Origin of the sequence: Paraburkholderia solitsugae, assembly GCF_013177695.1 — a bacterium.
Lineage (GTDB): Bacteria > Pseudomonadota > Gammaproteobacteria > Burkholderiales > Burkholderiaceae > Paraburkholderia > Paraburkholderia solitsugae.
Genome location: NZ_WOEY01000189.1, coordinates 1 through 44091, shown reverse-complemented (window position 1 = coordinate 44091; position 44091 = coordinate 1). Strand labels below are relative to the sequence as shown.

34 protein-coding genes and 3 pseudogenes are annotated in these 44091 nt (G+C 61.2%); 16 read left to right on the top strand and 21 right to left on the bottom strand.

Features of this window, described 5'->3' with window-relative positions:
- Positions 1 to 164: 164 nt before the first annotated feature.
- Positions 165 to 2177, bottom strand: a complete 2013-nt coding sequence (locus GNZ12_RS43640) for an acyl CoA:acetate/3-ketoacid CoA transferase (RefSeq protein WP_172319170.1) — start codon at positions 2175 to 2177, stop codon at positions 165 to 167.
- 495 nt (positions 2178 to 2672) lie between these two features.
- On the opposite strand from GNZ12_RS43640, the gene GNZ12_RS43635 reads away from it, so the two are divergent.
- The gene (locus GNZ12_RS43635; protein WP_172319168.1) at positions 2673 to 4073 is read left to right on the top strand and encodes a GntP family permease; all 1401 of its coding nucleotides are present in this window, start codon (positions 2673 to 2675) and stop codon (positions 4071 to 4073) included.
- Between the two features lie 72 nt (positions 4074 to 4145).
- Positions 4146 to 4949 carry a substrate-binding periplasmic protein gene (locus GNZ12_RS43630; RefSeq protein ID WP_172319166.1) on the top strand — a complete coding sequence of 268 codons (804 nt, stop codon included), beginning with the start codon at positions 4146 to 4148 and terminating at the stop codon, positions 4947 to 4949.
- A 140-nt stretch (positions 4950 to 5089) separates the two neighbouring features.
- On the opposite strand, the gene GNZ12_RS43625 is transcribed toward GNZ12_RS43630, so the two are convergent.
- The 3 genes and pseudogenes from GNZ12_RS43625 to GNZ12_RS43615 form a co-directional block, all read right to left on the bottom strand.
- Positions 5090 to 5800: an IS6 family transposase gene (locus GNZ12_RS43625; protein ID WP_407947773.1), complete on the bottom strand. Its 711-nt coding sequence runs from the start codon at positions 5798 to 5800 to the stop codon at positions 5090 to 5092.
- Between the two features lie 82 nt (positions 5801 to 5882).
- Positions 5883 to 6443, bottom strand: a pseudogene (locus tag GNZ12_RS43620) (pyridoxal-phosphate dependent enzyme); the annotation flags it as partial.
- 72 nt (positions 6444 to 6515) lie between these two features.
- On the bottom strand, positions 6516 to 6998 hold the full coding sequence (locus tag GNZ12_RS43615; RefSeq protein ID WP_172319162.1) for a universal stress protein: 483 nt from the start codon (positions 6996 to 6998) through the stop codon (positions 6516 to 6518).
- A gap of 186 nt (positions 6999 to 7184) precedes the next feature.
- Between GNZ12_RS43615 and GNZ12_RS43610 the strand changes: the two genes are divergently transcribed.
- Positions 7185 to 8240: an NAD(P)H-dependent flavin oxidoreductase gene (locus GNZ12_RS43610; protein WP_172319160.1), complete on the top strand. Its 1056-nt coding sequence runs from the start codon at positions 7185 to 7187 to the stop codon at positions 8238 to 8240.
- A 530-nt stretch (positions 8241 to 8770) separates the two neighbouring features.
- On the opposite strand, the gene GNZ12_RS43605 is transcribed toward GNZ12_RS43610, so the two are convergent.
- From GNZ12_RS43605 to GNZ12_RS43580, 6 genes are all read right to left on the bottom strand, one after another.
- Positions 8771 to 9487, bottom strand: a complete 717-nt coding sequence (locus GNZ12_RS43605) for an RNA polymerase sigma factor (protein WP_172319158.1) — start codon at positions 9485 to 9487, stop codon at positions 8771 to 8773.
- A 42-nt stretch (positions 9488 to 9529) separates the two neighbouring features.
- A complete protein-coding gene (locus GNZ12_RS43600; protein ID WP_328806217.1) occupies positions 9530 to 9820 on the bottom strand; it encodes a cupredoxin domain-containing protein in 291 nt (96 codons plus the stop codon).
- Positions 9821 to 9899: 79 nt separating this feature from the next.
- On the bottom strand, positions 9900 to 10433 hold the full coding sequence (locus GNZ12_RS43595; RefSeq protein ID WP_172319154.1) for a DUF4142 domain-containing protein: 534 nt from the start codon (positions 10431 to 10433) through the stop codon (positions 9900 to 9902).
- 336 nt (positions 10434 to 10769) lie between these two features.
- Entirely contained in the window at positions 10770 to 12560 is a 1791-nt protein-coding gene (locus GNZ12_RS43590) for a chloride channel protein (protein ID WP_172319152.1), read from the bottom strand.
- A gap of 6 nt (positions 12561 to 12566) precedes the next feature.
- Positions 12567 to 12980 (bottom strand): MarR family winged helix-turn-helix transcriptional regulator, encoded by a 414-nt coding sequence (locus GNZ12_RS43585; RefSeq protein ID WP_172319150.1) that lies wholly within the window; start codon positions 12978 to 12980, stop codon positions 12567 to 12569.
- Between the two features lie 90 nt (positions 12981 to 13070).
- Positions 13071 to 14234 carry an HPP family protein gene (locus GNZ12_RS43580; protein ID WP_172319149.1) on the bottom strand — a complete coding sequence of 388 codons (1164 nt, stop codon included), beginning with the start codon at positions 14232 to 14234 and terminating at the stop codon, positions 13071 to 13073.
- A 523-nt stretch (positions 14235 to 14757) separates the two neighbouring features.
- Here GNZ12_RS43580 and GNZ12_RS43575 point away from each other — a divergent pair.
- Complete coding sequence (locus tag GNZ12_RS43575; RefSeq protein WP_172319147.1) at positions 14758 to 15075, top strand: DUF1840 domain-containing protein; 318 nt, start codon at positions 14758 to 14760, stop codon at positions 15073 to 15075.
- A 795-nt stretch (positions 15076 to 15870) separates the two neighbouring features.
- On the opposite strand, the gene GNZ12_RS43570 is transcribed toward GNZ12_RS43575, so the two are convergent.
- Entirely contained in the window at positions 15871 to 16317 is a 447-nt protein-coding gene (locus GNZ12_RS43570; RefSeq protein ID WP_235994101.1) for a universal stress protein, read from the bottom strand.
- A gap of 69 nt (positions 16318 to 16386) precedes the next feature.
- Positions 16387 to 16572: a hypothetical protein gene (locus GNZ12_RS43565; RefSeq protein ID WP_172319145.1), complete on the bottom strand. Its 186-nt coding sequence runs from the start codon at positions 16570 to 16572 to the stop codon at positions 16387 to 16389.
- A 497-nt stretch (positions 16573 to 17069) separates the two neighbouring features.
- Between GNZ12_RS43565 and GNZ12_RS43560 the strand changes: the two genes are divergently transcribed.
- The 4 genes and pseudogenes from GNZ12_RS43560 (at position 17070) to GNZ12_RS43545 (ending at position 20860) form a co-directional block, all read left to right on the top strand.
- Positions 17070 to 17210: a hypothetical protein gene (locus GNZ12_RS43560; protein WP_172319143.1), complete on the top strand. Its 141-nt coding sequence runs from the start codon at positions 17070 to 17072 to the stop codon at positions 17208 to 17210.
- Between the two features lie 419 nt (positions 17211 to 17629).
- A complete protein-coding gene (locus GNZ12_RS43555) occupies positions 17630 to 18244 on the top strand; it encodes a DNA-binding protein (protein WP_328806216.1) in 615 nt (204 codons plus the stop codon).
- Positions 18245 to 18736: 492 nt separating this feature from the next.
- Positions 18737 to 19436 (top strand): annotated as a pseudogene (locus GNZ12_RS43550) (methyl-accepting chemotaxis protein).
- A gap of 23 nt (positions 19437 to 19459) precedes the next feature.
- Entirely contained in the window at positions 19460 to 20860 is a 1401-nt protein-coding gene (locus GNZ12_RS43545) for an MFS transporter (protein ID WP_172319141.1), read from the top strand.
- A 251-nt stretch (positions 20861 to 21111) separates the two neighbouring features.
- Here the strand turns inward: GNZ12_RS43545 and cobA are convergent, their stop codons facing one another.
- Positions 21112 to 21924 carry a uroporphyrinogen-III C-methyltransferase gene (gene cobA, locus GNZ12_RS43540; RefSeq protein ID WP_172319139.1) on the bottom strand — a complete coding sequence of 271 codons (813 nt, stop codon included), beginning with the start codon at positions 21922 to 21924 and terminating at the stop codon, positions 21112 to 21114.
- A gap of 660 nt (positions 21925 to 22584) precedes the next feature.
- Here cobA and nirB point away from each other — a divergent pair.
- From nirB to GNZ12_RS43520, 4 genes are read left to right on the top strand one after another with little or no spacing between them, the layout of a single operon-like run.
- Positions 22585 to 25125, top strand: a complete 2541-nt coding sequence (nirB, locus tag GNZ12_RS43535; RefSeq protein ID WP_172319137.1) for a nitrite reductase large subunit NirB — start codon at positions 22585 to 22587, stop codon at positions 25123 to 25125.
- A gap of 32 nt (positions 25126 to 25157) precedes the next feature.
- Entirely contained in the window at positions 25158 to 25505 is a 348-nt protein-coding gene (nirD, locus tag GNZ12_RS43530; protein WP_172319134.1) for a nitrite reductase small subunit NirD, read from the top strand.
- Positions 25502 to 26773: an NAD(P)/FAD-dependent oxidoreductase gene (locus GNZ12_RS43525; RefSeq protein WP_172319132.1), complete on the top strand. Its 1272-nt coding sequence runs from the start codon at positions 25502 to 25504 to the stop codon at positions 26771 to 26773. Before nirD ends, GNZ12_RS43525 begins: the two co-directional genes overlap by 4 nt.
- Before the next feature lie 40 nt (positions 26774 to 26813).
- Complete coding sequence (locus GNZ12_RS43520) at positions 26814 to 29609, top strand: nitrate reductase (protein ID WP_172319176.1); 2796 nt, start codon at positions 26814 to 26816, stop codon at positions 29607 to 29609.
- 381 nt (positions 29610 to 29990) lie between these two features.
- Here the strand turns inward: GNZ12_RS43520 and GNZ12_RS43515 are convergent, their stop codons facing one another.
- From GNZ12_RS43515 to GNZ12_RS43505, 3 genes are all read right to left on the bottom strand, one after another.
- The gene (locus tag GNZ12_RS43515) at positions 29991 to 31514 is read right to left on the bottom strand and encodes a sensor domain-containing diguanylate cyclase (protein ID WP_216673594.1); all 1524 of its coding nucleotides are present in this window, start codon (positions 31512 to 31514) and stop codon (positions 29991 to 29993) included.
- 187 nt (positions 31515 to 31701) lie between these two features.
- Entirely contained in the window at positions 31702 to 31884 is a 183-nt protein-coding gene (locus GNZ12_RS43510; RefSeq protein WP_172319130.1) for a DUF2934 domain-containing protein, read from the bottom strand.
- A gap of 288 nt (positions 31885 to 32172) precedes the next feature.
- Entirely contained in the window at positions 32173 to 32379 is a 207-nt protein-coding gene (locus GNZ12_RS43505) for a hypothetical protein (protein ID WP_172319128.1), read from the bottom strand.
- 734 nt (positions 32380 to 33113) lie between these two features.
- On the opposite strand from GNZ12_RS43505, the gene GNZ12_RS43500 reads away from it, so the two are divergent.
- Positions 33114 to 33386: a DUF1488 family protein gene (locus tag GNZ12_RS43500; RefSeq protein ID WP_172319126.1), complete on the top strand. Its 273-nt coding sequence runs from the start codon at positions 33114 to 33116 to the stop codon at positions 33384 to 33386.
- A 481-nt stretch (positions 33387 to 33867) separates the two neighbouring features.
- The gene (locus tag GNZ12_RS43495; RefSeq protein WP_235994100.1) at positions 33868 to 34155 is read left to right on the top strand and encodes a hypothetical protein; all 288 of its coding nucleotides are present in this window, start codon (positions 33868 to 33870) and stop codon (positions 34153 to 34155) included.
- Between the two features lie 483 nt (positions 34156 to 34638).
- On the opposite strand, the gene GNZ12_RS43490 is transcribed toward GNZ12_RS43495, so the two are convergent.
- Positions 34639 to 36159: a sensor domain-containing diguanylate cyclase gene (locus tag GNZ12_RS43490; RefSeq protein ID WP_172319124.1), complete on the bottom strand. Its 1521-nt coding sequence runs from the start codon at positions 36157 to 36159 to the stop codon at positions 34639 to 34641.
- 1310 nt (positions 36160 to 37469) lie between these two features.
- Between GNZ12_RS43490 and GNZ12_RS43485 the strand changes: the two genes are divergently transcribed.
- Positions 37470 to 38765 carry an NRAMP family divalent metal transporter gene (locus GNZ12_RS43485; protein ID WP_172319122.1) on the top strand — a complete coding sequence of 432 codons (1296 nt, stop codon included), beginning with the start codon at positions 37470 to 37472 and terminating at the stop codon, positions 38763 to 38765.
- Between the two features lie 623 nt (positions 38766 to 39388).
- On the opposite strand, the pseudogene GNZ12_RS43480 reads toward GNZ12_RS43485, so the two are convergent.
- From GNZ12_RS43480 to GNZ12_RS43470, 3 genes and pseudogenes are all read right to left on the bottom strand, one after another.
- Positions 39389 to 39936, bottom strand: a pseudogene (locus GNZ12_RS43480) (DUF2252 family protein); the annotation flags it as partial.
- Between the two features lie 54 nt (positions 39937 to 39990).
- Positions 39991 to 40320: a hypothetical protein gene (locus GNZ12_RS43475; RefSeq protein WP_172319120.1), complete on the bottom strand. Its 330-nt coding sequence runs from the start codon at positions 40318 to 40320 to the stop codon at positions 39991 to 39993.
- Positions 40321 to 40428: 108 nt separating this feature from the next.
- A complete protein-coding gene (locus GNZ12_RS43470) occupies positions 40429 to 40623 on the bottom strand; it encodes a hypothetical protein (protein WP_172177342.1) in 195 nt (64 codons plus the stop codon).
- A 637-nt stretch (positions 40624 to 41260) separates the two neighbouring features.
- Between GNZ12_RS43470 and GNZ12_RS43465 the strand changes: the two genes are divergently transcribed.
- Positions 41261 to 42184, top strand: a complete 924-nt coding sequence (locus GNZ12_RS43465; RefSeq protein ID WP_235994099.1) for a helix-turn-helix domain-containing protein — start codon at positions 41261 to 41263, stop codon at positions 42182 to 42184.
- A 22-nt stretch (positions 42185 to 42206) separates the two neighbouring features.
- On the opposite strand, the gene GNZ12_RS43460 is transcribed toward GNZ12_RS43465, so the two are convergent.
- Positions 42207 to 43514: an MFS transporter gene (locus GNZ12_RS43460; RefSeq protein WP_172319116.1), complete on the bottom strand. Its 1308-nt coding sequence runs from the start codon at positions 43512 to 43514 to the stop codon at positions 42207 to 42209.
- Between the last annotated feature and the right edge of the window lie 577 nt (positions 43515 to 44091).

Below are 44091 nucleotides of genomic sequence, written 5' to 3'. Positions count from 1 at the left end.
ATTTTTGCCGGCTCGGTGCACCGGCTTCATCAGGACGAGCTCCTCGACCTCACGGTCACTCACGGCGACGGCACGACCACGCGAGTCACTGCTACCGCGCCGGAGTCTGCCGAAGTACACAACTGGGACCAGCGCCGGGCGAGATCCTGCCTGTACATCAAATGTTAATGCGCTGTTGCCGTGAGCACTTCGTTGATGTGCGCTTTCGCTTCCTCTGGGCTTTCGTAGATATACGTCGCGACACTGCGCCGCTGAAGCGCATCCCCCAGCTTCAATCTAAGGAAGCTGCTGGTCGTGTATCTCGTGACGCCAGAGTATAAATGCGAGACCAGATGCGTCACCATGTCCGAATAGGCGTCAATCACCTCTGGGCGGATCGAGAAGTTATCGTAGTTGACCACGGCATGCGGCTTGACACGTGCATCGTGCAGCCGTGCTTCGACCTCTTTACGTATGGCATCCACGTCTTCGAGGCTGGCGACCTCGTGCCCCTCAAAATTAACGAAAAATAAATTCTGGGCTGCGTCGTAGCTGAACCGTTCGTTAAGCCTCAAACTGAGAATCGCGGCTCGCAGACCCATCGGCGCAGAACGGAATATCCGCTTGTCCATCAGGCGCGGTCTTGTCTTGACTATCGGAGCGAATCCCATCTGGGCAACGATGTCTCTCTGAATGTCGACGCCGGGTGCCACCTCGATCAGTTCGAGGCCATCCGGCGTAAGCGAAAACACGCACCGCTCGGTAACGTAAAGCACGGACTGACCGCGCCTCGCCGCATATTCACCGCTAAAGGTGCAATGCTCGACAGCATCGACGAATTTCTGGCACGTCCCTTCGCGCAAAATCTTCAATCGTCCGTCCTCAATCGCGACGTCGAGATTGCCGGCGTTGAACGTGCCCACGAAAACAACTTTCTTGGCGCTTTGACTGATGTTGATGAAGCCGCCCGCACCCGCCAGTTTCGGCCCGAACTTGCTAACGTTGAGGTTGCCCTGCCGGTCCGCCTGCGCAAGCCCAAGAAACGCGATATCCAGACCGCCACCGTCATAGAAATCGAACTGGTATGGCTGGTCTATGATGGCCTGCGTGTTGGTCGCCGCGCCGAAATTCAAGCCACCCGCCGGTATCCCGCCGATCACCCCAGGCTCGGTGGTCATCGTGAAAAGGTCGATGACCTGTTCCTCGTTCGCGACACTGGCGATGCCCTCAGGCATCCCGATGCCGAGATTGACGACGCTATTGGCGAGGAGCTCGAACGCCGCCCTCCGTGCAATGACTTTTCTCTCGTTCAATTCCATCGGCGGCAATGACGTAGCGGCAACGCGAAGCTCACTGGAAAAGGCAGCGGAGTATGGCTCCGCAAAGGTCTGCCAATGTTGCTCAGGCTTCGCAACAACGACGCAATCGACCATGATGCCCGGAATCTTTACGTGCCTCGGATTCAGCGTGTTCGACTCTGCCAGTCGCTCGACCTGAACGATCACGATGCCACCGGAGTTGCGAGCGGCCATGGCAATCGAGAGTGATTCGAGCGTGAGCGCCTCTTTCTCCATCGTGATGTTTCCGGACGCGTCCGCTGTCGTACCTCTGACGATAGCAACGTCTATCGGGAAAGCCTTATAAAAGAGGTACTCTTCGCCGCCGACGGACATCAGCGAGACCAGGTCGTCCGTTGTCCGTGCATTGAGCTTGCCGCCCCCCTTGCGCGGGTCGACGAACGTGCCCAGACCGATTGTCGACAGGTGCCCAGGTTTGTGTGCGGCGATATCGCGAAACAGATGTGAAATGACGCCCTGCGGGAGGTTATAAGCTTCAATCCGTCCATCAAGTGCCAGCTTCTGAAGCCCCGGCACGAGGCCCCAGTGCCCGCCGATGACGCGACGGACCAAACCTTCGTGCGCCAGGTGATTCAGTCCCTTCGATTTGCCATCGCCCTGTCCTGCGGCGTAGACAAGCGTGAGGTCGCACGGCGCCGGGCTATCGGTTCCCCTTGACTCAAGAAATCGCTGCTCCAACGCCGCCGCAATTTCTTCGGCGAATCCAATGCCGACAAAGCCGCCGGTTGCTATGGTGTCTCCTGAGCGAACCAGCTGGACTGCTTCACGCGCGGTCACCACCTTGCCGCGCTCCGCACTACGCGTCGGGGTGGGAAACGGATGTTGGAATCCTCCGGTCATGATGTCTCCTTGTCTCGCATCACCCGCTATCTCAGCCAGTCAGACGCCAGGCAGGGGCTGCGTTTGTGTAGGGTGCGCCGTGGAAAACCACCGCCATCCCGTTGACGTTCCCAGTATGGCAAGAATGAGAATACCCCGTCCACGATGGTGCTGGATAGATCGAGACATTCAGAACGAGCAGTATGTTTGCGATGAGGGTACCCATGCAAGCAATCCAAAGCACGGCTTCGACGAAATGCCGGTTATCTACTGCTGTTCGACCGCGACCCCTGACCTTGGCCGGAAGCACCGCCGTGTACGCTTGGCCTGGTTGTCATGCGTGCGTATGGGAACCATACTGTCTTTTGTCAAAAAGACAGGTTGCAAGCAGATCCCTGATGAAGTAAGCACCCCGATCAAACCAACTCGGCGGTGCGTACGTCAACGCGCTATTGTACGGAAAGCCCGATTCCCGGAATTGTTCCAACTCTTCAATAACCAAATGAGGGAGCAGCCATGACCGCCGTTGCCATTTTCGGAATCTGCCTATCCCTGGTCGCGCTTATGTTCCTGGCCTACCGGGGGGTCAACGTTCTGCTGCTGGCACCCATCATGGCCACCGTGGCAGTGTTATTCAGCGGTGGGCACGGCGGGTTGTTACTCGGTACCTACACCCAGCTCTTCATGACCGAGCTCGCCAAGTACCTGGGCAAGTTCTTTCCGCTCTTCATGATGGGTGCGTTGTTCGGTAAACTCATGGACGATTCGGGCTCGGCCAAAGTGATCGCCCACAGGATTGCCGCTCTTACCGGGAAGAATCGCGGCATACTCGCCATCGTGCTCGCCTGCGGGGTCCTGACTTACGGCGGCGTCTCGCTTTTCGTGGTGGCGTTTGCCGTTTACCCCATCGCGAAGTCGCTGTTCCGCGAAGCGGAGATTCCCAAGCGGCTCATTCCCGGTGCGATCGCGCTCGGATCGTTCACGTTTACGATGACGGCGCTTCCCGGCACGCCCGCCATCCAGAATGCCATCCCGACCGCCTACTTCGGCACCACTCCGTTCGCCGCGCCGGGTCTCGGCATCATCGGCGGCCTGATCATGTTTGGCGGTGGCATGCTCTGGCTCAACCGGCGTGCAGCTGCCGCCCGGGCCAAAGGCGAGGGGTATGGCCAGCACGACGATCTTGAAGAGACCGCCCATGGTCCGGCGCAGCACGCTCCAAGCTTTCTCGTCGCGCTGATTCCCATCATCCTCGTGATTGCCTTGAACTATGTATTCACCACGTGGGTGATCCCCGCCATGGACACCGCGTTTCTGTCGCAGCCCAAGTACGGCGCGACAAAACTGTCGAGCGTCGCGGGCATCTGGTCCATCGTGCTGGCGGTCATCGTTGCTAGCCTCTTCGTGTTGCTTGCCAACCTCAAGAGATTCGCCAACATCACCGATACCATCAACAAGGGAACCCTGGGTTCCATGCTGCCCATGCTGAACACCGCGTCGGAGGTGGGCTACGGAGGCGTGATTGCTTCGCTGGCGGCGTTCGCTGTGGTGCGCGACAGCATGACGAGCATCACCACCAATCCCGTCCTTTCGATCGCGATAACCGTGAACGTGCTGGCCGCCATCACCGGCTCCGCCTCGGGCGGCCTTAGCATCGCCCTGGCCTCGCTTGGCGACTTCTACCTGCAAATGGCAAAGGCTGCGCACGTCAGCCCTGAAATCATGCACCGCATCGCCAGTATGTCCTCGGGCGGTTTCGACTGCATGCCGCACAACGGCGCCGTGATTACCCTGCTGGGGATCTGCGGCCTCACGCACAGGCAGTCATACCTCGACATTTTCGTGGTGGCCTCGGTCATTACGGTCGTCGCGGGTATTGCGGTGATCATCCTGAACGCCGTGTTCGGCACTTTTTAGCTCGCCCTTGCGAGTTCGCGGACGACGCACAAGCGGCCCCAGTTGGGGCGACAACAGAGTCTGGAGGTGAAGATGCACCGGTTGCTATGGCTCATGGCGCTCGCGCTAGTCTCGCTGCCCGCCGGCGCGCAGGAGGTCCGATTGATTACCGCGGAGTTGCCGCCCTTTACGTTTCAGATACCTCCCGCCACGGTATCGGAGGTGCCTGGGCCCGGACAGGGACTGGTTCACGAGGCGGTGATGGAAATGGCGAAGCGGATCGGCTACAAGGGCAGCATCGAATACATGCCCTGGAACACCGCTCAGGAAATCGCCATGAGCACGCCCAATATCGGGATCCTCTCCATCACCCGGACCCCCGAGCGGGAAGATCACTATATCTGGTGCTGCCGGATCGTGACCGATGATCTGATCCTGGTCGGCGGCCAGGGGGTCGACGTCTCCAGCCTCGAGAAGGTCAGGGACCGTCCGGTCGGCGTTCTCTTTGATAGCGGCGCGCAGGCGCTGGTAAAGTCGCTCGGTTTTACGCGGATCGTGCCGGCGCCCGAGGAGTGGCTCGACGCCAAGCGAATGAAAGAGCGCAGGATCGACGCCTGGCTTGCGCCGCGCCTGATGGTGATTCACGCGTACAAGGAAATTGGCGCGGATGCATCGACACTCAACTTCGGGCAGATCGTCCGTCCCAGTGAGATCTACCTCGCCTTCTCCAAGGGCACGCCCCAGGCGGAAGTGCAGCGCTGGCAAAAGGCACTGAAGGAGATTCAGGACGACGGTACTTACAACAGGATCCTGGAAAAATACAACAACCTCAAAGTCGAAGCCATCCCAGATGACCAGCGCAGGTACACCCGCGGCTCGATCACGTGGGGCTATTAGATCGACCACCCGCGTGCGTCATTTTCGACGAATGCTCGCAAGGAGCGGAAGACCGAAAGCTTGCGTGGACGCTTCGTGATCTGTTAGGTTCTGGTGCAAATAGATAATCAGGTTGAGAAATTTCGGCTAGGAAGGATAACTTATCGATAAGACAGGACAGCATTCCATACGGCGGCTGCAGCAGCATCCTTGATGCCGAACTTCGCGAGATCGAACTGGCCCTTGCGAATGCGATGCGTCAACTCGATACCTGAAATCGTAATCGCGGCGCTCCTGAACCGTTTGAATCCGAGCATCACGTTCGTCCTGGATTTGATGCGACGATGGTCCTGTTCGACCAAATTATTCAGATATTTTGAGGACCGGACCTTCGTGTCTCCAGGCAGCATCCCATCGGCCTTCATCTCGCGCACCGCACGGTGCGAGGCAGCATAACCATCGAACGTAATGGTTTCCGGCGACTGGCCCTGATGCCTGATGGCCTTGCTGAAAAAGGCTTTGGCCGCGGCCACGTCGCGTTTCGCCCTGAGCATGAAGTCCACCGTCTGGCCAGCCCGATCCACTGCCCGGTACAGGTAGACCCAACTGCCGCGAATCTTCAGGTAGGTCTCGTCGACACGCCACGAGCGACCTGCCGGCGTAGCAAAGCGGTTCCAGCGTTTGACGAACTCGGGCGTATAACGCCTTACCCAGCGCAGGATCGTCGTGTGAGCCAGCGACAAACCCCGTTCGGCCATCATTTCGACAAGATCGCGCAGACTGAGCTTGTAGCGCAGGTACCAACGAACACACAGAATGATGATCTCCCGATCAAAATGGCGTCCAGCGAACAGCTCGTCCAGACTTTTCAGCTTGCTCATCGTAGGTCATCGGTTCGTTTTGCTCCGGCAACTCTAACCTATTCGCCGACCCTATTTGCACCTGAACCCTTACGCCCATGATGGTTCCGGTAGTCCCCATGGCAGAAACAAAATGCGTAACGCATCCCTGTGTTTCACGCCAGATCTCCGGACCGGTGCCTTCGTAATGTGCAAGCGGGTTGTCGGGATTGGAGAACTGATCGAGAACGATGCCCCGGCCTTCCCGTTCCATCTTCGCAGCGATGTCCCGCGCGCATTCCATACCGCCCTTGGCCGGCGTCAGGATTATTTCTGCGCCATACGCTGCCATGCTGCGACACCGTTCCTCAGAGACATCCTCCGGCATGAGCAACACCATCCGATAGCCGCGCAGCGCGGCCACCATGGCGAGCGCGATACCGGTGTTGCCACTGGTCGCTTCGATCAGCACGTCGCCGGGCCGTATACGTCCGCGATGCTCGGCGCCCCTGATCATCGAGAGCGCCGCGCGATCCTTGACCGAACCCGCAGGGTTGTTGCCCTCCAGCTTGCCGAGGATGACGTTGTTGCGCGCCCGGATTGTTTCATCGGGAAGACGAACGAGTTCGACGAGAGAGGTGTTGCCAATGACGGTTTCAATGGTTCTGTAGGTCATGTTTCAAAGTATTGGTGCGGTGTGAAAACCACGGCTGTCGGATCGTCTGGCTATGAGCTTTTCCCGATGCCCTTACGCACGTGCGGATAATGTCTCTACCGGATCGCGAGCATCCGCGTCTTCCGCATCCATCGCGACCAGTACTGCGCAGGAAACCCTGTCCAGCAGCAGTCCATCGTTCTTGCCGCTCCACCATCGCCGGAGGAGGCCGCTTCGGCGATGTCCCACGACAATCAGATCGGCTTTCAACTCACGGGCAAAAAACGGGATATGGTCCAGAGGGTCGCCAATCGCGAAATGGGGCATGGCGATTACACCACGCGCAGCGAGTTTCTCGATTCCATCACGGAGTATCTCCCTCGCAGACTGCTCCAACGCATCGAACGGCACGGCAGACGCAATGTCAGCCCCCTGCGTCCACGCCAGGCTATTCAGAACGGCAAGCAGGTGCGTTTCCGCCTTGAGCTGCTCCGCTAATGAGGCGCCATGACGCAACGCCCGCCGCCCTTCACGGGTTGCGTCATAACACAACAGGATGCGCCCGAATGCAGACATATCGTCACTCACTCCGATTCAGGAAGCCCCGCTATCCAGCAGCCAGGCTGGCGGATGCGCAACCGTTCGAATGGCCGTCGCTGACGAGCGCGGCGGCACAACGATGGAGATCACAGCGCATTTGAATTATTCTATATCATCTTGTGATGTATATGCGGTGCCATCCTCAATCGAAGAGGTAATACGATGGCTATTGATACGACGTCATTTGCTACGCCACTGACCCGGCTGCTGGGCTGCCGGTATCCCGTCATTTCAGCGGGAATGGGCGGTCCGGCGCGTGCCGAGCTTGCAGCGGCCGTTTCCCATGCCGGCGGATTTGGCCTGCTGGGTATGGTGCGCGAGTCGCCTGAGTTGATCTCCCGCGAGATTGCTGCTGTGCGGGCCGTCACGGATCAGCCGTTCGGCGTCAATCTGATCCCGTCGGCGACGGAACCGGCTCTCCTCGCGGCAGAACTCGACGCCTGTCTGGACGCCCGTGTTCCCGCGATATGTTTCTTCTGGGATGTCGTACCCGACGTGGTCGCACAAGCCAAAGATGCAGGCGTGCTGGTGCTCTATCAGGTCGGTTCACTTGAGGACGCGCTCGCCGCTGAACAGGCGGGGGCCGACATCGTGATTGCGCAGGGTATTGAAGCGGGCGGCCATGTGCGGGGGCGTACGGGGATCCTGACGTTGCTTCCCGAGATCGCCCGGCTTGTGCGCATCCCGGTTGTCGCGTCGGGCGGCTTCGCAACAGGCGCGGGCCTCGTTGCGGCGCTCGCGCTCGGCGCAGCGGGAATTCACTGCGGTACGCTTTTCCTCGCGACCCACGAGTCTTTCGCGCACGACTATCACAAGCAACGCATTCTCGCCGCCCGGGCGGGCGATACGGTCTATACCGACCTGTTCGCGATCAACTGGCCACCTCACTCTCCAGTGCGCGTCCTGGCAAACAGCGTGACCGGGAGAGCCGGAAGCCACCTGTTCGGACATCACCCGGACAGCCTGCCACGCGATGTGATCGCCTACGACGAAGGACGGCCGATCTACCGGTTTAGCACCGATTCGCCACTACGCACCACGGTGGGAGATCTTGAGCAGATGGCGCTCTTTGCCGGCGAATCGGCAGCGCTCGTCGACCAGGTCTCCAGCGCCGCCGAGGTCATCGAGCGGCTGTTGAATGAGGCAATGGATGCCTCATCGCGGATCGCGGCGCTATGTGAACACAGGTCATCTCAAACGAAGACGATTCCCGGATAGCGCCATCAGTCGGGTGATGGAGATGGTCAATACGGTTCGACATGTCATTGGGCGCACCCCCACATCTGATGTCTTTCGTGAGCCGTTCGTCAGATGATCAACGTGTCCGATCCTGATGTGTCCACGTCAAACGCGGGCCGTTGCACGGTGATATCTATCTGCCTGGACCGGCCTCTTCGACGCAACTCAGCACGAGTCTGCTGCCCGGCCTTGCTTCAGCGCTGAGCTCGGCGGTATGGAATTCGGTATCGGTGCATCGCCATTCGACACGAAAGTCCTTGTGGTCTTTGCGGCAGCTTTGGGATGGCGCACCCGTGAGTGTCTTGTGCAGGATGTACGGGCAGGTCTGCAGTCCGTCACACTGTCGCGCGAGATCATGCGTCGCGTTTCCTCGTGGCATTCCGCAGTTCGTGCCATAGCCACCCGATATGATTTTGATCGCCCGCGTTTGCGCGCTCGAGTTTGCCGCCACGGCGAGAATGCCCGCTATCGCCCAGACACAGCGAACGGCGCCGACGAGGTACGGCGATTTATATCGCCGGTGCGTTACTGCCGTTGTCATCTTCGCCGGCTATCCGCGATAGTACGTTGGCGACCACCCGGTCGCAGTGGGCGCCGCCGAATTCGAATACGTCGCGCTCGGCGAGATCGATCTCGTGCGCCAATGATTCGCGCAGCAGGCTCTTTGCGCGGAAATGCCGGCTGCGCACCGTCGCTTCCGGGATGTCGAGACATTGTGCCGTCTCCTCGACGCTCAATTCCTCGACCGAACGTAGGACAAACACAACGCGAAAGACTTCCGGCAGTTCATCCAGCTTGCGCTCGAGCAAGGCTCGCAGCTCGGTGCGCGCTACCGCCTTGTCTGGGGAATCGGAATCTTGCGCGGTCATGGCATCGATATCGACATGAGTGTTCGCGTCCACCATCGGAATCACGTTCTGACGGCGTGCTTCCCGGCGCAGGCGTCCGTAGCATTCGTTGAGTACCAGTCGGGACAGCCAGGTGTGGAGGGTGGCTTCGCCACGAAACCGGGCGATCGATCTGTAGGCTGACAGATACGCCGCCTGCAGCGCGTCTTCTGCTTCCGTTTCGTCACGCAAGGTGGCGCGCGCCAGGCGATACAACCGCCGATTGTGCTGGCGCATCAGCCATTCGAACGCCGATCGATCTCCCGCGACGATGCGGCGAACCACCTCGCGTTCGTCACTTGCGGCGAACGTTGAATGTGCTTCAGCGATGTCTGTCATGACTGCCTCGCCAGGTCGCTCTCACTCATTATTGTTCATCCCTCATTGCACGATCAGTGTGCCACGCATCGTGGTGTGGAGGGTGCACAGATACGGATAGCTGCCCGTCTTGCGTGCCACGTAACTCCACGATGCGTTCGGCGAAATTGCATGCGAGTCGAACGCTTTCGATATTCCAGTCGCCGTATGGGGAAACAGATCCTTGTTCACCCACACCACACGGTCTCCGCGGTGCACCGTGAGCACCGGCGGATTGAAGCGCATCTGCTCGATGACGATCTGGTACGTTGTGCCTGCGGCTTCGGAAACGCCGGCCAGCGAAGTCATCATGATCACAACGAAAACGCAGGCAGGGACAAAAGCGCCGGTGCGTAGCTTGCTCCGGCGCTGTCCGGTTGCGCAAAGTGTCGGATTACCCACCACTCTTGCCCAGTTCCGCCTGCAGATGCTTCGCGTGCTCGAGATGCGCGACAAAGGCCGGACGCACTTTGACGAGAAGCGCCTTCAGTTCCGCGTTCTGCGCATCCGGAATCAACGTGTTGTCCAGCGCGTCGAGAACGCCGTCGTGGTACGTTACCTCGTGGTCGATATACGCCCGGTCGAACTGCGCGCCGTTGAGTGTTTTCAGGTTGGCGAGGTTCGCATCGCCGCCCTGCTTGAGGCTCTGGCTCGTCGGATTGTCTTCCGGCGTCACGCCGAGCTTGTGAACGAGGTCGGTGGCGGCCTTGTTAACGCCGCTATGATCGGTGACCATGCGTTGCGCGAACGCTGTGACATCCTTCGACTTCGTTTTCGACTCCGCGAGCTTGCCCGCGTCGATATCCACCTGATTGGCGGTCACGACGATGGCGGCGATCTGGGGGTCGGTGGGACCGGTGCTCTGTGCCCAGCCCGGGAAGCTGGTAAGCGTGAGTGCGCCGTACAGTGCTGCGCTGATTAACTTCATGTCGCGTCTCCTGAATAGTAATGGCAAGTCCGGCCCGGTCCGCACACGACTGGGGCCGATTCGATCTTGGATAGGGAGTTGGATGTCACGTGTGCGAGTCCTGTTCCCGTTTTCGTTCCCGGGCGCGGTATGCGATGCGCGTTTTTTTGACACGGTTGCGAAGCGGCCATGAGGAGCGCGACATGGCTTCGCAGCGTGGGGACGATATTGTCCAGGGAATGGGTGCTGAATCAGTGGGAAATGCAGGAGGGACGAGAAAAGCAGGAGAGGTATGCCCCCGAAGGGGCACGGAAGAAGAGCGTATCTGTTTCTGGCAGCCGACGACCGGCCGCTGACTTACGGAACCGGGGGGAAGTGCCGCTTGCCGGGCTGAATCCGCAAGCGCCGGAAGCGTTCTTTTTTGTGCTCTTCGTCGAAGTGGGCTAGAGACGGCTTGACCAGATCGCTGCGCGACACAATGCCGATCAGTTGCAACGTTCCGGAATCCGCGACCACGGGCAAGCGTTCGAGACCGTGCACCGCCAGCCGCGTTGCGACGAGCCGGCAGGTTTCACTGGGTAATGCAAAGGCAGGGGAGCGGTGGCGCAACACGTCGGCGAGGCGTGAATCGAGCGCATGCTCTGCCTCTTCATCGCGAATTTTTTCCAGTACCGCGCGATCGACGACGCCCGCCAGCACGCCTTGACGCACGACCGGATAGGCGCGATGCGTCTGCGTCGTGCCGAAGTACGTTGCCAGCGCTTCGCGCACGGACAGATCGCCATCGATCGTCTCGACCGTACGCGACATCACCTCGTCGACGTGGTGGCGCTCAAGCGGATCGACGCCGTATTCCCGGTAGATGTGGTAACCGCGCCGGGCAATTTTCTCGGTCATGATGGAGCGCTTCATGACGACCGTTGCAAACCCGTGCGCGATCAGCGTTGCGGCGAGCAGCGGCAGCAATGCGTTGCTGTCGTGCGTGAGGCCGAATGCGAACACGATTGCGGTCAACGGTGCGCCCAGTGTAGCGCCAAGCGTGGCCGCCATGCAGACGAGCGGCCACAGGGCAGGGTCGCCGCCCGGCAGCACGTGGCCGAACACGACGCCGAGCCCCGCACCCAGCATGAGCAACGGAGCAAGGACGCCGCCTGAGGTGCCCGAGCCCAGTGCCACGACCCATATGACCGCCTTCACGACCAGGATCGCCAGCGCGATCTGGATTGCAATGTGCTGGTGCAGCAGGTCGCCGATCACGTCGTAGCCAACGCCCAACGCGCGAGGTTCGAGAAAGCCGCCGATGCCGACGACGAGGCCGCCAATCGCGGGCCACCACATCCAGTGGATGGGCAGCTTGCCGAACAGGTCTTCGGTCTTGTAGAGCGCGGCTGACAGGCCCGATGCGAGCGCGCCGGACATCAGCCCTGCGATGACGCAGGAGACCAGCGACAGTGCGCCGGGAGGTGCGGTCTCAAGCGGAAACAGCGGCCCCGTGCCGAAGAATGCCGCGCGCGCGAACCCCGCGACTGCGCACGCAAGCGCGACCGGCAGAAAACTGCGCGGGCGCCATTCGAACAACAGCAGTTCGACTGCCAACAGCACGGCCGCCACCGGCGTGCCAAAGACCGCCGTCATGCCCGCCGCTGCGCCGGCAACCAGCAGCGTCTTGCGTTCCGCGGAGGTGACCTTCACACATTGCGCGATCAGCGACCCCAGTGCGCCGCCTGTCATGATGATCGGACCTTCTGCGCCGAACGGCCCGCCACTGCCGATCACAATGCCGGACGATAAGGGCTTGAGGATCGCCACTTTCGGCGACATGCGGCTCTTGCCGAACAGGATGGCTTCGATCGCTTCGGGAATGCCGTGCCCACGGATCTTCTCCGAACCGTAACGGGCCATGAAACCGACGATGAGGCCGCCGATCACAGGAACGACCACCACCCAGATACCTAGCGTGTTGAGGGCCGGTGAGCGGTCCGCAAACGAAATTTGCTGGAAGAAAAACAGATTGGTGAACAGATGAATCAGGCTTAGCAGCACGAATGCCGCGAGCGTGCTCAGGGCGCCGATCCCCGCAGCGAGTGCTGAAATGCCGGGAAGTCGCGCGTTGGTGGAAAAATCGCGCTTATGGGTATCGAGACTCATGGTGACTCAAAAATCAATCTGGGGGACGTTAAAGGCGCCTTCGAGCGACTTCAGTTCAGCACGGTGCATCTCGGCGAGGCGGGCAAGCACCTGCTCGCCCGCCTTCAACAGATGAACCTCAACCTGGCGGCGGTCGGTCTCACTGACTTTTCTGCGGACCAGATCAAGCGCCTCACAGCGGGACACGAGCGCGACCACGCCGTGATGCTGCGCCTGGAGCCGCTCCGCAAGCTCGCCGACGGTGGCCCAGTCGCGCTCCGGATAACCCTTGATATGCAGGAGCAGCAGATACTGCAATGGTGTAATCCCTTCACCCTGGGCGGCCTGCTCAGAAAAACGTTCGAAGCGCCGCATCTGGTAGCGAAACTCGGACAGTTGCTCGAAGTCCGTCTTGATCAAGCCGCGAGCGAGTGTTTTCATCGGAGTTCCGTGGAGAAATAGGTAAAACGCAAATTATATCATAGTGTGATATTGATGCCTGTGTTCAACACCGATAGCGGATGACAGCGGCTATGCCGCGCGCCGCTGCTGCGCGTAAGCCTGGCGATAGAGCCCGGCGATGAGGTCGGCCTGCGTGATCATTCCGGCAAGCCGCTGATTCGAGTCCAGAACCGGGATATGGTGGTGCCCGTAGTTCGCGAACACCGGCACCAGTTCGACGATCGGCGTCGTCGCGTCGACCGTGCGAACGTCGACGTTCATCAGCGCGCCGACAAGCGGCGCCGGGGTGATGCTGCGCCGGAACCAGCGTTGTACGGGGGACGGCAGACCGGCCCCTTTGCTGAACGCACGTTTGTCGACAAGGTCGGCGCGGGTCACGATGCCGATAACGTGCTGCTTCTCGTCAGTGACCGGGAGTGCCTTGATATGGCGCTGTTTCAGCAAACTCCACGCGGCGGAAGCTCTTGTGACGGCCGACACGGCGACGAGGGAGCGCGACATGATGTCCGCGCAGGTCAGTTCATTGAACGTGCGGGCGTAGGCCTGCAACTGAACATCGCGCAGCAGGGATTCCAGATCGTCCGTGTCAATATCGAGCAATTCCCCGCGCCGGTTCAGCACCGCTTCGAGGTCCGCGCGCGTAAAACCTTCGTTCGACGCCGCCGCCGATGCGGCCGTGCCTTTTCCCGAACTCTGGGCGACGTGCGGGTATCGATGCCCGGTAGCCGCGTGGTACATGATGGCCGCGCATAGCAGCGTCACTGACTGGATCGCGATCGGTTCGGCCACAAAGCGGTAGCCCAGCGCATGCACGGCCGGACCACCAAGGACCGCTGTCAAAGCGACTGCGCCCGACGGAGGGTGAACACAGCGCAGCGCAAACATCGCACAGATCGCCAGCGCGACGGCCAAAGCGGCGGCGCCTACCGGATCGGCGATCCAGCCTGCACAGGCAACGCCGACCGTCGCGGAGGCGATATTGCCGCCGATGATGGACCACGGTTGCGCAAGCGGACTGGCGGGAACCGCGAACAGCAGCACGGCCGAAGCCCCCATTGGAGCCACGAGGAGCGGAATGTTCGCTGCCGGCCCGAGAAGGACGTGCATTGTCCCGCCGGTGAACGCAATCCCCGGCAATGCGCCGAGACACGATCTGAAGCGTTCCGGCCACCGGACGGCAATGGGATGAGGGGCAAAGCTGGAAAACCAGCGAATAAGAGCGTCGCGGGACAAGGTTCAAGTAGGAAAGTGGGAGGTATCACGTGGGATGGCACCACACACTAAGGGCAAATCCTCACGAAACGAAAGAACGTGTCGTTATGATTATATTTCATTGTGATATAAAAGTACGTTCCGGATCGCCGCGAGCTGACAGAACGGCACTGATCACGGGGTCAGTCTGGTTCTGCGTCTGGCGCAGCATGGCCCGATTGACGGCATTTTCAGCTTTAATGGATCACGTTGTGATATAAAATGAAGTCAGGCCTTCCCGTGACTGGTTCTTGAACAGGAGCAGTCCGGATGAAACTACAAGGATGATTTGCCCGGATGGCACGCGCCCATGGGGATGCCGTGCTTCTCTGACGTGCAAAGCCGGTCATCGTGGAGGCCCTGGCCATCGTCACAGGAGACGATCACCGGCTGCCCGGGTCGTGCTGCGTCAGAGTGCGAAAGACGCGTTGCACTCGTCCTCCGGGGTGAGTCCGAATGGCCTTCCGGTGCGATGGTGCAATACAGATCGAAGCAAGGAGCCATCATGCTGATCACGTTTCAATCGCCCGCTACGCCCGATGTCGTGATGCTCAGGGATCTCGCCCAGTATCTGCTGGGTCTCGTGGGCAAGCGGCTCGATACGCGTGGGGTTATCCTTCACGACGAGCTGCCTCGTGCAATCAGCCGTCTCGAAGCGGCGATTTCGGACGACGACAAAGCGGAGATTGCCCTCGAATCGCTGCAGTATTCCCGCGAACGCCGTCAGGAATCAGGCAGTGGACTTTCGCAGCGGGCCTGGCCATTTCTCGACATGATGCGTGAAGCCAGTAAACAGAATGCCGACATCATCTGGGGGCTGTAGACGCCGTGTTACAGCGCGAGTTGACGCCGGCTGCGTGCCATACCGCCTGCTGAAGGACGCCCGGATGAAACAATCGATTGCACGGCGCCTCTTCGCAGCGGCTCTCGCGGCGTACGGCATCTGCTAGCCGGCGTGGGCAGGCGCGCATTCTGGCGCCCAACCACAAGATGTTGGCTCGAGGTCGTGTGCAGACCGGAGCGGTTGCCAGCCGGTCGGGACGTGGAGGGCTACGCCAGCCAATGGAACGGCTACTCCTTACTTCGCTGATATTCCGATGACGGTTGGCGGTGCGTACAACCGTACGACGCTCGATATGCTATCGAGCGGACCCTTCATGTTGGTGAAATGGCCGGATGGCTGCTGTCCGGACAGCAGACGATGGCACACGGGAGACACGCGTCATAGCAATCCTGGCGACGATCTGCACGTGATCTTTCTCTGGCCAACACTGTAGACGATTCATCGGCGCGACGAACAATCCGAATGAAGCATCGCCCGGCCGCCAACGCTTGTCGCATCGGTGACCGGGCCTCGGAAAGTAAAGGGGAAATTACTGGACCGATGCCGCCAGCAGCGTCAAGGTCCGTGACGCGTGCGGTTCCACCAATGCCTGCCAGTTGCATGCCGGAGAATCCGCTCACGAGGATGGTCCCGGGGAGCCTGGGCAACGACGAAAAGAATTACCAACGCCAGCACTGCGGCTGCAACAACAATCTGTACCAGAAGATCCATCATCATCTTCGCCTCCGCCATGGTTGTACGCTCAATAAGAAATCCTGGCCGCCCGATTCGAATTCACGCAAGACCGTCAGGCGGCCACCTTGAACAGGACGCCGCAAGACACGCGGTCGAGCAGCAATGCGTGGTTTTCTCCCGTCCACCAGCGCGCAAAAATCCGTGCGGGTGATGTCCAATGACGATCAGGTCGACCTTCAGTGAATCTGCCAGGCGGGAAATCTGGTCAATCGCATTTCCGACCGAATAATGTCCCGTTGCAGTCACACCCCATGCCCGCAACCAGTCGATACCCTCGCGCAGTGTCTCTTGTGCCGCCTGCTCATCGACCTCGAATTTCATTGACGAAAGAACGTCGAAACCGCTTGACCAGTATGTGTAGTCGAAAATCGAGAGCAGATGGGTTTCAGCTTGCAACTGCTGCGCAAGGGCCGCGCCGAAGCGCAGCGCGAGGCGCCCTTCGGGTGTGGCGTCGTAGCAGAGAAGGATCCGGTTGAACGGGGCCATGGTGGATTCCTTTGTCAAATTTCGCGGTGTCTCCATTCGAGCGATCGAATCGGTTCACCACGAAATTGTTCAGGTGAACATCGGCACGGCCTCGATCAGCACGAAGCCCAGTAACGCGCCCACTGCTGCACCCAGCAGCTTGGGATGCCAGCGTTGCAACTGCAGCATGCTGAGCAGGTCGCCAACCAGGATCGTGCCGAGCAGCGCAAAGGCAATCAGCAGGTAGCTGATCTCAAAATCGCTGTTGATGATCATTGCGCCTCCTGTATGTCGCGTGAGACTGTGTCATCAAAGCCATGAATGAAGTTTTGCCGGCAACCCGTGGCCGCTTTCGCGGGTTCAGGTTTCCTGGCGCCAGTTGCATTTTCAATGCACTCCGGGTTCCGATACAGGCCCTTGATTCAATTATATATCACGATGTGATATGTGTGATCATCCGATCCGCTAGCTGCGGGGTCATCGAGATCGCCGTCGGTAAATGCACTACGAAATGAGGATGAAGGGGCGCGCTAAACCCGCTCTGCTTCTTGCGGCAGCACCGGTCAACGGGCTCTCTTGACGAATCTGACCGATCGGCAGAACATCAAAACATGAGATATTTCGGGGTCCAGTGATGACCTCGATCGCGGCTCGGATTCGGGGTGACGAAGTAGTCGATGTCCGTGAAGCCGCAGTCGTGTGATTTTCGCAACATTGCAGTACAGGCCCCGTGATCGCCGCAGGACGATCAGCAAAGAAGAGGGAGGAAAGCCATGACTGACGTCGACGAAAAAATCAGGCATCCGCAACCGGTGAAGCACAGCGATAACGAGAAAAGCAAGATGCCGCAACGTGACGAAGCGGGAGCCAGGCCCGTCAAGACGCGTGGCGAAGATGAGCCGCCTGTGGAGTGATACGTCGGGCTGCGGTCTGTCCAGCGCACAAGAGGGGCTCAGTCGCTTTGATGGTGCCTGGCGAATGCGGTCCGTGGACCGCGTGGAACCTCGACGAAAGCAAGGGACGTCGGGTGACGAGCCGTATTTTTCCGGTGCGGCGCCGGTAGCCGTTTACGCGCGTGAGGACGCTTCCAGTTCTGCAAGACGCTTGCGTAGCAAGCGATCCTCCTGGAAGCGGGTGGGTTTCGTCGCGAATCACGGCGACGATGCCGGTGAGTTTGTTTTGCGGGGGGGCACGCGGTGCTTGGTTCAAGCCTGGAGACAAGGAACAATAGTCTGCAAAAAACGGGAGCCGTTTTACGCGAACCAACAATACCCGCGAGGCCGCCGTCTGCCTCGTTGTCGCCGGTCGGCTCCCGCATGAGCTCACCGTCGACCTGATCTACGCCGAGATGCGGCAACGCAGCCGCACCACGATCAACGACGAGCGCAAGTTGTGGAAGGACGAGCAGGCGCGAATCGATACACCGAGCGCCTCACTGCCGCCAGCGGTCGCGAACGCGATGGCATCGGTCTGGGCGCTCGCGATCGAACATGGCGAACAGGTCTTCGCGCAACGCGGCGAAGAGCTTGAGACAGAAGCGACGGCCGCGGTGATACACGCCGAGTCTCTGGCGACGGCCAACGCAGGTCCTCAGGCCGAAGGCCATACCCTGTGTGCCAACTCGAGGATCAGCAGACACGCCTTACCTCGGCGCTGGACGATCTTGCCCGTGCCTAGGCTGAGCGAGATGCCGCCACCCGGCAGAGCGAAACCGCTACGGTCGGGCGCAATATCTTGCGTGCGCAATCGGACCAGGTACTACGCGATGCGCGGTCCGCGCATGCGCGCGAACTCGACGGATTGCTGGCTGCCCGCGCCGAACGCGAATCCGCCTTGCGGGCGGGAGTTGGCCAGGTTACCACCCGGAGCCAACGTCAGCTTCGCTCCGGAATGGTTTTGTTACCGACGCTGGCGCCGGAACTTGAGCCGGTGCCGTGCACGGCTGTAGTGCACTGCACCAACGCGTCGCACCATCCCAATTCATGCCACGCGCCGACTCCGCGCTTCGCGGCAACTGAAATCCCATCACTTGCGCCGAGGTGAACGTCCCGGCTTTCAGGAAATTTGATGATTGTGCGATGCGTCGTTGAACTGGCCAGCCCCGCTGGACGCACCGTTAGCCGAATGAGGCGCGGCTGGAAGCCGCCGGAGAGACCGCCCAGGATTAGCGCTACACGGATCTATGGCACGGCTATTGCTTAGATCGGGTGCGTGGCCAACGGAGGCCCCAACGTATTGAATCTTTACCGGCCGCTCGCTTTGAGCGACCCGCAGGGACAACGGCGTCCCGAGTGCCAACTGTGTAACCGAGCAATCGGGACGCGCGGTTGCGCTCGGGGCGCTTTTTTTTTTGCGTGTCATATGCCGCCGCGAGTCCCGTCATGGGGCGCGCGCCGTGCGAATGGAGCAACGGTGCAGGGCCTTCATGTCCAAATTTACGATGAAACAGCCGACACTTTCAGGTCCCGATGCCGTCTCTGGACAGTTCATCGGCGAGCTCATCAATCTGGGGGGGGCGGCAACGGATGCTCTCACAGCGCATCGTGCTGCACGTGCTGCTCGCGTCGCTTGGCAACAGCGACGCGCTCTCCGTAGCCAAAGCGTGCCTTGCCACGTTTGCGCAAGCGCATACCGATCTGGTGAGCGGCAACGAGCGCCTGCCGGGCGTGTTTTCCGAAGCGCTGCGCGAGCTGTATTTCGGCGACCGTAGGGCCGACGACCGGATTCAGCAATTTATCGCCCAGGTGAATCGCGCAGTGTCGTGCGTCGAGTCGGGACGCGCGGAAGACCAGACTCAAGTCGACGCACTCGTCATCCAGGCGACGCCGCTGCTCGAACTGCTGCAGGACATCACGCTCGCCTATCAGCACGAGATGCGCGGCATCGAAGCGGCTGCGCTCAAGCGGCAGACCGATATCGCCGAGCGGCTCGGCAGCATCTCGATGCAGGCCAACATTGTCGCGCTCAACGCGCGCATCTCGGCCGCGCGAGCAGGCCAGTTCGGGCGGGAATTCGCTGTGATCACGACCGTGCTCGCCGACATCATCAAGGAGATGGATGAGCTGATCAAAAGCGTCGTCGACACACGCGGCGTGCCCCGTCAAGGTCGGCACGCCAGCGCCGGCCGCACTTTTCAATAGCCTTTACCCTGTGAGAGAAAGCCATGAAACATCTGTTGAATCCACTGACGAGCGGTAACTGGCGCGCGTTGCTCGCGTGCTTCCTCTACTTCGATACCGGGTTTACCGTGTGGGTGATGTTCGGCCCGCTCGCCCCGTTCATCCACAGGGACATTGCGATGTCGCCCGCGGAACTGGGCTTTCTCGTCGCGGTTCCGGTGCTGGGCGCGGCGATCCTGCGCGTGACGCTCGGCAACCTGTATCAGGCCTATGACGGCCGCCGCATTGCGCTCTGCGGCGTCGTGCTGTCGGCATTGCCGTCGATCGTGCTGCTGCTGTCACCGTCCGCGCCTTCATACGTGATGCTGCTGGTGCTGGGCGTGTTTCTCGGGGTGGGCGGCGCGAGCTTTGCGGTGGCGCTGCCGATGGCCGGCAGCAACTATCCGCCCAAGGTGCAGGGGCTGGTGCTGGGGCTCGCTGCGGCGGGCAATATCGGCGCGGTGCTCGACGGTTTCCTGTTCCCGAGCCTCGCCGATCACTTCGGCTGGGCCAAGGCCGCGGGCGCTGCGTTGCCGTTGCTCGCGCTCGCGGCCACGGCGCTGTTCTTCTGGGCGAAGGACCTGGGGCCGAAGTCCGGCAGCGCACCGCGTGCGTTGCGCAGTTTCTGCGTCACGCTGGGCGGCTTGATCGCGCTCGTGCTCGCCGTGCACGCGGGTGTCTTCGGCGCCGGCAAGACGGGCGTGCTGCTGCTGCCGGTACTGGGCGCGCTGCTGGCGATTGCGGTGCTGCCGAAGCACTATCGCAGCGTGCTCGCGGAAAGCGACACGTGGGTCGTGATGCTGGTCTACAGCATCACGTTCGGCGGCTTTGTCGGCATGTCGTCCTATGTGACGACGCTGCTGGTTTCGCTGTATCAGTTGCCAAAGCTGGAGGCGGGGCTTTTCATGTCGCTGCTCGCCTTCACGGGTGCGCTGGTGCGGCCGCTCGGCGGCCTGATCGCCGACCGCATCTCCGGCGTGCGCGCGCTGGTGCTGCTGCTCGCCGGTATTTCGCTGTGCGATTTCGCATTCGCCGCATCGATGCCGCCGTTGCCCGCCGGTATCGCGTTGCTGGTGGCCACCTATCTGTGCTTCGGGCTCGGTAACGGCGCGACCTTCCAGCTCGTGCCGCAACGCTGGAAAGGCAAGACCGGGCTGATGTCCGGCATCATCGGTGCAGCGGGCGGCATCGGCGGATTTTATCTGCCGGTGATCATGGGCATGGCCAAGGAAAGCACCGGCAGCTATCAGATGGGCTTTGCGACCTTTGGCGTTATCTCCGCGCTGGCCTTCGCGCTGGTTGTCCTGCACCGCGCGCGGTGGCTCACCTGGGCGCTGCCTGCGGAGAGCCTGGTGGTTGCGAGCCGGATCCCGACTGCGGGCGTGCGTGCGGATGGCGGGGTGTGAACTGGGGGTTGCGCGGGAAACGTGCCTGCATTGGCTGTAAGTCGCCGCGCGCGCTTCCCGTTTCACCTCGGTCGCAAAGGATCGGATAGACGCGGGAGCCCAGTCTGAAGGTGTGAATCGTCAGTGCTTTTTGCTGGGCGAGGCGACCGGTGTGTGCAAATCGGATCGCCGCTGTCATATGCCAACGCCGTATGTAAAAAGGCCCGCGTCAGACGATGCGGGCCTAAGCCGTTTAGCGTTTGGCGTCTTGATCATGCGCTGCGCAAGACCGCATCACGCTCGAAGCGCCGCGCGTGAGAAGTGGACGGTAATTCAGTAGACACGTCCGCCACCGACTCGTGCGTAGCGTGCGCCCCGGCCTCGCCAATCGCCTTGCCAACCAGAATGACAGCGGGACTTCCAAGCCCGGCTTCACGCGCACTCGCCGCAAGCGTGTCAAGTGTCGCCAGCACGTGCCGCTCCGCAGCGCTGCCCGCCGATTGCACCACCGCAGCGGGCGTCTCGTGCGGCAGGGCCGACATCAGCGCGGCACACAGGCTGTCGATGCGGCTCATGCCCATGTAAATGGCGAGCGTCGTGCCGGTGGCGGCCAGTGCGGCCCAGTCAGGCTCGCTGTCGTCGCGCAGGTGCGCCGTGATAAACGTCACGCCCGGGCAGTGATTGCGATGCGTGAGCGAAATACCGAGACCTGCTGCCGCGGCAAAGCCCGACGAAATGCCATTGACGATTTCGAACGGTATCTGTGCGCGCCGCAAATCCGTCAGTTCTTCGCCGGCGCGTCCAAACAGCAGGGCGTCGCCGCCTTTCACGCGTACGACGTGTCGGCCGGCACGCGCGTAGCGCAGGATCAGGCGCTGAATGAACGCCTGCGGGGTCGACTTGCAGCCGCCGCGCTTGCCCACGCGAATCACGCGCGCCTGCGGCGCAAGCGACACGATCTCCGGATTGACGAGGTCGTCGAGCAGCACGACATCGGCGCTTGCCAGCAGCCTCGCTGCCCTGATCGTGAGCAGATCGAGGTCGCCCGGACCCGCGCTGAGTAAAGTGACCTTGCCCGTTGCCATGGTGATGTCCTTGTAAGTCCTGAGGCGGCCGGCTCGATGGCCGGTTGATCGAGCCCTGCGCCAAATGCAAACGGCGTCCGCTCGTCGTGTTGAACGAGGGGACGCCGTTGTCCTGATCTGGGTTGCCTGTGCTGCCGGGTGGCGCATTGCGCACCATCTGCAGCGTGATTTCATGTGCCGGCACCGTTGCCGTGTGCATCAATAGACGCAATATCCACGCCAGACAGTGTCGACGCGGGTAGTGCACCGCGAAAAACCTCTGGTCTGCTCACTAATCCGGGTTCACGAGCCAAACCAAAGCAGGCCATCTTCGCCCGGCCGCTGCACGGATGCAGTGCTGCACCGCACCACCATTGTGCTCTGCCGCATCAAAATGCATCTTTCTGCTGCGTTCCAAACCAGGGTCGAAGCCTCGTATCACCCGTGGCCTGGGCCACTGCGATCGATGTGACCCATGGCACGGCCTTTGCGTAAGTATGCGCGGAGGACCAATGGCGGTCCGGCCAGCATGCAGCAGAAGTCACTCTGTAGGTCACAGCTTTTTGGACAACGGCGTCCCCTGAATTCAGTCACCTGACGACTGGATCCGCGGGACGCTTTTTTATTTGCCGGACGAAAATCATGCCGCGAACCGCGTTGGAAATAGATGGGACTCCAGTCATGAACGTTGTCGTCATTGGCCATGGCATGGTGGGGCACAAGCTTCTTGAATGCCTTGTGGACGACGCGAGCTCCGCGTTGCACGTTACCGTGCTGTGCGAAGAGCCTCGTCCCGCTTATGACCGCGTGCATCTGTCCGAATTCTTTTCCGGCAAGTCCGCTGAAGACCTTTCGCTCGTCAAGCCAGGCTTCTTCGAGCGCGAGAACGTGCTGCTCAGGCTCAACGCGAAGGCGGTGTCGATCGACCGGGAGGCCCACACGGTGAGCATCTCGACCGGCGAGACGCTTTCCTACGACAAACTGGTGCTCGCAACCGGCTCCTCGCCGTTTGTTCCGCCGATGGCGGGCAGCGATCGAGAGGACTGCTTCGTTTACCGCACCATCGAGGATCTCGAGGCAATGCAGGCGTGCGGCGCGCGGGCGAAGTCGGGTGTAGTGGTAGGCGGCGGCCTGCTGGGGCTTGAATGCGCGAAGGCGCTGCACGATATGGGACTGGCCGCGCATGTCGTTGAGTTCGCCCCGCGCCTGATGGCGGTGCAGGTCGACGACGGCGGCGGACGGGTGCTGCGCCGCAAGATCGAGGAACTGGGCGTGCAGGTCCATACGGCCAAGCACACGCTCGCGATCGTCGATGGCGAATCGGGTACCCACCGGATGCAGTTTGCCGACGGCACGCATCTCGACACCGACATGATTGTGTTCTCCGCGGGTATCCGTCCGCGCGATGAGATTGCGCGTGCCTGTGGGCTGGAACTGGGTCCGCGCGGCGGCATTGCGATCGACGACACCTGCCGCACGAGCGATCCTGACATCTATGCGATTGGCGAATGCGCCGCGTGGAACGGCATGGTGTATGGCTTGGTGGCGCCAGGGTATGACATGGCACGCGTCACTGCGAAGCAATTGCTGGGCGATCAGGCCGGTTTCGGCGGCGCGGACATGAGCACCAAGCTCAAGCTGATGGGCGTGGATGTCGCGAGCATTGGCGATGCGCACGGCAAGACGCCGGGCAGCCGCACGTACCAGTTCAGCGACGAACGCAAGCAGGTCTACAAGAAGATGGTGGTGTCGGAGTGCGGCAAGCAACTGCTCGGCGCCGTGATGGTGGGCGATGCGACCGAATACGGCACGCTGCTGCAGATGATGCTCAATCGCATCGAATTGCCCGAAGCGCCGGAATTCCTGATCCTGCCGCAAAGCGATGGCAAGGCCAAGCCCGGCCTTGGGGTCGACGCACTGCCCGAGGCCGCGCAGATCTGCTCGTGCAACAACGTCTCCAAAGGCGAAATCTGCGCGGCCGTGCGTGTGGGTGCGACCAGTATCGGCGCTGTGAAGAGCGCGACGTGCGCCGGCACCGCGTGCGGTGGTTGCGTGCCACTTGTCACGCAGGTGATGAAGGCCGAGATGAAGAAACAGGGGCTCGCGGTCAACAACCACCTGTGTGAGCACTTCCCGCACTCGCGCCAGGAGCTGTATCACATCGTCCGCATCGAGCGTATCAAGACCTTTAATGCACTGCTGGAAAAGCATGGGCATGGCCTTGGCTGCGACATCTGCAAGCCCGCCGTTGCGGGGATCCTCGCGTCATGCTGGAACGAGTTTGTGCTCAAGAAGGAGCATGCAGGCCTGCAGGACTCGAACGACTATTACCTCGCCAACATCCAGCGCGACGGCACTTATTCGGTCGTACCGCGTATGCCTGGGGGCGAGGTGACGCCTGAAGGCCTGATTGCCGTCGGCCAGGTGGCGAAGAAGTACGGTCTCTATACCAAGATTACCGGCGGCCAGCGCGTCGACCTGTTCGGCGCGCGTGTCGATCAACTGCCGCTGATCTGGGAAGAGCTGATCGCTGCAGGCTTCGAATCCGGGCATGCGTACGGCAAGTCGCTGCGTACTGTGAAGTCGTGCGTCGGCTCAACATGGTGTCGCTACGGCGTTGGTGATTCGGTCGGGCTCGCGGTTGCCATGGAAAACCGCTACAAGGGCCTGCGGTCCCCGCACAAGCTCAAGTTCGGCGTGTCGGGCTGCACCCGCGAGTGCGCGGAAGCGCAGGGCAAGGACATCGGCATCATCGTCACCGAGAAGGGCTGGAACCTGTATGTGTGCGGCAACGGCGGGATGAAGCCGCGCCACGCCGAACTGCTCGCGTCGGATCTGGACCGCGAGACGCTCGTGCGCTACATCGACCGCTTCCTGATGTTTTACGTCCGTACCGCCGACCGTCTGCAGCGCACCAGCGTATGGCGCGAGAACCTCGAGGGCGGGCTTGAATACCTGATCGACGTGGTCGTGCACGACAAGCTGGGACTCGCTGCGGAGCTGGAGGCGGAAATGCAGCACGTGGTCAGTACCTATGAGTGCGAGTGGAAGAAGGCGGTGACCGATCCTGAGACTCGCAAGCGCTTCCGCCATTTCGTCAACAGCGACAAGCTCGACGAGAACGTGACCTTCGTCGAGGAGCGTGGCCAGATCCGTCCCGCGACGCCGGAAGAGCGGCAAGCGAGGCCATTCCCGATTCCCGTGGTCGTCGAGACCGTCTGACCACGCACCACACCTACCTTGAGGAGCTCAGCATGAACAACGATCGACTTCCGCAATCCTGGATGCCCGTGTGCGCGCTCGACGACATCGTGCCGAATACCGGCGTGTGTGCGCTTGTCAATGGCGGGCAGGTCGCGGTGTTTCACGTCGCGCACGGTGACGGCAGCGTGTTCGCGATCGACAACTTCGATCCGGGTTCGCAGGCGGCGGTGCTCTCGCGTGGGCTGATCGGCAGCCTCGGCGAGCGCATCGTGGTGGCCTCGCCGATCTACAAGCATCATTTCGATCTGCGCACCGGCGAGTGCCTCGAGGCGCCCGAGAATTCAGTCAACGCCTACCCGGTGCGTGTCGAGAGCGGTCAGGTGTGGGTCGCGGCATGAGATACGAATACGCCGAGCAGACCTCAGGCGGCACATCGCTCACCGCGCCTTCCCGCCCGCGTCTCGTTGTCATCGGCAACGGCATGGCAGGCATGCGCACAGTCGAGGAACTGCTCAAGCTCGCACCGGATCTCTACGACATCACCGTATTCGGTGCCGAGCCGTACGGCAACTACAACCGCATCCTGCTCTCGCCGGTGCTCGCGGGCGAGAAGTGTGTCGACGAGATCATCCTCAACACGCGTGACTGGTATGTAGACAATGGTATCCGGCTGCATGCGGGCGACCCGGTGGTCGCAATTGACCGCAAACGCCGCATCGTGCGCTCGCAAAGCGGCATCGAGGTGAGCTACGACCGGCTGCTGATTGCGACCGGCTCGAAGCCATTCCTGATTCCCGTGCCAGGTAACCAGCTGCCGGGCGTGATTGCGTTTCGCGACATCCAGGACGTCGAATCGATGCTCGCCGCGGCGCGCAGTCACCGTCACGCCGTGATCATCGGCGGTGGCCTGCTCGGGCTCGAAGCGGCGAACGGGCTCATGCGCCAGGGCATGTCGGTCACGGTCGTGCACGACACCGACAGCCTGATAGACCGCCAGCTCGACAGGAGCGCATCGGCCCTGCTGCTACAGACGCTGGAGAAGAAGGGCTTGCGTTTCCTGCTGAAAGCCCGCACCAGCGAAATCGTCGGGCCGGAGCGTGTCACTGCCGTGCGTTTTAACGACGGCACGGAGATTCCTGCCGACCTGGTTGTCATGGCCGCCGGCGTGCGCCCGAATGTCGACCTCGCGAAGCAGGCCGGCTTGCACTGCGAGCGGGCGATTGTCGTCGACGACACGTTGCAGACCTACGATCCGCGTGTCTACGCGGTCGGCGAATGCGTGCAGCACCGCACGGCGACCTTCGGCCTCGTGGCACCGATCTGGGACCAGGCGCGTGTCTGCGGCGCGCATCTGGCTGGTGCGGGCCACCGCCGTTACGTGCAGCGCGCGACGGCGACCAAGCTGAAAGTCACTGGCGTCGACCTTTATTCTGCTGGCGATTTCACCGGCGGCCCGGACAGTGAAGACCTGGTGCTGCGCGATCCGCGACGCGGGGTCTACAAGCGCCTCGTGATCGAGGATAGCCGGGTGATCGGCGCCGTCCTCTACGGCGACGTCAAGGACGGCGCGTGGTACTTCGAGCTGATCCAGAACCGGACCGACATTTCTCCGCTGCGCAGCCAGCTGCTGTTCGGCAAGGCTCTATGCGAGGCTCAGGCCGCCTGAACCGGAACCCAACGTGAGTGTCCCTATCATCATCTCCCGCATGCCGGATAGCAGCCAGAATGGCGTCCGGACCACCTGTCCCTATTGCGGCGTCGGCTGCGGCGTACGCGCGACTCCACGCCCGGACGGCCAGCCCGACATTGCCGGCGACGAACACCATCCGGCAAACGCCGGCCGCCTGTGCGTGAAGGGCTCGGCACTCGGCGAAACGGTCGGGCTCGATGGACGCCTGCTGCATCCGAAGCTGCGCAAGCCGGGCAGCGGCGAGTTGCGCGACGTGTCGTGGAACGATGCGCTCGACACGGTCGCTGACGGCTTTCGACGAATCATCGGTCAGCACGGCCCAGAGGCGGTCGCGCTCTACGTCTCGGGACAACTGCTGACAGAGGACTACTACGTCGCCAACAAGCTGATGAAGGGCTATGTCGGCAGCGCGAACATCGACACCAATTCGCGTCTGTGCATGTCGTCATCGGTCGCAGGGCACAAGCGTGCGTTCGGCGAAGACCTGGTGCCGGTCTGCTACGAAGACCTCGAACTGGCGGACCTCGTCGTGCTGGTCGGATCGAACACCGCGTGGTGCCATCCGATCCTGTTCCAGCGGATTGTCAAGATCAAGGAAACGCGACCCGATATGAAGGTCGTGGTAATCGACCCGCGTTATACCGCGACCTGCGAGATGGCCGACCTGCACCTGCCGCTGAAGGCGGGCTCCGACGTCCGGCTGTTCAACGGGTTGCTCAGTTTTCTCGCGGAACACGATACGACGGATGCACGGTTCGTCGATGCGCACACGACCGGTTACGCGCAGGCGCTCGATGCTGCCTCAACCGACGTGGCGAACGGCTTTGACCTCGCGCAATGCGCGAAGGCCTGCAAGATCGACGCACACGATCTGCTCGAGTTTTATCGGCTCTTCGCGCGGACCGAGCGCGTGGTGACGGTCTATTCCCAGGGCGTGAACCAGTCGACCTCCGGTACTGATAAGGTCAACAGCATCATCAATTGCCATCTGCTGACAGGTCGCATCGGCAAGCCGGGGATGGGGCCGTTCTCGTTTACCGGGCAGCCGAACGCGATGGGTGGGCGTGAAGTGGGCGGCCTCGCGAACATGCTGGCAGCACACCTGGAGCTCGACAATCCGCGCCATCGCGAACTCGTGCAGACTTTCTGGAGCTCGCCCGCCATCGCACAGCGGCCAGGTCTCAAGGCGGTCGAGTTGTTCGGCGCGATCGAGTCAGGCCGGATCAAGGCCGTCTGGATCATGGGCACGAACCCGGTTGTGAGCTTGCCGGACGGCGATCAGGCGAAGCGCGCGCTCGCGCGCTGCGAACTCGTCGTCAGCTCCGACATTGTTGAAAACACGGACACCAACGCGTTTGCCCACGTCCTGCTGCCGGCACTCGGCTGGGGCGAGAAAGACGGCACTGTCACCAACTCCGAGCGCAGGATCTCGCGCCAGCGGGCGTTCCTGCCGGCACCGGGCGAAGCGCGTGCCGACTGGCGGATCATCTGCGACGTCGCGCAGCGCATGGGGTATGCCGGTTTCGATTTTTCCGCTCCGCATGAGATCTTCGACGAGCATGCGCGGTTGAGTGCTTATCGTAACGAGGCGGGCAACGGCAGCGAAACCACTGACAGCCTCGGGACAACAGGCAACGGACACATCGAAGGCAATGTGCCGCGTGTGTTCAATCTGGGCGGCCTCGTCGCGCTCGGCCGCGAGCGTTACGATGCGCTGCAGCCCATCCAGTGGCCGGTACTGGCGGTGAACGGTGCGGCGCAGCGCGGTACCGCGCGTCTCTTCGGTGATCGCCGCTATGCCCACGCGGACGGCAAGGCACGTTTCGTCGCAACACCACCGCGCGCACCGATCCACGCGCCGGACGACGAGTATCCGCTGACGCTGAATACCGGCCGGGTGCGCGACCAATGGCACACGATGACCCGCACGGGCAAGTCGGAGAAGCTCGCCGGCCACGTGACGGAGGCCTTCGTTGATCTGCATCCGCAGGACGCGCTGTCGTGCGGCGTGCGTGAAGGTGAACTTGCGCGCGTGTCGAGCCGCTGGGGCACGATGGTTGCACGTGTGCAGCATGGCGGTGGCATGTCGCGAGGCAGCGTATTCGTGCCGATCCACTGGAGCGACCAGGTCGCGTCCGACGCGCGTGTCGGCGCAGTGGTAAATCGCGAGGTCGATCCGGTCTCCGGGGAGCCCGAGTTCAAACACACGCCGGTTCGTGTCGACAGGTTTGACGTCGCCTGGCACGGTTTCTCGTTGAGCCGTCACGCCCCGGTGCTGGACGACGTGACCTACTGGACGCGCGTCCGCGGCACGCAGTTCGTGCGCTACGAACTCGCGGGGCGCAAGCCGCTCAACGATCACGGTGGCTGGGCGCAAGCGCTGCTTGGTATTGACGATCCGCACGCCGACTGGCTCGAGTACGAGGACAGCGCGGCGGGCGTCTATCGCGCCGTGTACCTGGTCGACGAGCGTATCGAGAGTTGCATCTTCGTATCGGCGCGCCCCGAGTCGCAGTTGCCGTCGCGAACGTGGCTTGCGGGCCTGTTCGGCAAGGACAGGCTCGACGAAGAGGATCGTGCTGGCCTGCTGGCCGGACAGCCAATTGGCAAGGGCGTTGATACGGGGCCCACGGTCTGTTCGTGTTTCGGTGTGGGACGCAATACGATCTGCACGGCGATCCGTGAGCAAGGGCTAAAGACGGCGGCGGAGATCACCGCATGTCTGAAGGCCGGTGGGAACTGCGGGTCCTGCGTGCCGGAACTGAAAAAGCTGCTGGTCGACACCGAGCTGGAACGGCTGAGCATCGCATAAAGGAGACTGAAGTTTCATGATGAAGAGACTTAAAACCATGCTGGCCCTGATCAAACCTGGCGACAATCTCCTGGGTTGCCATGACGACGACAAGGTTATTCCGTCAGGTTCGGAGGGCGTCGGGGAAGGGCATCTGCGACATACGGCGAACCTTCGCGCCTCACATCTGGGCGAACGAGGGCGACATGAACGTACGCGACGCCGCACCCGCAACCCGGGCGCGGCCGTGAGGCAGGCGCATCCCGGCACGCCACGGTCGCATCGCCATTGATTGCATTGAAGGGGAGCGGTATTCACACGCTGCTCTGTGCGACTAACGCCGCAGTTCTGACATGGTCGTTTCGGCGAGACAGTCGCGCGGGGACTTGAGTAGTCGGCTCTTTACGAAACCCGAGACAGCGAAACCCGATTCCGGCCGGTCGCTTTCGCGTTGTACAGTGCTTCGTCGGCTTCCTTGATTACCGCAGTCACATCGTCGTCGCTCTGTGGCGTGCAGCTTACTGCGCCGATACTTGCCGTCACGCATCCGTGCTCGCTGCCTGCGTGTTCGATGCCGCAATTGCATATGGCGCGGCGAATCTTTTCTGCGATCTCCGATGCGCCTGCGGCCGGCGTGTCCGGAAGGACGACGATGAACTCCTCACCGCCGTAACGTGCGGCCGTATCCGCAGGTCGCCGGATGCTGTCTGTGATGCATCGCGCGACTGCCGCCAGTGCATCATCTCCAACCTGATGACCATAGGTATCGTTGTAGGCCTTGAACCGATCAATATCGACGAACAGCAAGGACACGACACTACGCGTGCGTTTCGCGCGGCGCCATTCGGCATCAAGAATTTCGCCAAGACTGCGACGGTTGTTCAGCCCCGTCAGTCCGTCGATTCGCGCGAGGAGTTGTAACTCTGACTCAGCACGCATTCGCCGGCGCAGCTGGATTCCCAGCAGGGCCGCCAGGCCGATGAATGTTGAGCCGAACAGCACCATCAGCGAACCGATCGTCAGCGCCCGGCGACGCCACGCCGCGTAGATGTCCTGTTCCGCGGCCGCAGCCATGATGATCACGGGCGTGTTGGGGAAATTCCTGAACCAGTAGAGACGGCGAATACCGTCGATCGACGCGGTATCGCCGAAGCTACCTTCCTGCTCAGCCATGAAGTGACGGAACGTGCTCGCATTCTTGATGTCGCGCCCGACTATGCGCGGATCATAGGGCTGGCGCATGAGCATCACACCATCCTTGCCGATCAGCGACAGCGAACCATGCGGACCGAGCGAAAGTCCCGCGAAGAGGGTGTGGAAATATTCAAGGTTGACCGACAGCAGCACGATGCCGGCGAACGAGCCGTCGGGATTCGAGATGCGCCGGGTGAGCGCGATGCTCGGCGCTCCCGCTCTCAGCCGCGACGCATAGGGATCGCTGACATACACGCCCGCTGCCGGGTTGTCGCGTTGGACCGTGAAATACTCGCGGTCGGCGAAGTTACCTTGGCGTGGCACATCGCTACCGGAATCAAGAATGATATCGCCTCTTGCATCGTGAACGAGCATTGAACCGAGATATTTTGCGCTGGCCGCGCGATCGAACAGCACCTCTCGGCGCAGTCGGGGCGACAGGGCCATGACCTCGGGATCCTTGAGTCCGTCCACCACAGCCTGCAACGACAGCCCATAGAGTTCGAAATTGCGTTCGATGTCGCGCTCGGCTATAAGCGCAATGTCGAGCAAGGTTTCGCGCGTATGGTTCAGTGCGTCCTGCCGGCTCTCGTAAAGAACCATCCCGCAGAGACCGACCATGACGATGGCGATGACGGCACCGGACCCGGCGACGAGGAGCGAAGACGCAACGAGCTTTCGTTGGATGACCCCGATGAAATCAGCGATCAAACCATTTCCTGTTCTTATCATCATTATCGGACGAGGTGAATCAGGCTGGCCATGTCTCTGGTCGGCGTCGAAGGAGGTGCATTATGGGCAATGAGGCTTGCCCGCGGTTCGCCGGTCGCGCTGCGCGCCACTGGCCCGTGCTGAGGCAGGAGCCTACATCAATTCTGGTGAATATGGGAACGCTATGCCGATGGGCCAGCCGCAGTCTTTAGCCAGGAGCCACGGCGTCCAAATCCGGAGGATCGGGAGGCACTGGAAGCCCGAATTCCCTCTCGATGAGCGTTCGGGCGATTTGCCAATACTCGTCAGCACATCCTTCGAGGCTGCCGTCGTGTTGCCAGAGCTGACAGGCGCGCTCGCGGATTCTTTCGGCAAAACTCAGATTGTGCATGCAGTCATCTCCCTCCGAAACGGAGATCCCGCGCGAGATACCTGAGCACCCTAAGCCTCAATCATCTGCACCTTTGAAAACATACTTTTCATCGACGGTGACGCATCACGTCCCAACACTCGCGAGGGTCCATCTGCCTGAGCATCCTCCGACGCATCAATTCGCGATGGTAATGACTAGCCACCAGCAGCGCGGCGACACCCAGCCCGAAAAATCCCACGGCAATTCCCGCCTACGAGTCACTCACGGAAGACTCCTTGACTGAAGAACTGGATCACCCGGTCAGTGTCATTTGTCGTTAAGCATGCGAGCGGCAGCTTTGAGAAAAAGCTTGCCGTGGTCGGTAACGAGAGGGCGTTGTTGACCGGAGGCGAGTTGCTCCAGTGTGACAAGTTGACGTTCAAGGAGCGCTTCCAGATCCGCACGATCCAGGCTCAGCGGGTCCGGTGCGTCCCTAAGCAGCATGAGAGTGGCAAATTCATGTGGACTGAGCATCTCCGTCTTCTGGCTACACCTGCGTTTCGCTGGCAACCTGATCCGCCGTTCTCGCTTTGCGAGCGGGATCATTCGGGGATGGCGGCAGGGTGCCCAATTCAGCGGTGGATGCATGTCGCGCGCCAAGGTGCCCATCTTAATATCGAGACAAGTCAAAGATCAATATTGGGGAAAGAATTTTCCAGGCGACGTGGAGGGACGCCGGGTTGCGCAAGTGTGTCGTGCTTCAATGTCGTCAGGTGGCGGAAAAGTCACGTCTCCGATGTCGCCGCCGGGTAGTAGGGGAAGCCTCTGGGTCGTACCTGCCCGGCTCGCAGTCGCCGGTCGACCCGGCCGCCGACAGGATAGCCAGGAGGGCGAGCCCACGGGCGCGGACCTCGTCGGGCCTGGACTCGGTGCGCTTACGGCAATCAGGCGGTCCACAAAAGTGGCCGTGGCGATTGCTGGCCTGAGAACGAACGCGTGGTTGTGCATGGGTGATCGGCTCAGTGCTGCGCGCGCAGACAGGATCAAAACGATTCTACTAACGCAACTAACCGTCTGCGCCAAAAACATCAGCCCTGAAAGTCAAAACCGCTTGGCAGGTAACGGGGCCTGCCTGACCATCGTGCGAATGTAGGTCGCAAAGCGCTCCGTCAACAACGACGCTGGTTTTCGTTCGATCGATTCTGGTAAATTTGAAAATCAGCGACGCAGTTAATTGGACGTCGCAGACGAATCTGACGAGGTTTCCCATGGACGTTGTTGATCTGGCTCCGGGTGTGTCGCCAGGCGGACGCACGATCGTATTCCACCTGTCCGACCATCAGCGCGAAGTGGAATGCGCGATTACCCGCGAGGCACTCGTAGAGTGTTTCTGGCTGCCCGCTGACGCAGACAGCGACCGTATGCTGAAAACGTTCGCAGACGGCCGCCAACGCATCATCGCGGTTGCGGAAAGACGGATGCGGGCGCGCCCCGATCAGACCATCGAGTTGACCATTGCCGACTTCCTCGCAAAGCGCTAAACCCTGCGAGACAGATTTTTTCAGGGATTCGAAAAAGTGCGCAGCGGCGCCGACCTGGCGGCGCAGTGCCAGCAGACGAATAATTTCGCGGGAAAAGTGGCAACTGGTGATCGGTCTGGAGATGTCCCCAGACTTGCTCATTGTGCGCTCGCGCCCGGCAAAAACAAGCGTACGACACAGTCTCGTCTGCTTTGCACCAGGGTCATCGGGGCTACGGCCAGGCGTTTCCGGCTAATGCCGGCCGAAAATCCCCTGAGCAGTCCCGCTATAATCTGCCCGTTCTCAAAGCGCTCCTTCCAACTTCGAATCCGTGTCTTCCAGACGAAACAGGCCGCGCAGTGCCCGGCCTTATAAACCGCTGACCAGAGCGCTTCTGTTGCCGATGGATCGGGCGTCGGCAAATGCACAGTCTCTCGCCAGTCATCTTGCGCTGGTGGCATGCCGGAGTGGTCACGGAAACGGACATCTCGTCAACGAATTGATGCGAGTGGTATATCTGGGCTGGTTTCTACAGCGAGCCGGATATGGTAGCTGTCCGACCGAGCAATTCAGGATTGCCGAGTACGCCGTTGAGGCGACTCTGTCACATGCGCGCGAGCGTGGCGAATGGCGGCTACCGGCCGGGACAATCGTCGACTTCGAAGCACTGCTGGCCCTTTACGACTCGCAACTCGCCCGTGCGCCGCTGCACGAAGTGCTCGCGGCGGAGCAGAAGCTCCGGGCATTCCTGGCCGGAACGTCCCGTTCTCCGATTCCCGCGGATGCCTGATTCTGGCCGGGGCAGGTCGCGATCGTCGGGCGTTATGCGGCAGTCGGCCTGCGGGTCTACGCGATCACCAGGGGTTGGCCGTCCGGTTGATTACACAAGCGATGGCTATTCCGGTCTTTATCTGGGTGAGCCGACATCGCGAGAAAGGTTAAGCGGGGTACCTACTCAATGGAGGCAACACCACACGAGGGCGGGCGTCACACAACGACCCTTCCTGCGACGTCCCGGCGAAGATGTGCACGAATGCCATGGTCATGTCATTGGTCTTTGACCACGAAGTCAGGCGCTTTCTGCGTGGCAACACGGTCCGTTGGCGGGCGAGCCGCCGTCATCCTGGATTGGAGCGACGTTCTCAACCTGTCTGGCGGCCTATCGTGGGCGCCAATCTTATATGGGAAAATCAGAGTGATGAGCAAGATGAGAGCGGCGTTTACCCGCTGGACGCAACGGGAAGCGTCGCTTTCGACACAGGAGGGACCTATCTCACACGCACGATGCTTCGCATACCCGGTTACGGCCGGTCGATTTAGCTTCATACAGGGCCGAGTCAGCCATCTTCACCAGAACAACGCTATCGTGAATCGCGCGGCCCTGGGACGTGACCACGCCGATGCTCGCGGTTACACAGCCATACTGGCTCTGGACGTGTTCAATATTGAGATCAAATACCGCGTGCCGGATGGTTTCGGCAATATTCGTGGCACCAGTCGCGTCGGTATTAGGAAGGGTCACGACGAACTCTTCGCCTCCATACCGGGCCACGTGGTCGGCCGGTCGGCGAATGCACAGGGCGACGCATTGGGCAACGGCCCGTAGCACGTCATCGCCCGCCTGATGACCATAGTAGTCGTTGAACGCCTTGAACTGATCGATGTCGACGAACAGCAACGAGAGTGGACGGCCCGTGCGGTTGGCCTGTTGCCATTCCTTGCGCAACGTTTCGTCAAAGGTTCCCCGGTTGCTCAGCCCCGTGAGCGCGTCGGTACGCGCGAGATGCTGCAGTTTCGATTCCGCAAGCTGTCGCCTCATGAGTTCTCGTGACAGCAACAGCGAACCGCCCCCAAGGATCGCGCCGAACACTGCCATCACGATCCCGAGTCGCCAGGCGCGGCGTTGCCACTCAGCGTAAATGTCGCTCTCGGCAGGCGCCACGTCGACGATGATCGGAAGTCCAGACAGGTGCCTGTAGACGTAAAGCCTGCGAATGCCATCGATCGACGCAGTGCCGGCGAACGCACCCTCATCGGTCGCCATTGCGCGGATGAACACGGGAGCGCTCTGGATGTTCCGTCCAACTACCTTTGGGTCGTAGGGCAGCCGCGTAATCATCGTTCCGTTGGTCTCGATCACGGCCGCCGTACCACGCTCGCCGACGGACAGGCCGTCCAGCAGGGCGCGGAAATAGTCGACACTGAGCGTCCCGACTACAACTCCGCCGAAGGATCCGTCTGCGTGCGTAATCCGGCGGCTCAGGGCAATTGTGAGTGCCCCGTTTCGCAGCCGTGACGCGTAGGGTTTGCTGATGAAGAGGCCTGGGCTTCTGTTGCCGCGATGAACGGCGAAATAGTCCCGGTCAGCGAAGTTGCCTACGCGTGCCGGAATGAATCGGGAGTCCAGGATGATGTCGCCACGCTCATTCATCACGAAGATGGAGCCGAGATATTTGCCCGAAGCGGCGCGGTCGAAGAGCACCTCACTTCGCAAATTCGGGGGGAGTGCCATTACCTGCGGATCGTTCACCCCATCCACTACTGCCTGCAAGGAGAGACCGTAGAGTTCAATGTTACGGGCGATATCCCGCTCGATGACTAGCATCAGGTTCCGCGCGTTCTCCTCGGCGTGGTTGTAGGCATCGTTGCGGGACTCGAATAGTACCCACGCGCACAGGCCGCACATGAACAGGATCAGCAGGACCCCCGCGACGATTACGCCTGACGGCGACAGCACCTGCGACGCGGCTGACGAAACAGTTCGGCGCCCAAGGGCCGACAATGGCAAACGCATAGAGCCTCATGAGACGAATTCGTGTACGCGCCTGGAAGGATCTCGCCTTGGATGGGAGGGCTCGCGTAGTCCTGGAGTAGTGGATCGTCGCTATCTCTCGTGCGGCACTTCAGACCCAAACGGGTCTGATTATCGTCGCATTGGAGTCGAAAAGACCGATACCTGAGCACTTTACTGGGTAGAGAAAACCGTCTGTCCGGATAGCGCCGGGAGCTGGCGTCGCATACTCGAACTACATTCTCGCTGCCCCCGGCAAATGGTTCAGGATCAACGCTACATGATCTCAGCCCGAAGCAATTCATGGATTAAAGCGGACTTCTGCGGGCCTATTGGCGGCTATGACTTACGAAGGAGAAATGGCGTCCCCACCTATGCAGCGTCGCCGACCGCCCTATGTTTGGGGCGATGTGCCACCTTCACCAAAAACGGCAGATGGCCGGGTACGGCCTTGCACATCTCCCGTCGTGACCTGGCCCCGACGCTCCCTACAGGTGGACTGCGACGGCTAGGACAAGTGCGGTTCCCCGTGCCGCGTGAATCGTCGGATTCGTATTTTCTGATTGATAAAGGCGTTCTTTGCTGCGCCGCAAAAAAATTGAGAGCTCCGAGCGAGCATGGGGCACCAGGCGTTGCGCCGAGCGGCAGACGGTCGTCAATGGTTGAGCAGTCGCGGGACATGCGCCAGCAGTGCCGGCCGGGCCACAGGCTTTGGCATATAGCAGTCGAAACCCGCTTCGTAGATCTGCGTGGGGATTTGCTTTGACGGTGTCCGATCTGTTACGGCGACCAGCACGACGGCACGTCCTTGCCTGCATACACTCCGGATTCTGTGTCCCACGTCATACCCACTGGCGCCGGGCATGTCGATATCCAGGGAGTGCCGCGTCGGGTGACCATCCCTGAAACAGCGCAAGCACCTGCGTTCCGTCGCGGGCGATGTGGACGTCGAACCCGAGCGACGCAAAGTAGCATGCCCGTGCTTCAACGGAGCCTGCGTCATCATCAGCCAGAAGCAGCCTGGTCGTCATATCAGCTCCTGGGCGGGAAGCCGGATGTCAATCCATTGAGGGTCTGCGTGACACGGAGCAAGGCGCGTTCCATGTTTTCACGGCACGGAAAGAGGGTGGTCGGCGTTACCCAGTCAGAGCGCGGGCCGAACGATGAGCGGGGCGCCAGGTATAACTATTGCGCCTCCACCGGCGCGGATCGTCGCAGGAACAAGCGCCGGGCGGATGTCTTGCGGACAACGTCACAGGCGGCCAGCCGAAAGCGACGAACGGCGTGTCAATCCTGTTAGTGTCGGAGGCCGAATGGAAACCGGGATCACCCCGCCGTCGACGCCTGGCGTCCCAACGAATGCCTGGCTCGAGAAGTTAGGTCCAGGAGTGGTCACCGGCGCGGCCGATGACGACCCAAGCGGTATTGCCACCTATTCCCAGGCCGGGGCGGCATTCGGCTACAGCATCCTGTGGACGGTCCTGCTGACCTATCCGCTAATGGTTGCGATCCAGATCATCAGCGCACGGATCGGTCGCGTCAGTGGTCGTGGGCTGGCGACAAATATCCGGCGCCATTACCCGGTGTCGCTACTCTACGGCACAGTCGTGCTGCTGCTGTTGGCCAATACGATCAACATTGCCGCTGATCTCACCGCGATGGGTGCCGCCGTGAACCTCGTGGCTGGCGGTCCAACGCGGGTCTATACAATCGGACTGGCGGCGTTTTCGCTGGTGCTGCAGGTTTTCGTGCCGTACAAAAGCTACGTGCGGGTGCTCAAGTGGCTCACACTCGCGCTGTTTGCGTATGTGGGTGTCGTATTCACCGTCCGGATTCCCTGGATGACCGTGGCAAGCCAGACCGTGTTTCCCCATCCGTCGTGGAATAGCGCGTATCTCACGACTATCGTTGCGGTGTTCGGTACGACCATCAGCCCCTATCTGTTTTTCTGGCAGGCCTCCCAGGAGGTCGAGGAACTGCAGGCAGCCGACGAACAGCATGCGCTGAAGAAGGCGCCGTCGCAGGGACCGGCGAACCTGAAGCGCATCGGCATCGACACACGGATCGGCATGGGTTTTTCTAACCTGATCGCATTCTTCATCATCCTCACAACCGCCGCGACGCTCCATACGCATCACATCACGGACATCCAGACATCGTCACAGGCCGCCTCGGCACTGAAGCCGATCGCGGGTCAGTTTGCGTTCCTGCTCTTCAGCCTCGGCATCGTCGGCACCGGGCTGCTGGCATTACCGGTCCTGGCCGGCTCCGCGGCCTACGCGATGGCCGGCGCGTTCCGGTGGAAGAACAGTCTGGAACTGGCGCCACGGCTGGCCAAGCGGTTCTACAGCGTCATCGTACTCGCCACGGTGATCGGTCTCGCGCTCGGTTTCACGCCAATCGATCCGATCAAGGCGCTCTTCTGGAGTGCGGTCATCAATGGCGTCACGTCGGTCCCCATCATGGTGCTCATGATGAAGATGGCGTCACATCCGGACATCATGGGGAAGTTCGGCATTTCAGGCAGTCTGCGGATCGTCGGCTGGCTGGCGACGGGCGTGATGGGTGTTGCGGTGACCGCAATGTTCGTCCTGCTGGCGGTTCACTGAGCCGCGGCGCGACATGGGCAGCCCTTGAAGGTGTCGTGCGCAAACGAAGGTTTCCTGTGGCGGGTCGCCGGATTCCGGCTTGAGCCTCCGCACAGGCAGCAACGGCTCCGGCCGTACGCCGCCGCCGGCACGCACCGGTGCTAAAGCCCGTGGGCGGGACCGCCCGGCGCCTCCAGTATCTTCGGGCCGCCTTGGGCAGGGCGGGATCGGCGCTTTCCAGACCGGTCGACCCCGCCGGATGCCAGTTGTGCAATTGCGGTAACAGCCGTGCAGGTTGCCACGCTCAATGGAAATTGAGATACAGGATGTATCAGAACGATGAGAGGTACACCCAGAAACCAGCCGGACAGGTACGGCAGGATGTTTCGTCGTGGTGTGATGCGGCCCCACGCAGACGATTCAGTGTGACATTTGCCTGGCGCGGCTCATGAGGCCAGGAGACGAGGAATAGTGTCTGGTGGAGTCCGTCCTCGCTGAACGATCGGCACGTTGCTGGCGCCACCGCGGACAGGCAGGTCGCGAAGGAAACAGAACGCGGCGCAGGATGACCTGCGAAATACTGCAGATCTGCCAGCCGCATGCCCACGCGCGGGCGATCGTCTGGACTTGCCTGCGATCCCGGTTCAGCTGAGCGGCCTGTCGAGCGCATAACGCTGGCAATGCCCCTGGCAGGCAACTTCATGGAGACCCGTCAATTCAATCACACTGCGCCAGAGCCATGATGGCGCATCCAGTGATTTCGGCCGGTTGCGCTGCAACTCCGCAAGCCAGATATCCCGGCTCGCGGCGTCATCTGGCTCGCGTGCGCCCTTCCAATGACAAGAGCAAGAAAATGCGCGGCCTTGACGGCGTCCACCTGGGTCAGCCGGTCAGCGTGCAGTTTCAGGTCCTGTGGCAATAGTTCGCGAACGACGACCGCGCGGCCGCCCAGGCGGGCGGGCACAATCCGGTCACCCAGAAAGGGTGAGGCGTGCCGAGCGCCTTCCACCACCCGCCTGGCATTGTCCCGCGGCATGCGAAGCCCGGCGTAACGTGGCGCCGCAGCGGTGGCGGCTTCCTTGACGTCGACCAGACACGGACCGCCCCCATCCTGACATGCGCCATCGACATCCAGTAGTACCGCATACCGCAGCCGACCGAGCGAACTGCATCCTTTCACCCAGTACGCCGCGGCGATGCCCTTTCGGCGCGCCACTTAACCGGCTGTGGATGCGGGAGATGGATGTCAGAGGTCACCCTCGTCAATCTCGACAACGAATGGTTCGGCTACCTCGACCGGACGAGAAGGCTCATAGTGAACGCCTCGATGTTGCACGATCTCGCGAACACGCGAGGCAATCCTCGTCTGCTCTCGTTGGTCGCTGCTTTCGTAGCGGTCGATTGCCTCCGTATCGATGACGATGACAAAGGGAGCGTTGCGTCTCGGCGCGTCATCTGGCCCGACCACCTGCCATTCGACAACTACGTGGTTCGGCGCGCTTCCCTCAAGAAATTCAACGTCAGACGGGAATTCGTCGTGGAGCACGAATTTGACCCATTCGGACTCGCGAGACATGGCGAGCTCCTTAAGAACATTTCGGAAATCCTGGGGCCGCGGCAAGGGCCTGGGAGGACGGTCAATCCCGCATATCAGCGAGAGTACGGGCTCACACGGTCCGACGTGTCAGTGAATTCGCGCGAGGGTACGAAGCAGGGAATCTCCGTCCTGCGTAACGCGAGGGAGCACGGCACCACCCGCAAGTTGCTCCATGTCGAGCAGTTGACGTTCGAGCAACGTGTCAAGTTCGTCCCGGTCGGCAATCTGTTCGACGCAGTCCTTGACGAGCATCAATGTCGCAAATTCATGGGGGCTGAGCATACCTGTCTCCTGAGAGTTCGAGTAGGTGCTGGACATGGAATGCGCCGGCTACCGGCTTGTGTGCCGTGCCCGCCAGGCTATGGCGCTCGCTTGCGGCGACGCATTACCCGTGGCGCATCTGGCTGCGGTATGCAGCGGGGAGTTGATGGTAGGCGGAGGTCCGGGAGCTTGGCAATTCGGGACGTCCCGCATATTGGACATGTTGGCCGTAACGCACTTCCAAAGATGCGGCAGCGATTAAGCGCTTGCTTCATCGTCGCGTCTCTCTTGTGAAGGGAACCGGTGAGCGAGTGGACGCTTGGCCACGAAGGGTCGTTTGTGTTGCACGACCCAATGGCTGGTTCTTGGCGAACTGCGGCCCACAATTGACACTCAACGTACTCTTACCTGTATGAGCAGGTTTGACCGTGCGTGGCAGCTCCCGAAAAATTCCAGACCCGTTTTTCGAAAAATTCACGCCGGGCAGATTTTCGGTTAAATTCCCAAAGCGTCTACTCCAGAAGACGTCCTGGCACATTCCAGTAAAGAACTTCTTCGCATGAACTCCTGCGCACACACGGTTGATGTCTGCCGTCCGCTGCAACACGGCATTGCCCATAGTCATTTCAGCGTGCGGGGGGAAGCGCCACAGCGGCGCTTGCTCGCCTGGCGGGATCGGGTCGGTCATCTTATTGACGTGCTGCCCTCGCGATCTGATCTGGAGAGGCCGTTCCAGGCTTCGATTGACCGCTATCAGGTTGGCGAGCTTGTATTGACGGATTGCCGGTCGGACCTGGTTGTGCTCGAGCGCTCACTGGCCCGGATCTCGACAGACCGGGTACGCGACTTCGTCTTTCATGTGTTTCTGGAGGGCGCGGTTGAGAACGTCGCCGTGCGCACCTCGCGGCGCGATCCCACGCCCTCAGCCGCAAGCATCCTTGCACTGGATATGAATCAACCCGTTCGAATGCAACGCCAGGCATGCAGGGTGATCGCGTTTTTCGTGCCGGGCGAGTTGGTGCAGGAAGTCTTTCCTGATCCAGAGGCCATCCACGGCCGTGTGCTCCATGGTTCGACGCCGCTCGAGCGACTGATCATCGAACACGTTGCGGCGTTCAGTCGGACAATCGCATGCATGAGCGCCGGCGAGGCGGACGGCGCCATACGCGCGGTGGCCAAGCTCCTTGTCGCCGCGTTTGGACGGCAGGCGCGCCTGAGCGGCGACACGCGCGCTGCAGCCCGGGCAGCCGTGTTCGGTCAAGTACGGCGCTATATTCAGGCGCACCTGACTGAAGATGAACTCTCCCCCGAAAGTGTGCTAAATGCGCTTCAACTTCCTCGCCCGACCATCTATCGCCTGTTTCAGCATGAAGGCGGCGTTGGCGCTTATATCCGCCACCTGAGGCTACGCCATGCGGCCGATGAACTGATCCGGTATCCGCACTTAGCGGTGATAGAGATTGCCTACGGACTCGGCTTCAAAAGCGCGTCTGATTTTACGCGCGCCTTCCGGCGAGCCTACGACATGGCGCCACAGGATTTTCGGGCTCTAGCTGACAAGATGGTTCAGACGCAGCGATAGGCGTCAATGCGTGCGCGGCGGTTCAGGTTTTGAAGCGCCTTTCCTTGAAAAGCATCAGCGCACAGAAGCTCACCCCACACGCCGGCGCCACATACCAGGCTGCAGACATGGGATCGCCGGTCCATCTGATCAATGCCGTCACGATGAATTGAGCAGTGCCGCCGAACAAGGCGACGTGCAGCGCATGCGAAACGGCCATGCCGCTGGCGCGCACCCGCGCAGGAAGCGCTTCGAGCACAAGCAGGGCGACCGCGCCGGCGCCTAACGCCACCATTGTGCTAATGAGCCCGACGCCGCACAGGATAGGCAGCGCACTGGTCGCACGAGTAATCATCAGAAAGACCGGATAGACCAGAAGCGCCGTGCATCCAGAGGCGAGGAGGGCCAGTGGCTTGCGGCGAGGCAGACTGTCTATGAGACGGCCGGCCAGCGGCGGAATGACGACCAGCAGCAGCGCAGACAACGCGGAAGCCAGAAATCCGATGACGGCGGGCATGTGCATCACGCGAGTCGCATAGCTCGGCATGAAGTAGACGATCGCGTAGACCGGTATGGTTTGCCCCATCATCATCAGCATCGCCAGCAGGATCGTCGTCCCATGTTCGCGACACAGTTCGGCGAGCGGTGTGTCGGCATTTCTGGCGGTGTTGGTGGGAATCGGATCATCGCGAAGCCGATGACGAACGTAGAGACCGACTGGCGCGATCAGCAGACCGATCAGGAATGGGATCCGCCAGCCCCACGAAGCAAGAGCGGCCGGTGACATCGTGCTGGTGAGTAGCACGCCCAGGGTTGCGCCCAGCAACGCGGCCGCGCCCTGGCTAGCGAGCTGCCAGCTGACCAGATAGCCGCGACGCGACACGGGCCCCGCCTCCAGCACGAAAGTCGCGGCAACGCCGATGTCGCCGCCGACGGCAAAGCCCTGCAACGATCGAGCGGCGATGACAACGAGCGGCGCAATCACGCCTATGCTGGCAAACGACAGGCACAGGCCGAGCGCGGCGGTTCCCAGAGCCATCATCCAGCTGGTCCTCGTCATCGCTGCGCGGCGTCCCACGCGGTCCGCGTAAGCGCCGATGATCATCGCGCCAACAGGTCGCATGAAAAAGCCGACGCCGAATGTACCGACGGCCCACAGCAATGAAGTCATCGGATCGTTCGCTGGGAAGAACCGGTCTCCGATCATCACCGCGAAGAAGCCGAAAACGGTGAAATCGAACATTTCGAGGCCAGTCACAAGCGATGCTGCGACAACGGTTTTGAGAAGCTCGCGGGGATTTTCCTGATTGCCGGAAGGCTGGTCGCACGTCGCGAAGGGAGGCGTGAACATTCTTTTGTAAGGTCGTCAGTAATGGCGCATGAGTTTCACGTTGAAAACGCATTCTCGCTACGCGGCGCGTTGCACGATATCACGTGCGCCCCTTCGCTGACCGGCAGCGCACACGTGGCTCTCGCTCCGGGAGTCCGGTCCGGTAACATGGGACGGTCCCTGCCTTGCCAGATGAGGATATTCGATAACGTTTGCGTCTTGACAAAGCGAATGTCCAACGAGGGTGCAAAGCCCTGGTCCGCACTACACCGAAGTCGACGGGCAAAGACTGGCAACTGGGGAAAGGCGCGGCAGATTTGCCAGACGGCCATTCGAAACGTCATTGACGATTGACTGGTGGTGGCTTTGGAACGGACCGTTGTAAATCTCGTCCGATCGGCGGCTTCGGGTCGGCGGCCAATCGTGCGTGCCCGAAAGCGGTCCTCCGTACACAAAATCCGCGATGAGGTACGGAAGCGGCTCCGGCCGGCTGGTACCGTAAGCTACGACAGCATCGTGGAGCGATGAGCCAGAATCATCCGGTTCGATCAAGCAACACCGCTTCGCGACTCCGCAACGTCTGCTGGAGGGCCGCCAA

Excerpts from the sequence above, each read along its gene's own strand:
- GNZ12_RS43610 (WP_172319160.1), top strand. The coding sequence starts at position 7,185 with ATGGCTATTGATACGACGTCATTTGCTACGCCACTGACCCGGCTGCTG.
- GNZ12_RS43605 (WP_172319158.1), bottom strand. The coding sequence starts at position 9,487 with ATGACAGACATCGCTGAAGCACATTCAACGTTCGCCGCAAGTGACGAA.
- GNZ12_RS43510 (WP_172319130.1), bottom strand. The coding sequence starts at position 31,884 with ATGCACAATCTGAGTTTTGCCGAAAGAATCCGCGAGCGCGCCTGTCAG.
- GNZ12_RS43515 (WP_216673594.1), bottom strand. The coding sequence starts at position 31,514 with ATGATAAGAACAGGAAATGGTTTGATCGCTGATTTCATCGGGGTCATC.
- GNZ12_RS43590 (WP_172319152.1), bottom strand. The coding sequence starts at position 12,560 with ATGAGTCTCGATACCCATAAGCGCGATTTTTCCACCAACGCGCGACTT.
- GNZ12_RS43525 (WP_172319132.1), top strand. The coding sequence starts at position 25,502 with ATGAGATACGAATACGCCGAGCAGACCTCAGGCGGCACATCGCTCACC.
- GNZ12_RS43585 (WP_172319150.1), bottom strand. The coding sequence starts at position 12,980 with ATGAAAACACTCGCTCGCGGCTTGATCAAGACGGACTTCGAGCAACTG.
- GNZ12_RS43490 (WP_172319124.1), bottom strand. The coding sequence starts at position 36,159 with ATGCGTTTGCCATTGTCGGCCCTTGGGCGCCGAACTGTTTCGTCAGCC.
- GNZ12_RS43575 (WP_172319147.1), top strand. The coding sequence starts at position 14,758 with ATGCTGATCACGTTTCAATCGCCCGCTACGCCCGATGTCGTGATGCTC.
- GNZ12_RS43595 (WP_172319154.1), bottom strand. The coding sequence starts at position 10,433 with ATGAAGTTAATCAGCGCAGCACTGTACGGCGCACTCACGCTTACCAGC.
- GNZ12_RS43545 (WP_172319141.1), top strand. The coding sequence starts at position 19,460 with ATGAAACATCTGTTGAATCCACTGACGAGCGGTAACTGGCGCGCGTTG.
- GNZ12_RS43520 (WP_172319176.1), top strand. The coding sequence starts at position 26,814 with ATGCCGGATAGCAGCCAGAATGGCGTCCGGACCACCTGTCCCTATTGC.
- GNZ12_RS43505 (WP_172319128.1), bottom strand. The coding sequence starts at position 32,379 with ATGCTCAGTCCACATGAATTTGCCACTCTCATGCTGCTTAGGGACGCA.
- GNZ12_RS43460 (WP_172319116.1), bottom strand. The coding sequence starts at position 43,514 with ATGTTCACGCCTCCCTTCGCGACGTGCGACCAGCCTTCCGGCAATCAG.
- nirB (WP_172319137.1), top strand. The coding sequence starts at position 22,585 with ATGAACGTTGTCGTCATTGGCCATGGCATGGTGGGGCACAAGCTTCTT.
- GNZ12_RS43570 (WP_235994101.1), bottom strand. The coding sequence starts at position 16,317 with ATGGCCCCGTTCAACCGGATCCTTCTCTGCTACGACGCCACACCCGAA.
- GNZ12_RS43640 (WP_172319170.1), bottom strand. The coding sequence starts at position 2,177 with ATGACCGGAGGATTCCAACATCCGTTTCCCACCCCGACGCGTAGTGCG.
- GNZ12_RS43485 (WP_172319122.1), top strand. The coding sequence starts at position 37,470 with ATGGAAACCGGGATCACCCCGCCGTCGACGCCTGGCGTCCCAACGAAT.
- cobA (WP_172319139.1), bottom strand. The coding sequence starts at position 21,924 with ATGGCAACGGGCAAGGTCACTTTACTCAGCGCGGGTCCGGGCGACCTC.
- GNZ12_RS43475 (WP_172319120.1), bottom strand. The coding sequence starts at position 40,320 with ATGTCTCGCGAGTCCGAATGGGTCAAATTCGTGCTCCACGACGAATTC.
- GNZ12_RS43635 (WP_172319168.1), top strand. The coding sequence starts at position 2,673 with ATGACCGCCGTTGCCATTTTCGGAATCTGCCTATCCCTGGTCGCGCTT.
- GNZ12_RS43500 (WP_172319126.1), top strand. The coding sequence starts at position 33,114 with ATGGACGTTGTTGATCTGGCTCCGGGTGTGTCGCCAGGCGGACGCACG.
- GNZ12_RS43630 (WP_172319166.1), top strand. The coding sequence starts at position 4,146 with ATGCACCGGTTGCTATGGCTCATGGCGCTCGCGCTAGTCTCGCTGCCC.
- GNZ12_RS43495 (WP_235994100.1), top strand. The coding sequence starts at position 33,868 with ATGCGAGTGGTATATCTGGGCTGGTTTCTACAGCGAGCCGGATATGGT.
- GNZ12_RS43615 (WP_172319162.1), bottom strand. The coding sequence starts at position 6,998 with ATGTCTGCATTCGGGCGCATCCTGTTGTGTTATGACGCAACCCGTGAA.
- nirD (WP_172319134.1), top strand. The coding sequence starts at position 25,158 with ATGAACAACGATCGACTTCCGCAATCCTGGATGCCCGTGTGCGCGCTC.
- GNZ12_RS43565 (WP_172319145.1), bottom strand. The coding sequence starts at position 16,572 with ATGATCATCAACAGCGATTTTGAGATCAGCTACCTGCTGATTGCCTTT.
- GNZ12_RS43470 (WP_172177342.1), bottom strand. The coding sequence starts at position 40,623 with ATGCTCAGCCCCCATGAATTTGCGACATTGATGCTCGTCAAGGACTGC.
- GNZ12_RS43560 (WP_172319143.1), top strand. The coding sequence starts at position 17,070 with ATGACTGACGTCGACGAAAAAATCAGGCATCCGCAACCGGTGAAGCAC.